Raw genomic sequence first — 57,671 nt, forward strand, 5'->3', positions numbered from 1 at the left:
AGCGGGGATCGGTGGGATTTTGGCCATTCGCGGTTCCATCACTATAGGTACAATTATTGTATTCGTAGAATATGCCCGCCAGTTCACCAGACCGCTGAACGATTTGGCTAACCAGTGGAACACCCTGCTGTCCGCCATTGCCGGAGCTGAGCGTGTATTTGAAATATTGGATGAAGATGAAGAGTCCAAGGATGAACGCGGCGCAGTGGAGGTAGAGCATGTGGAGGGGGCGGTGCGGTTTACGGATGTTTCCTTCGGTTATGATGAGGGAAGCGCTACGCTGGAAGGTATCTCTTTTGAAGCCAAACCCGGTGAAATGATCGCGCTGGTTGGTCCGACCGGGGCAGGAAAAACGACACTGATCCAGCTCCTTTCCAGATTTTATAGCCCCGACAAGGGAATGATTACGCTGGACGGGCGCGATATCACCACCATACAGCGTGAAAGCTTGCGCTCCCGCATGGCATTTGTGCTACAGGACTCCTTCCTGTTTCAGGGGACGATTCGTGAAAATATCCGCTTCGGCAGACTGGACGCCACCGATGAGGAGGTTGAACAAGCATCGAAACTGGCCAACGCCCATTCCTTTATCATGCGGATGAAGGACGGATACGACAAGGTGCTGGAAGCGAACGGCAGTGGCATTAGTCAAGGGCAAAAACAACTGCTGGCTATTGCCCGTGCTATTTTGGCCAACCCTTCCATCCTTGTACTCGACGAGGCAACCAGCAGCATCGACACCATTACAGAGATGAAGATACAAGAAGGACTGGAGCGGCTCATGCAGGGTCGAACAAGTTTCGTCATCGCGCATCGGCTGAATACCATTCGTCAGGCTGACCGGATTCTAGTCTTGAAGGATGGCCGTCTGGAGGAGCATGGTTCTCATGATGAACTGCTGGCTCACAAAGGCTTTTACAGTGATTTATATTATGGTCAATTGAGTAAGCAAAGCTCTTAAGCCGGCTCGCGATTAACAGATTTCCAGGCATACTTAAAAGGACTACCCTGGGGGTGGCTCTTTTTAAGTATGCCTTTTTACAGGTAAGTACTATTAAACAGGCGTTTGAAATGAAGATACTGCTTTCACAATAAAAATATACCCATACCCCGTATATGTATGTTAGTATGGGTGTGCATGAATAAAATCCCACTTCAAAGGAGAGTCATCATGAAAATCGCAATCATGCTTTTCGATGGAATTACGGCATTAGATGCAATGGGTCCATACGATGTATTTGCTGCTACACTGAAATGTGAAGTGAAGTTTGTCGCTAAGAAAAAAGGCTTAATCAAGCTGGACTCAAATATGGGTTATTTGCATGCTGATTACAGTTTTTCTGAAGTTAGTTCAGCTGATATTCTTGTTGTTCCAGGTTGCAGTCCGCCAAATTATAAAACGCCAATGAATGACGAAGAAACATTAAATTGGATTCGCCAAATACATGAAACTACGAAATGGACCACGTCGGTTTGTAACGGCTCTTTGATTTTGAGCGCCGCAGGCTTGTTAAATGGAACCGTAGCCACCAGTCATTGGGGTTCCTTAGACCTGCTCCAATCTCTTGGAGCCATTCCAACAGATGAGAGAGTGGTTCGTCAGGGCAAAATCGTTACAGCAGCCGGTGTCTCCTCTGGTATTGATATGGCACTCCAGCTATTGGCATGGGAATTGGGAGAAGATATGAGTAAAGGAGTTCAGCTGATTTTGGAATACGATCCTCAGCCTCCGTTTGACACGGGTTCACCCAAGAAAGCACCTGCTATATTGGTAGAACAAATAAGAGGTATGTTAAAAGAGTTTGCAAAAAGGGAGCCTCATGTGTAAATCAAGAATAACAAGATATCTTTTCGGTATTAGCTAGGCTCAATAGGTTTGTATTTTTATTTACAAGGGCCCCTATTTCAACTAGTATAGTTTACACATAGTAAAGGATTACATAGTGTAAATGGTTGGAGGGGGTTACAAACATGAGCAGCTTACCTAAGTCTGCTACATTTCCACTTTTCATTCTGATGCTGAATTTGTTTATTGCTTTATTGGGTCAAGGTATGGTGATTCCCATTCTGCCTGAATATCTGAAACAATTTAATGCGGCAGGAGCTGCTGCTGGCTATCTTATTGCCGCTTTTGGAGCAGCACAGTTTATTTTTTCGCCCCTAGGTGGGCAGCTTTCGGATAGATGGGGTCGAAAATCCATGATCATAACGGGTCTGTTTTTAACCGTCATCTCGGATCTAATGTTTGCTGTTTCTACGACATTGCCTCTTCTATATATTGCCCGATTTATCGGGGGGATAGGTATTGGATTAATGGTTCCTTCCAATATGGCCTACGTCGCTGATATTACCACTTCTGAAACCCGAGCTAAAGGAATGGGATACTTGGGTGCCTCCATGAATTTAGGTATGGTGCTTGGTCCGGGGTTAGGCGGTATGATCGCTGAGTTTGGCATCAGGGTGCCCTATTTTTTTGCTGGTGGACTTGGACTTGTAGCTACGCTGCTTAGCTTGTATATGCCAGAGACATTACCCAAGGAAAAACGAAAACCCGCTAGCCAATGGGGCCGCCGGGAGCCAATTCGCAGCCAAATCCTAAATTCATTTCGAACATCCTATTTTCGTTATCTTCTCCTCATTCTGATCATGACATTAGGTTTGATGAATTATGAAACGGTGTATGCTCTATTTGTGGAACGAAAATATGGTTTTGATGCCACTAAAATCTCAATGATCATTACGGTTGGTGCAATTATAGGCATCGTTGTGCAGATATGGCTACTTGATTATCTCATCAAGAGGCTTGGTGAGATGAAGCTTATACGTCTCTCTTTGATCATGACAGCCGTCGCTTTACTGTTAATGATCATTAAGATCAATTTAGGTTATCTGCTGGCAGTATCGGCTCTGTTTTTTGCTTTTAATGCCTTCCTAAGGCCAACCGTAAGTACAATGATCGCGAACTCAGCTGGTGATCGTCAAGGATATGCCGCCGGATTAAATACGACGTATACCAGCCTAGGCAATATATTGGGACCCATTTTAGCAGGTTTGTTGTTTGACAAACATATTCATATTCCTTATATTTTTGGTGCACTTATCCTTGCATCTGCCCTTTTCTTAACCTTACAAAAACCAAAAAATGAGAAACGGATGGTTGCTAATGACTGAGAACTGGCACCAGAATTTGAAAAACAAAAATCGGGAAGAGCTCATTGCTGCTGCGAAGGAACTTTTTATGAAGCAAAGCTTTCTCAAAGTTAATATTAAGGATGTATGCAACGTGGCTGGTGTAAGCCGGGTCACATTCTATAAGCACTTTCAGTCCATGAACGAACTGATCTTTGAGGTTCAGATGGAAATCCTGGAGAGCATGACCGAATTTGTGAGAAGGGCACCTTCAGCCGAAATGAGCGGTAAGAAGATGCTTACTTCGATGCTTGATGCATGGATTGATTACGCTTGGCAACATCCGGAATACATCAAGTTTATTCTTTTATTCGATCTGCATTATGGAGCCTATGATTCAAATCAAGAACTCAAAGAACAGTACGAAAATTTTGTTAGTCGGGAAAAGGAACGACATTTCCTGATGGATGCTCTGGAAGCTGGATTCCAAGATGGATCATTGAAGTCTGACACGGAATCCTTAAAGACCGCTCATTTTATCTTCACGTCTATGATGGGTATACTCCAGAAAATGAGTCTGACGTCCAAGGATGATTGGAATAACGAACTTGAGAATATAGAAATTGCTAACCGATTTGTGGGAATGTTGATTCAGTATTTAAGTCCAGAAAGTGATAAATCCCCAACCTTTTAGGCAGGAGTCCCCTGCCGTAATCCAAAGGATTCCAGATCGTCCGACGGAGTGAAATAGAAGTACAGGGCTCAGTCTGTTAAACTGTGAAAATAGAGCGGTTGCAGATACTTTGTCGTGTTAGCCTTATCTATTTTGTGGAGGTGCGGGGATGAACGGAAGTCTGTTTGAGCCACGGCTGCGTGACGGGGATTATATTCCCCGTTTTTTTGCTTACTATTACAAGCAATGGCATGACTATACCATGTCTTACCACGATCATCATTCTACCGAAATTATGTACATGATTTCCGGCTTTTGCAGGGTAGATGTACAAACGGGAGAAAATGTGGAAGAAAGCATCACGCTGCGTAAAGGCGAGTTTATTATGCTAGACGCATGTGTACCGCATCGACTGGTGGTGGAAGGAGAACAACCGTGCCGGATGCTAAATGTAGAGTTTGGTTTTTCGGAGGGAGTGAGAGTAGGACCGTCTATCCGACAAATGGCAGCAGAGGAGCAGGAGGTCACGACGCTCATGTCACGTCCGTTCCCGTATTTGGTACTATCGGACCCGGAAGAGGTATATTATGCGCTGAAAAGTCTCGTGCTGGAGCTGGACCAACGAAAAGAACAGCCGGGTGCAATGGCCGAGATGCTTTTTATGCAATTGCTAGTACGAATTGCACGTCTACGGGAAGAAGCAGAGCGCAGCAACACGCAGCAAACGGATATGTACATCAAACGGTGCATTGAATTTCTCCATCTGAACTATGACCGAGATATTGTGGTTAAGGACATGGCGGCAGCCGTGAATCTGCACCCAGGTTATTTGCACCGTATTTTCAAAAAACATACTGGGCTAACGCTCACCGCGTATTTAACGATGCTGCGAATGGACAAGGCCCGTATGCTTCTTCAGCAGACGGACATTCCCATTCAAGAAATTGCCGATTATGTAGGTGTGGCCAGCAGGCAGTATTTTCATATGTTGTTCAAAAAGCACACAGGCAAGACGCCTGTAGAATACCGCTCAGCTGTGGAGCGCAATGTGAGGAACTATGCGGAGGAGGATGGGAGCTGATAATAAGAAGCCTCTGAACCATTGCCGATTTAGGTCGGTATGACTCAGAGGGCGTGGCTAAAGTTGGGTCATTTCCCAAGCCACATATTTTCCATCTGTTCAAGTGATCTCCCCTTGGTTTCGGGAACCTTGCGCCATATAAAGACTACGACGAACAACGAGATGGCTCCGAATAGCCAGAAGGTATTGGACGGGCCGGCTGAACTCAGCAGAGGAGGGAAGGCCTGCGATACCAGATAATCGCCGGCCCACAATGCCATCGAAGCGATGGCTACCGCTTTGCCGCGAATGCGGTTCGGAAAGATCTCCGAGATCATAACCCATACGATCGGTCCAAGCGATATAGCATAGGAGGCCACGTAGATCAATATTAGGATGAGTACGAGCGGTCCGGTGGTCAAACCCATTTTGAATGCGGCTCCAATAATGACCAAACAGCAGGTCATCAACGAGGTGCCGATGATCAGCAGGACTTTTCGTCCCGCTTTGTCGATCAGCCATACGGATACGATGGTGAACAACACATTGATCAACCCGATCCAAATGGTTTGGGTCAAAGATGCGTCCGTACCGAGTCCCATTCCTTTAAAGATAACCGGCGCGTAATACAAAATGGCATTGATGCCGGTAATATGCTGCATAATGGCGAGCATGACACCGATAAAGAGAGCGACCCGAATACCGGGAGCAAACAATTGCTTCAATGAGTTGTTCTCATTTTTGAATGATTCCTTGATATCAAGCACTTCCTGCTTAGCGGCTTCTTCACCGTGAATTTTCAGCAAAATCGGCAGCGCTTCATAAGGCCGATTTTGTTTAATAAGCCATCGCGGGCTTTCGGGTATGAAGAGCATCAAGAGCATAAAGATCAGTCCGGGAACGGCTCCCACTCCGAACATCCAGCGCCAGGCTGTTGAGACACCCCAGGCTTCATCCCCCATGCTGACGATCCACGAATTCTGAAAATAAACCAGGAAAATCCCTGTTACGATCGCCAACTGATTTAAAGCAACCAAACGGCCTCGGTATTTGGCGGGAGCGATCTCCGCGTTGTACACCGGACAAACGGTGGAAGTGATTCCTATGCCAATGCCGCCGATCATGCGGAAGATAACATACCCGGTGAACGTGTCTTGAAGCGCAGAGCAGATTGAGCCGACGACGAATAAAAATCCGGCAGCCAGTAATACCTTTTTTCTGCCGATCCTTTCACTCATGTAGCCGGAGAGAGCCGCTCCCGTGATACTCCCTACAATCAGACTCGACACCGCCCAACCAACCTGAAATTCGCTCAGCGAAAAACGCTGCTGTAGAAATTCAACGGCTCCCGAAACAACCGCGATATCAAAACCGAACAGGATACCTCCGAGCGCAGCTACGATGGATACCAACGTCACAAAAAGCATATTGGGTTTTTCTGATTGAAGCGCTTTCTGTTGAGCGCTTTCATTATTGATGATTACTGCCATATGATCATCTCCCCTCCAGATCTCTGGAACCTCATTCCGTTCTTCGAGGAGAAGTATAACATGCGCTTATAAAAGAAAGGTCGGTTATCGTCTTCATTAAACGGACCTTTTCATGCACGATTTTGGCTTCGATTCCCGAATCGGAGATGGAGGGGCTGAACCTAGCATTACCTTGTCATTCGAGCTTAAAAAAATCCATGCCGATAGTCGGCATGGATGAATCTCTACTATTTTTGGCCTTTGAACTCAGTGGGAGGAACGCCTGTTATCTTCTTAAAGACGCGGCTAAAATAGTTTGGGTCCTTATAACCCACTTCAAAGCTGATTTCCTTCAGAGCAAGGTTGCCCTCCTTGATCAGAGAAATAGCTTTATCAATCCGTAGCCGGGTTACGAAGTCGATGAACGTCTCTCCGTATTCCTGTTTGAAAATTTTACTGAAGTAGTGGGGATTCAAATGGACGAAATCAGCCACTTCTTCCAACGAAAGCTCATCGTTGAATCGTTCCTCGATATACATTTTTGCTCTGCCCAGCATAGTCAGTGTTTGAACCTCCCGCTGTTCGCGTATCCGTTGCAGTGCTGACATGACGTACGTCTGCTGAAGCATTCCATTCTCCGCTTTGACGGCCAGCACAGAGTCGTTTCCAGCCTCTGACGACTTCAATTCGTCAAAGTGGCAGTAACCTCCATCCCGTTTGCGTAGGGTGGAGGCAAAAACGGCTTCGAAATAGGACTTGCGAAGTCCTTCCTCGCCGTTATGCAGCGATCCGATTCCAATGGCTGTCTTTATACCAAGTTGCTGCTGGGCAAGCTCGGAAAGCTGCTGAACAAGGTGATTAACCAACTGCCGCCAGTCGTTTTCGCCGGTGGCAGGCGGCTTGCGTAAAAAAGTGGCTACATGATGGTCAATCAAAGAGCTTACAATGGCATTCGGACCATGCGTTTTTACATAGCTTCGGAAATGATCGTAAATTTTCTTTTTATCTTGCTCGTCCGTATATCCGTCAAAGGCGGCAATGATGGCGCTTCCCTGATCAAGAGGAAAGTCCAGCCATTCTGATAGCTGGGAAGCGCTCGAATCCACGGTCTGGTCGACCATAAGCATTAAAGCCAGCTCATTTTCTGCGAGCGGCATTAACTGTGAGATTTTATGCCTAAGCTCCAATTCTTCCGTACGTGCCCGCTTCTCGCACTCAATTTCTTCAATCAGTCGTTTCAGTGTACCGATGATCAGTTCTCGCTTCGCCGGCTTCAGAATATATTCTTTTACACCCAAAGAGAGCGCCTCCCGGGCATAGGCAAAATAATCATAGGCAGTGACGAGCACGAATCGGGTATCGGGAAGACGCTCCTTTAATTCACGAAGCGCCGCAAGCCCGTCGATTCCAGGCATATTGATATCCAGAATGGCAATATGGGGACGGTGCTCTTCCGCGCATTCAATCGCCATGCGGCCGTTGCCGGCATGAATAAACCGAAATATCCCCGGCATCGCCCGTTCCACTGTCAATTCCAGTCCTTCTCTCTCCAAAGCCTCGTCATCCGCGATCAACAACCGATACATCAGTCTGCTCACTCTCCTTCTTGACTGGAATTCGTATGGTTATGGTAGTACCTCGTCCGATATTGCTATTAATTTCAACCATTCCTTCCTTTCCGTAGAACAACTGCAGCCGCCTAAACACATTTTGCATTCCAAGTCCTGTTGAACTGCCGCTTTCGGCCTCGCCTTTAAGACGGAGTACGGACAGTCGGGTTTCCTCCGTCATGCCCTTTCCGTTGTCCGAAATTTCAATTTGTACATCTTCGTTTGCTCTCGACAGCGTTAACACGATAATGGCTCCGTCTTCCATATCTGCCACACCATGAAGAAAAGCGTTTTCAATAAATGGCTGGATCGTCAGGGCCGGAATTTGCTGCTGAAGTACGGAAGCGTCAAAGTGAAGATCAAAGCGAATTCTGTCCCTGAAGCGCGCCTGCTGGATGGTTACGTATTCGCGGATATGATCCAGTTCCTCCTGGAGAGTTACGGGTTTGTCCAGCTTCTGCAGGCTGTACCGTAACAGATTGGATAGCGAAACGATCAGGTCGCTGGTTTTCTCCGCCCCTTCCAGGATCGCCAGCTTGGAGAGCACATTTAAGGTATTGAATAAAAAGTGCGGGTTAATTTGATTTTGCAGAGCCAGAAGCTCCAGTTCCTTCACAAGCCGCCGCATTTCCAGACTCTGTTTATCCTTCTCGATAAGGATACTCAAATCGGTGGACATTTGCGAAATGGCGTCCGACAGTACGCCTAGCTCGTCATCCCGTCGCGGTTGGGGCTTGATATTCAGATCCCCTGTGGCGATTCGCTTCGCCAGTCCGACAAGTCTGCCGACAGGGCCAGTAATACTGCGCGAGACCCAGATTGCAAGCAAAACCCCCATCAGCGCGTTCATGCCGAACAACGCCACTCCCCATCCATTCATTCGCTCATTCTTGTTCCGGATGTTCTCAATGATTGGTCGGTAATAAGCCAGTTCATCATCGATCAGTTGCTGACCCTCCTCATGAATATAGCTGACGGTTTTCTCCGCTTCAATATAATGTTCAAAAGCCGATTGAGGATCTTGTGCCTTTGCATCCAGAACTGCGGCTTGTTTCTCTTTAAGAAATGTGGCCAACAGATTCACGTAGTCCTCCTCGGCGAAGGAAGGGTCGGTCGAGTCGGAGACTTCCTGAATTCTGCCTTTTAACTGCATCAATTGGTATTCTGTCGGGCCCTGCACAGCCTTATCGCCTCTTGGATTAAGCAGATAGGCATATAGGAGATTTAAGTTGCTCTCCGCCGATTCGGAGGTTTGCTCGATGAGAAGAATTCGGCCAAGCATTTCATCGTAGCTCTGTTGTACGACCTTTCCGCTTTGGAATACAAAATAAGCGATGATATTGGCGAACACAACTAGAAGAGGGATGAACAGAAGCAGCTTCGTTCTGATCGTCATCGTCTGTCATCTCCGGGCATGTTGTCGGGAGTGTCCGCATGCATCTCATATATCCTGGTGTATGTTAATTCCTGGGGGGTATTCCCCTTTAGATAATCATTCAGCAATTTTATGGACTTAGCCCCCATTTCCTCTGGCTGTTGAACAATGGTCAGTTCGATTTTGCAATCTCTGATAGCTTCCAACGTCTCGGCCATATCGTCAAAAGCGAAAATCTGCAAACTCCGCGCTCCGCGTCGCTCCGAGGCTTCCAGAATGCCAAGGCCGTCCAGCGCACTGAATCCGACCATGTAGCGTATCTGCGGATACCGGGTGAGCATGTTCTGAGCTTGCTGTGCTGCCTGAAGTCGTGAAATATTTGAGGAGCGAATCTCCACAATGCGGAGCTTGGGATAGCGACCGATCACGGAACGAAATCCAGCAAGCCTGAGTCGCTGATTCTCGACGCGCTCGCTACTGATCATAACTCCAATGTCGCCACGCTCTCCAGAAGCTTTCGCTAACAGCGCGCCCATCCGTTTTCCTGCTCCTTCGTTATCCGTTCCCACGTAAGCTAGTCTACGGGAGTCTGGTTCATCCGTATCGATCGTGATGACGGGGATGCCAAGTCCGGCTGCTTTGTCGATTAATCGGCGATACTCTGGATCATTTATCCCTTGAACCAGAATTGCATCCGCCTTACTGGCGATCGCTTTATCCAGCAGTTTGACCTGCTCGGACGGATTAATGCGGTCCGGCCCGATATAATCGAGCCGCATACCGTACTGTTCCGCTTCCTTTCGGGCTCCTTGTTCGATTGACCGCCAGTAATAATTATCCAACTCCTGTGATATCAGTACGACTTTTGTATCGGAAACCCCGTCTTTTGGAGAAACCGTCTTCAATAACTCTGCAAATTGGTGAATTTGAAAAGAAGACAGCGTGAACTGGAAGAGCAGCCAGGCAAATAGCAGGAAGACGGGGATAAGGATAAATGTCCATTTACGGTTTGACATGTCTTGCTCCTTTGTAAATATTTACAGACTCAATTCATTATACAGCAACAAAACAACCGCACGCAGCCATCGTCAGCATAAGCGCGGTTATTGAGGAGATGGAAGCCGAGCAAGCACTAAGTGAATTCCGTGGAAAGATAGCATTGGAGATAGGCCTCTACCAGTAGGATTAGGACATTTTTAAGTCCAGAAACTACTGCAGGGGCTTAAGTATAAAAAAATAACCTCACTAAATCAGACCATGCTTTTTAAAGCTGTGAAACAGTCCATCTTCATCCACAGCATCCGTAATGTCATCTGCAATGGCTTTGAGGCCCGGTTTGGCATTTCCCATGGCAATTCCTAGCGCACAATATTCAATCATTTCAGCATCGTTCATCCCGTCTCCGATAGCAATGGTGTCTTCTTGGGATCTTCCCAAATGTTCAATAAGCTTTTCAATAGCTACGGCTTTGTGAATACCGGGAACCATTAGCTCGCCGCTGTCTTGCCCGAAAGCAGATACAGTACATTGAATAACCTCAAATTTCCCTGCAAATTCCTTTTTGATCTGTTCGAAAGGAACATTTTTGTTTTCCAAAAAACATGCTTTGTTCACGTCACTACGATACAGGTTGTCCTCTCCTATAGTTAGGCCAGTGATAAAAGGATGCGGACGTTGTTCTTTTTTTTCTCTGGCTACGGGATCATTGTCCACATCCCCATAGATAAGCCGCTCCACATGGGGCAAAAAGTTTTTACTCGCAAACAGTCCCCCGTTCGATTCCAAATAAAAGTCCAAATCATGTTCATCAAAGTAATCGACCATATGTTTAACATCTTCATCCGATACTTTGTGGTGATATAACATCTCGCCTTCGATTTCTACAAAGCCCCCGCCAGCTCCGATGATCCCGTCAAAACCGACCTCCATGATAAAATCATAAATCTCCGCTTTGGATCGGCCAGTGCATAAATAAATCAGATGTCCATTCTTTCTCGCTTCGATACATGCTGCTTTTGCAGATTCGGGAATCATACCATCATCATCCACTAGCGTTCCATCTATATCTAAAAAGATAATCTTTTTGTTCATCTTAGGCTGCTCCTTGCTCTCCAATGTTTTCTTTTATGTTACTACATTTACCGCACTTAAAGTACATATTGAACTGAAAAAACACTACATAGAAAGAGAGAAACGGGATGGAGCAAAATGGAAATGGACAACCATTTGTTAACGCGAAAGTTAGGATTTTTGACACCTAAGTACGAAACTGGTCATGATTTTGATAACGCTTTCCATAGGCCTATTGCTACAATGACGGTATATACCAATTCTAATTACCGGAGGTTGAATGCCGTGTCATTTAAAGTAGCTTTTATTGGAGCAGGAAGCATCGGTTTTACCCGTGGAATTTTGCGAGATCTGTTATCGGTACCGGAATTTAATGATATTGAAGTGGCTTTTACGGACATCAGTCAGCACAATCTGGATATGGTCACTGAGCTGTGCCAACGGGATATTCGGGAGAACAGTTTATCCATACAAATACAGTCCTCTACGGACCGAAAGATAGCTTTAAAGGATGCCAAATACGTCATTTGTACGATCCGGGTTGGCGGGCTGGAGGGCTTTGCAACCGATGTGGATATTCCGCTGAAATATGGCGTGGATCAATGCGTTGGCGATACCCTGTGTGCAGGAGGGATTATGTATGGTCAGCGTGGTATTGCTGAAATGCTGGCCATCTGCAAGGATATCCGCGAGCTAAGTGCACCGGATGTATTGCTGCTGAACTATTCGAACCCCATGGCGATGATTACGTGGGCCTGCAATAAATACAGCGGTGTGCGTACAATCGGTCTATGCCACGGCGTCCAGCATGGGCATCACCAAATTGCCGAGGTGTATGGTCTGGAGAAGCAGGAGGTGGACATTGTGTGCGCCGGAATCAATCACCAGACGTGGTACATTCAGGCGTCACATGAAGGCAAGGATCTGACATCCGGGCTGCTGGAGGCTTTTGAAAAACATCCTGAATATAGTCGCACCGAAAAGGTGCGCATCGACATGCTTCGTCGTTTTGGCTATTACAGCACAGAGTCGAATGGTCATCTAAGTGAATATGTACCTTGGTACCGGAAGCGTCCGAATGAAATTCTGGACTGGATTGATCTAGGCAGCTGGATCAACGGAGAAACAGGCGGTTATCTGCGTGTATGTACAGAAGGACGTAATTGGTTTGAAACAGATTTCCCTAACTGGATGAAAGAAGATCCATTGGAGTACAAGGCGGAAAATCGCGGTGAAGAGCATGGTTCATACATTATCGAAGGTTTGGAAACCGGACGTGTATACCGGGGGCATTTTAATGTCGTAAATAACGGTGTGATTTCCAATTTGCCAGACGACGCGATTATTGAAGCACCTGGATATGTGGATCGGAATGGTATCTCCATGCCACATGTAGGAGACCTTCCGCTTGGTCTTGCTGCCGTCTGTAATGTAAGTATTTCCGTCCAGCGTTTGGCTGTTGAAGCGGCTGTACACGGAGATGATAAGCTGCTGCGACAAGCATTTATGATGGATCCGCTAGTAGGCGCGGTGTGTAATCCGAAAGAAATTTGGCAGATGGTTGATGAAATGCTGGTGGCGCAGGAAGCATGGCTGCCGCAATACGGAGTAGCGATTGCCGAGGCGCGTCAACGTCTGGCTGCAGGCGATCTGATTCCAACCCGACCTTATGAGGGAGCAGCACGACTTAAGGTGAAGACAGTTGAAGAAATGCAGCTGGATCGGGATGCCGCCAATAAAAATGCAGGGCAATCCGACAAAGGCAAGGATCGCGAAAAAGTGTAGAACAACAAGAGCAGAGATTGTCTTCACAACAATTAAAGGGTGTTTTCATGGTCTTGAGGGCCTGAAAACACCCTTTTGCTGTCGATAGATATAACGATTTGGCATAGTTGGCGTTCTGGAGTTTATCATTGTCGATTTAGGCTGACGGAAATTAAAGAATACAGTCTTGCTTTTTCTGAATTCGCTCTTTTGCTGTCGATCCTAAATCTCCTGAGAGCTTGTCATAGCAGGGAAGTTCAACAAATGAAGGAACCGGTTTCAGAAAAAGAGGTGCCACGACGGACCGTTAAAGTGGCAATTCATATGCCTAATTAATAATGTAGTCCTTAATTTATTCAATTTACAGCAGATTTCCAGCTCACTATAATCTAACATAGGAGGTGACAAAAAGGGGAAAATGTGAGCGCATGGACAAATAGAAAGCGCTTACCTTTCGCAACTATGAACGCCGATTTTTTTTGGAGAGTAGGCGTAACTCACATTTAATCATGTAACAATCAGGTGCCGACATAGGAAGATTCAACAAAATCCACGGAAAGATAGGTGAAGCAATTGAAAACAAAGCAAGTGCTTCGTAAAAGCATGAAGTATGCTTTTGCGCTATCACTCGTCGCAAGCAGCTTTCTACCAGGTGCAGGATTTACGGATAAAATACATGCAGAATCCCATGTGGATAATCCTTACCAAGGGGCGACAAAATATGTTAGTCCTGATTATGCGGCTAGTGTCGACACATCGATTGCCAAGATTACGGATGCCAATTTAAAGGCAAAAATGCAAACGGTCAAAACATTTCCGACAGCCGTATGGCTTGATCGTATCGCTGCTATTAACGGCGGTGGGGGCAAGCTTGGCCTGGAAGCGCATTTGGACCAAGTATTGGCGCAAAAGAAAGGCAACACACCGATTACGGCAGAATTTATTGTGTATGATCTGCCCGGACGGGATTGTCATGCCTTGGCTTCCAATGGTGAATTGCCGCTGACTCAGGCAGGTTTGGAAACTTATAAAAAGGATTATATTGACAAAATTGCTTCTATTTTTTCAAATCCCAAATATAAGGATATTCGTATCGTAGCGATCATTGAACCAGATAGTTTGCCAAACCTGGTAACCAATCTGGATGATCCTAAATGTGCGCAAGCCAAGTCTACAGGAATCTATGAAGCTGGCGTTAAGTACACAATGAATAAGCTGAACGAGATTCCGAATGTGTACAAATACGTAGATATCGGTCACTCTGGCTGGTTAGGTTGGGATAACAACCGTGCAGCAACGGTATCCCTGTTTACAACTATCTTCAAAGACACTAGCAAAGGTCTGTCCAGTGTAGATGGCTTTATCACGAATACAGCCAATACTTCACCGCTGACAGAACCTAATTTGCCTGATCCAAATCTGAATGTCGGCGGACAACCGATCAAATCGTCCAAGTACTACGAATGGAATCCTAATTTCGATGAATCGGATTTCGCAGAGTCATTGCATAGAGATTTTGTCAGCGCAGGCTGGCCGAGCTCACTCGGTATGTTAATTGATACAGGCCGTAACGGATGGGGCGGACCTAACCGTCCGACTTCCGCAGTCGGCAATGATATTAACTCCTATGTAAACTCAGGCCGTGTTGACAAACGCTCGCACCGTGGTAACTGGTGTAATAACAGCGGAGCAGGTATGGGAACACCGCCACAAACGGCTCCAGCTGGCCATATTGATGCCTATGTATGGGCGAAACCTCCGGGTGATTCCGATGGTTCCAGCTCACTCATTCCGAACGATGAGGGTAAAGGCTTTGACCGTATGTGTGATCCTACCTATACAACCAAGGATGGCACATTAACAGATGCTTTACCGAATGCACCTATTTCAGGAGCATGGTTCCATGATCAGTTTGTGATGCTGGTACAAAATGCGTACCCTGCAATCGTGCCTTCCACTGGTGGTGTGGACCCAGCGCCTACAGCTCCAGCTGTACCGTCAGGCTTAAAGGCTGTTGTGGGCAATGCTCAAGTAACGCTGACTTGGAATGCGTCTACGGGTGCCGATAGCTACACAGTCAAACGTGCCACTAGCGAAGCAGGTCCTTTTACAGCCGTTGCGCCTCTTGTAACGGAAAGAGAGTACACAGATAAGGGACTGACGAACGGAACAACTTACTTCTATGTTGTAAGTGCTACAAATGCGAAAGGAACAAGTAAGGATTCTGCAACGGTAAGTGCTGAACCAAAAGGTACACCGACTGATCCAACAGACCCTACAGAACCAGCGGGTGATCTGGTTGTAATGTACCGGGCCGGGGACACCGATCCAGCGAATAACGCTGCTAAGCCTTTCTTTAACCTGAAAAATAAAGGGACAACACCTGTGAAGCTGAGTGAGCTCAAAGTCCGCTATTACTTCACGAAAGATGGCAGCCAAGAGCTGCAATCTGCAGTAGACTGGGCGCAAGTAGGTAATGATAACGTGCTGCGTACCATTAAAGACAACTATATTGAAATTGGTTTCAGTGCTGCTGCCGGCACGCTTGCTGCTGGAGCGCAAACAGGTGATATTCAGATCCGCATGAACAATAGCGACTGGTCTAACCTGAACGAATCCAATGATTACTCCTTCGATCCAACTAAAACTTCTTATGAAGAATGGAACAAAGTAACGTTGTTCCACAATGATAAGCTGGTGTGGGGAATCGAGCCTTAGGATTTAGCCAGAACAAGTGCCCTTGAGTGATTGAAAAGTATTAAAAGAAGGCTACGGCATAGCTGTCGTAGTCTTTTTTTACGTCTTCGAATAAAGAATTTGATGACCAAGGGAATAAGCATTGAAATTGTGTATAATGAAAAAAAGAATGCTGTTCTACTGTGGAGGGTCATCATGAGCAAAAAGTTAATCTTAGATGTAGATACTGGCATTGACGACGCGCTTGCTATTGCGTACGCGGTCCATTCGCCGGAATTGGACATACTCGGTATTACAACCACCTTTGGTAATATCTCGGTAGAGGAGGCAACACGTAACTCACTGATTCTGCTGGAAAAACTGGGGGTAGAGGCTCCGGTCGTGTCTGGCGCTCACAAACCGTATGCTCGTGAGCTGTTCAAACCTTATTCCCGGCATATTCACGGCGAAGACGGTATTGGCAATCAGTTGAAAGGAGCACCTTCCCGTCAGGCTGCGTCTGGGAATGCCGCTGATTTTATAATCGGACAGGCTCGTCGCTATGAAGGCAAACTTACCCTGGTAGCTGTGGGACCGCTAACCAATCTTGCGATTGCATTGGATCGCTGTCCCGAATTGCCCCAATTGCTTGACCGCCTGATCATTATGGGCGGCGCGGTCACAGTAAAAGGCAATGTAACTCCGACGGCTGAAGCGAATATTTATGCCGATCCAGAAGCCGCAGCCTATGTGCTGGGAGCGGGCTTTCCGCTTACGCTCGTTGGGCTGGACGTCACGATGCAAACCCTGCTTCCACAGCAGGATGTGGACAAATGGCGTGAGCAAGGGACCGAGCTGGGCGCGTTTATGGCAGATATGACGGACTTTTATATGGAAGCTTATCGCAATTTCAGACCTGGTATTGCAGGCTGTGCTTTGCATGATCCTTTAGCCGTAGGGTTGGCTATTGATTCTAGTTTTGTGGAGACACGTCCAATGCACATTGCCGTTGAGGTGGGCGATTCCGCCGAGGTTGGTCGCACCCGTGAGATGCAAAATGAGAACGAAGCTCAAGCACTGACTACGGTTGATGTGGCACTTAAAGTCGATGCGGAGCGATTTTTGCGTCATTTTCTTAGCCGGGTGGTATAAATTAGCCGGGTGGTATAAAAAAATAATTCAAAGATTGCCGATGAATCTGCATCGGCAATCTTTTGTGCATACATGTTTTAAGGGCTTTCATCTAGAGGTGGACTCACCGCTATAAAAATCCCACATCATGTTATAATATGTACAATTGGATAAAACTGCCAGATTACAGAGGAGGAGATTGATTGTGTTTTCTGCTGCTCGACGACTACCTTTGCTGGAACATATGTATAATCATGCCCCGACAGGAATCGTGATTTTGTCGAGGGAAGGGAAGTGCCTGTACGTCAATCCCGCCTTTTGCAAAATGGTCGGATATGAGCAGGAGGAATTACTGGATATCCGATATTACCATCTCTTATATAAAGAGGCTCAGGATCAGCGAGGGTTGAGGGAGGCTTATGCAGGTTGGCTACAGGCTACGGATCAAGTCTATAAGACAGAGCTACGTTTAAAACATAAAAGGGGAACATCCGTCTGGCTATCGCTGGAATTAACCATATTTGATGATGAGGCTACCGAACAATCTTATTTGATTGCGTATGCAATGGACATCACGGAGAAAAAGGACATGGAGCAGGTGCTTTCGGACAATGAGGATCTGTACATGCTGATTACCGAAAATACGCCGGATGTCATCTCTTACAGCACGGCAGACGGCATACTCCAATATATTTCTCCATCGGTGGAAAAACTCCTAGGCTATACAAAGCAGGAAATGCTCGGCAAAAAGCGGCTCCAATTCTACCATATTGAAGATGCCGATTATATGCGTGTACATGGACTCTTCAAGGAAACAGGCATCATGAAGCGGCGTGTTCGTCATAAGGACGGGCACTATTTGTGGCTGGAAGTATCGTACCGCATTATTCGGGATGAACAGGGCAGAATCAAGCGAGTGCTGTCCATCGGACGCAACATCACAGAGCGCCAGAAGAGCGAGGAGAATTTGGCAAAAGCTCAGCGGTTGGCGATGTTCGGCTCATGGGACTGGGATCTGGTTAACAATGTTATGCATTTCTCCAAGGAATTTCGCAGCATTTTTGGCTATTGTGTCAAGCCGGTTGAAACAAGTATTGACGCCTTCATGGCGGCTGTTCATCCAGAAGATACAGAGCGCATGAAACAGATTATCACCAACGTCATATTGAAGGGAATACACGAAGAGACCTTTTACCGAATTGTATTGCCGAATGGGGAACAAAAAGTGCTGCGTTCAATCTGGGAATCTGAAATGGACGAACATGCAGGCATGCCTGTTCAGGTGGTCGGTATGATTCAGGATGTTACAGAGCACCGGGAAATGGAGCAGCGCCTGCGTGAAAGTGAAAACCGCTATAAGTCACTATTTCAACATAATCCACTCGGGATATGCGCCGTGAATATGGAAGGTCATATCTTGAGCGTGAATCCGAGCTTGGAGGAGCTTACGGGTTATACGAAGGATGAGTTGCTTGGGGCTGACATACTTATCATGGCTTCCTCTGAGGAACAGGACAAAATCAAGCGTCACATGGAGCTGGCCAAGCAGGGTGAGACGCAAACCTATGAATCGGAATTTATACATAAGGAGGGGGAGCGTCTATTCATCAAGATGACGAATATCCCGATTTTCGTGCAAGAGGAAATTGTAGGCTGCTACGGGATTATAGAAAATGTTACTCCTCTTAAAAGCTACATTGCTCAAATTGAGAAGCTCAGTAATGAGCATTCGCTTATTTTGAATGCTGTATCCGAAGGAATTGTGGGTTTAAGTACCGAAGGACATGTCCGCTTTATGAACCCGGCAGCTGTCGAGATGTTCGGCGTAGGATCGGCCAAACCGCTGAATGGCGCATGCATAGACATGATCCGCCATGCTGACGAAATTGGCAGTCATTTTCCGGACGAACAGTCCTCTATTCTTCAAGCGATTCGAAGTGGAGCCTCTTATCAGGCAGAGGAAGCTGTATTTTGGAAAAAAGGCGGGTCCAGCTTTCTGGCCTCCTATCGAATCAGCCCTTTGATGGATAATGGCGAGCGAAAAGGGGCTGTGATGGTTTTTGTAGACAGGACGAATGAAAAGGAGATCATTCGGGCCAAGGAGTCTGCCGAACGCGCCGATCGGGCCAAGTCAGAGTTTCTCTCTGTGATGAGTCATGAGCTCCGTACACCGATGAACGGCATTATAGGCATGGCAGGGTTATTGGCAGATACTGAATTGGATGAGGAGCAGCGTAGCTATATAGACATTATTACCAGCAGCAGCGGTGCTTTAATGCAGATATTGAATGAGATACTGGATTTGAGCAAAATCGAAGCTGGCAAAATGTCTTTGCTGCACGAGTCCTTTGTGCTAGATGATGTGGTGGGCAGTGTGGCTGACCTATTCATGACGCAGGCTATGGAAAAAGGCATTGAGCTGGAATGGCATGTGGATCAGGAAATGCCGGGGATGCTGGTCGGTGATCATGTGCGTATTCGACAGGTGCTGGTAAATTTGGTGAGCAATGCGATCAAATTTACGGAGCGAGGGCGTGTAAATATCTTTGTGGAGAGAAAGGCTTACAGCCGTCGTAAAAATAGATGCCTGATTGAGTTCAGTGTAACGGATACTGGAATCGGTATTCCAGCAGACCGCCAGCATCTATTGTTTCAGCCTTTTTCCCAGCTTCATCCGGCACTGAACCGAAAATATGGAGGGACAGGACTGGGATTATCCATCTGCAAAAACCTGGTCAGTCTGATGGGCGGCTCCATTGGTGTGGATAGTGACGAGGCCAGAGGAGCCACGTTCCGGTTTCAGCTAGATCTTATGCTACCGGAAGGGGAAGCACCTGCGAATATAAGCCGTGACGAGCCTTACGAATCGACGGAATGCTAAAAGAAATAGCCAGCCGTGGTGCTTAACGCATCACGGCTATTTTTATGTTCAAGTGGAGTGTATGAAAGAATGGCACAACACACAACAGTCGATGCTATATTATTGAAATAGATATTTACATATCTAAAATAAGAGATATAATGAGGTTTATGGATACTCTAATGATTTTTAAAGCTTTGTCGAATGATACACGCCTGCAAATTTTGGATTGGTTAAAAAATTCAGATGAAAATTTCGGACCGCAATTGTTTTTACCAACGGATGCTAACTTTAAAGGAGGGATTTGTGTAGGTAGCATTCAGGAAAAAACAGGCTTAGCACAATCTGTTATTTCCAGTTACTTAACGCTCATGAAGAAGGCTGGGCTTTTGGAATCCAGGCGATTTGGACAGTGGACCTATTACCGAAGAAATGAAGAGAATATTTGTAAATTCGCTGAATATATCAAGAATGAAATGTAGGTAGCCACAAAATAATGAACAAAGTTACCTACTTTTTTTTGTATATCATATCTATAAATATAGATTTTAGAATATATAGATTATAAGGTCAAGGAGATGAAAATCGTGAACAGAAACAGTCCATTATTTTTTATTGCACTAGGTATATTTGGCATTATAAATACGGAGCTTGGAGTCGTTGGGATTTTGCCAATGGTCATGGATAAGTATAACGTTACTGCACCACAAGCTGGAATACTGGTCAGTCTTTTTGCACTCACTATTGCCATTTTTGGGCCATGGGTAACTCTGCTATTTTCAAAATGGAATCGTAAATGGTTGCTGATGAGCATCATGATTATTTTTTCCATCTCGAATGTGATATCAGCTTTTGCACCGAACTTTTATACACTTGTCGTATTCCGAATATTCCCCGCCTTTTTTCATCCATTGTATTTCTCCATTGCCTTCGTACTAGCTGTTGCATTATCGAAGAAAGAAGAGGCTGCTAAAGCAAGTGCAAAGGTATTTCTTGGAGTTAGTGTGGGGATGGTATTGGGAGTTCCGCTTACTTCTTATATTGCTGATCAATTCTCTCTTGGCACTTCATTTCTGTTCTCTGCTGTTGTGAATATTATTGCGTGTGTTGGAATAGGGCTCATGGTTCCTTCCAGATTGGAGCAGAAGGAAGTACCTGTCAGGAACCAGCTTAAAATATTGAGAAAACCCACATTGTGGTTGAATATCGGTACGGCATGCTTCATATTTGCTGCGATGTTTTCTGTATATAGTTATTTTGCGGAGTATCTAGGAGAGAAAACGCACATGAGTGGAGAATGGATTAGCACGATGCTTGTGCTTTTCGGGATTAGTGGTGTGGCTGGTAACTGGTACTCGGGAAAGATGTTAAACCATCATATGTTGAAAACGGTGTTGCTTTATCCTGTTGCTTTAGGGGTTTGTTATTTACTGCTTCAATATGTGGGTGCAACTCTTCTTCTCACAAGTGGGATTATTATTGTCTGGGGAGCTGTTCATACGAGTGGATTGATTGTAAGTCAAATTTGGCTTACCTCGGAGGCTCCAGAAGCCCCGGAATTTGCGAATAGCCTGTATGTTTCTTTTTCAAATTTGGGTGTCACCATAGGGACAGCGATGGGAGGCTGGTTTATTTCTCAATTAGGAACAGGGGATGTTGTTTGGAGTGGCCTACTTTTTGTTATATTGTCTCTTGTGTGTATTATCCTTAAATCTATGTTTTTTGGGATACATACGAAGTCAAAAAATATGTAACAAACTTTTGCCGAAATCATTACAGGTTAACGTTGATTTCAAGACCAGCTTTCTGAGTTGGTCTTTTTTTCTGTAAGAAATCCCCAAATAAATGATTGACAAACTGTTCTAACTGTATTATTAATAATAGTACAGTTAGAACAGCTGAAAGGATGCAGATGAATCTGATCAAGTCTTGAAAGGAGGAAGTCCATGTTCGAGCTGGATATCCGCAGTCGTAAGCCGATCTACGAACAGTTAATAGAGAAGGTAAAGGAAATGATCGTATACGGATCGCTTCAGCCGGATGAGCAATTGCCTTCTGTACGGGTTTTATCCGCTCAGCTTACGGTGAATCCCAATACGATTCAGAAGGCGTATCGAGAGCTGGAACGCGAAGGATACATCTATTCCGTCCAAGGCAAGGGCAGCTTTGTCACCCCTGCCGAGCATCAGCCGCAGCAAATGAAGCGGGATGAGATTCGGGCGGCGCTGTTGAAGCAGATGATCGAAGCTGTCCATTTCGGTTTTACGCAGCAGGAAGTGGACGCCTTATACGTGGAAGCTACGCAATTGAAGGAAAGGGGGATGTCCCTTGATTGAATTAAGGGAAGTCACAAAAACATTTACAGAAGAAAAGGCTGTCGATCAGCTCGCCCTTAAGGTGAAGAAAGGCTCTATTTTTGGACTTTTGGGCTCGAACGGGGCAGGGAAAACAACACTGCTCAAAATCATTGCCGGGATTTACCGACCCGATGCTGGCAAGGTGCTAATCAGTGGACAGCCGGTGTATGAGCAGCCTGAAGTTAAGCAGCACATTCTGTTTTTGCCGGATACCCCCTATTTTTTTCCGCAAGCGACAATTCGTCAGATGGCCAGGTTTTACCGCTCCATTTATCCAACTTGGAGTGAGGAACGCTACACACAGCTTACCGAGATTTTCAAGCTAGATCCTAAACGAAAGCTTCACCGTTTTTCCAAGGGGATGAAGCGTCAGGCCGCTTTTTTGCTTGCCTTGAGCTGCATGCCAGAGCTGCTGATTCTGGATGAGCCGATCGACGGACTGGACCCTGTGATGCGGCGGATGATCAAAAATCTCTTGTTCCAAGAAACCGCAGCACGTGAGATGACTGTCGTGATCTCGTCTCATAATTTGCGTGAGATTGAAGACATGTGTGATCATGTCGGCATTATGCACCAAGGGCGGATGCTGTTGGAAAAAGAGGTCGACGACCTCAAATCCGATACGCATAAGGTGCAGGTTGCTTTTCGGGACAGCATGCATGAGGAAGCCGTCTGTGGACAACTTTCGGTTGTACATAAGGAGCGGAGGGGCAGTGTTCTGCTGCTTATAATCCGGGGTGAGCGAGAGCGGATTGCAGAGACGATTGAAGCGTATGAGCCGCATGTGCTCGATTTGCTGCCGTTGACGCTTGAAGAAATTTTCATTTATGAAATGGAGGACGCAGGTTATGACATCCAACCGATTCTTCTGTAGCGGCGGCGTAATTCGCCAATGCCTGAGACAGCATGGCTGGATCGGTCTATTGTACTTGGCAGGATTGCTATTTACAGTACTGCTGCCATTGTTTATGAGCATTGGTGATGAACAACCACGAGTGGTTTTAAAAAGCTTGTTCGATAGCACAAGCTCAGGTAATGAATTGCAAAAATTAATTTTAGTGACCGTACCGGTGCTGGCAGGTGTGATGCTGCTTCGTTTTATTCAGCGACAGGGGCCATCCGATTTGTATCATAGCCTGCCTTTGCGTAGAGAGCATCTATTAACGGCACATTTAATTAGCGGTCTTATTCTTTTACTTGTACCTGTATGGCTGACTGCGGGAGTAACTGCCTGGGTTAACACGTCAGTCGAACTGCCTTATATTTTTCATATCCATGATATTGGTTCATGGGCACTGGTCGTATCCGTCCTTACGATTTTCTTTTTTACCTTTACCGTGTTTGTAGGTATTTGTGTGGGACAATCGTTGCTACAGACCGTAGTAGTGTATGTTTTATTGCTATTGCCTCAGTTTCTATTCATGATGATGGGGCGTTTTCTGGAGCGTAATTTATACGGATATGTGCGGGTGCAAGAAACCATTGTCCAATATATTAACGGTTCGGAGTTTCGCAGCAATAATAATATTTGGGAAAACTTATCGCCGTTTGTACGCATTATGGACAATTTGCCGAATCGCGCCTTTTCTTACATGGAGCTGCTTGCCTATATAGGTATCTCCCTGCTGTTTGTCGCCTTGAGTTATGGTTTGTATCGTAAACGCTTAGTCGAGAAGGCGACTCAGGCAATGGCTTTCTCTTTCTTTCAACCTTTGTTCAAAGCAGGGGTTATACTATGCGCTATGCTTGTACTAGGCGATTATTTTTATAATGCAGGTACAAGAGGAGCTAATTGGTCGATTTTTGGGTATGCACTTGGAGCTATTTTAGGTTATATCATTGTAGAGATGGTCATCCGCAAAACGTGGCAAATTGTGCGCGTTCGCGCTTTGATAGAAATGGTCGTTTACGGTGTGATCATGGGGCTAGTACTATATATCCCGATTTCAGGTTGGTTGGGTTATGAGGGACGGATTCCAACAGCACACTCCGTAGAAAAAGTTTATGTGGGGCAAGAGGAGCCTCTAGGGGGAGATGCACAAACAGAAGCTTATTACTCCCAAGACAGGGCTTATATCGCCTCTGTGCTAAATTTACATCGTGAACTTGTACGTGCACATGCAGCTGGCGAGAAAACGTTGTCCAAAAACCTGGCCGTCGAATCGGCAGTCATAGTCTACCGTCTGGATGATGGTTCCACCATGACTCGCCGCTATACATTCCCTGAGAAGCCCTTCCGGACAGAACTGACTAAAGTGATGGAAGCAGAGCCTTACAAAACGGTGAGGTACAAGTTGGATAAGCTGCAAGGAAAAGCAGAGACGATTAATATCCAATCCGTAGATGATAATGAAAGACGAGTGGTTTTAACCAATCCCAAAGAAGCACGTGAATTTGAAGATATACTCAGAGAAGAAGTATTAAATATGAGTTATAGCGAAATGCAATCACATCGATATCCCCTAGGGAGTATTTCTATTACAAACAAAGAGTCATCCTTTACCAATAACGAACCGAGCTGGAAGCGTGAAATTTCATTTGATTGGCCGGCTTCATATCACAAGCTTACAGGTTGGCTAGAGCAAAAGGGGTATGCGGATAAGGTGATCATTGATGCCAAGGATATTTTTTCGATACGGGCTGTTCCTATTATTACTGAAGAGCTTGAACCTTATCAACCCAATCAGTATATTGAAGACTATAAGCTATTTAAAAGCATCCAACAGAAGCATAAAGCAATAACGATTGAAGACCCGAAGCTGTGGAGCACTGTACTGGAAAAGCGTAGATCTAATAGCTATACTCCAAATATGACGAAAGGCACTTACCTGGTTCAGGTCAAGATCAAACCTTTATTTAGTTCAGATCCCCATACACGCTATTACTATTTTACTCCGAACGATATGACACCGGAGCTTGCCAAGGCATTACCAGCAGTTCCTTAAGCTCTTACGAAGGACAGTATCTGGTTTGGATAGCATATGGACGGAGGTAGATGAACATGGGATGGTTCGGACACGACATATAACAACCTTATCGACGGGTAAGAGCTCCTCCACATTAGGGCTGACATAATAAAGGCACAGAGAGATACAACGTAGAACATACAGAGAGAAGAGTTCAATTATGTCCAGTTCAATGGTGGAGGAGCAAAAATAATATGAAATATACAGAAGATCGTGAATTTCTACAGTTCTTGGAGCATCATAAGCAGTCATTTTCTGGATGGGATTTTTCATTCATCTCGGATACAGGACGTGTGGCGAGCGAGCCATTGGACTGGTCTTATGTCAGCAAAGCTATGAAGTTTATTCATTCATCCAAGGCGATGCTGGATATGGGAACAGGCGGGGGAGAGCTATTATCTCGGCTAGGCCCTTTTCCAGAGATCGTATGTGCGACAGAAGCATATGCACCGAATGTTCCTATCGCCAAGGAAAGGTTGGAGCCGCTGGGTGTGCGCGTTATGGCTATACAGGATGACGATTCCCTTCCGTTTGGCGATGCCGGGTTCGACCTCGTGCTGAATAAGCATGAGTCATTTTCGCCAACGGAGGTACGGCGTATTTTGCGACCAGGTGGGACGTTTTTGACTCAACAGGTAGGGGGCCTGGATTGTGCGGGCATCAACGACCGTTTGGGAGCACCTAATTACGAGTATGCGGACTGGACCCTTTCTCAAGCACTTGCAGGTTTGAAAAGCAATGGCTTCGAAATCGTAGAGCAGCAGGAGCAGTTTCCGATACAGCGTTTTTACGATATTGGAGCACTTGTCTACTATTTAAAAGCCATTGAATGGCAGATTGCAGATTTTCAGCCAGAGAAATATATAGAACAGCTGTATGGTCTGTATTTGGATATTCAACGTGATGGGTATTGGGACGTGAAGCAGCACCGTTTTTTGATCCATGCCAGAGCAATATAAAGAAGATTCGATGACAAAAAGGCCTTTCCCGTAGGGGAGGCCTTTTTTGCCATACTCAGCTTGAGTAATTCATCGCTGGGATGATCGGATAAGGACATTTTTATCCTCCTCTCGTATACTAATCTTTACCATAATTGTACAATGAAGAAGCAATGGCTTACAGTTTCATTTCATTCATTAGATATAGGGGGATGTACATGTCTGATCCAAAGGGAGTTATAACCAAGCCGGAAAAGGACGAGTCTGTGCGGATAGCATGGTTTTGGCCATGGCTGGGCGGTACGTTTATGTTTGGATTGTTTTCAGTCATGTTTAATGTAGTTTGGAGTATGGTTGTGGCACCCCAAGTGCAGCTTCTACTGAGGCATGAAGGTGTGACGGATACAACTGTGATTGTAATACTGCTTCTATATGCATGGATTATCGGTCTCATCTTTGCAGCTTATGGTGCCTTGAGTGCGCGTATGTCCAGCATGGGCAAGCTTTCGCTGATGATGACCGGGCTATTATCATTATTATGTGGACTGTGGTTGTGGATTGTAGGCATACAAGGGTCTGGTGGCCAACCTGCTGAAGTGTGGGGAGGGGCGTGGGAGCTCTTTTCACTCTATCACGCTTGGGCGGAGCCTGTGTTAGAGGTATTGGGGCCATATACACAGCATGGTGAAGTTTGGTTTCTACTGGCAGCACTGCTGCCGATAGCTGGCATGGTAGTAGGAGTTGGGGTGAATCGTTATCCAGCGCTAACCGACAAGAATGGTAAGGTGGATCATAGATGGCAATGGATTGTTGCCGCGATATCTGCTGCGCTCGTCATTGTGCTGACGATTACACTGATGCTTCCTCAACGCCCGTACATTGCAGAGAGGGATTTTCCGGTAGTAGACGGGGCTACGGCGGCCATTCCTTTTGCGCAGGATATGCTGCATGAACTGACCGGAATGAGCAAGGCGCGAGCGGCGCATGAACTGAGATTCAACACGACCCATCAGGCATATGTCAATTTGATTGAAAAGAAGGCGGATCTGATTCTGGTGGCTGGTCCTTCCGATGAGGAACTGCGTCTGGCAAAAAGCCGGGGAATTCAAATGAAGCTCACACCCATTGGGTGGGATGCGTTTATTTTTCTCGTACATCAAGACAATCCGGTTGACGGACTTTCTTCGGAGCAGGTTCGTCGCATATATGAAGGGGCTATCCACAATTGGAATGAAGTAGGGGGCAAGGATCAGCCGATCATTGCTTACCAGCGAGAAGAAAATTCAGGCAGTCAGACATACATGCAAAAGAAAGTGATGGCAGGCCATGAGATGGCTGACCCGCCACGTGAACTACAAATTGGCATTATGGGTGGTATGATTAATGCAGTCGCAGATTTTAACAAGGATCACAACGCGCTCGGATATTCATTTTATTATTTTGCAAATGTGATGCATAATCGTCAAGAGGTCAAATTTTTGTCTATTGATGGAGTGAAGCCGAACAAAGAGCACATCCGCTCGAAGCAATATCCATTCACAGCTCAACTGTTTGTAGTCACACGGGAAGGCGAGAAACCAAGCCCTTCGATGCAACGATTACTCGAATGGCTGCAAAGTGAAGAAGGAACTCGGGCCATCGAAAAAGGCGGCTTTGTTCCTGTAAACTCGTAATCCTGTAACGCTGGTTTGCATTCAGTCCATTCCGTATATTCACCTTAAGAGTGAAACGAAGACAGCAGGGTAATACATAGAATATACATGGCTGTGAATACAATACCCGCACAGCCATGTATATCACCAACATAAGGGGATGAACGAAAATGAAGAAAAAAACATCGGTCTGGGTGCTTTTACTCGCCGTAGCCATAGTGACAGCGGGGTGTGAAACAGGCTCACAAACAAGTTCGCAAACAGGACAAACGGCTCAAAATGAGCAAAAGGGTGCCGTCTCGGCACAAGCGAATGGTTCGGGAGCGACTGTAGATACACCGAAAACAGGAGGACAAGCAACCACAGACACTACTATAGCGAAAGTCCGCATGGACAATATTACCGCGTTGCGTTTGATCGACGGCCAATCCGGCTGGATCGGCGGAAATGGCTGGATTGCCCGAACGGACGCGGCTGCATCCGGTTCAGTCGGATCGACGTGGAATGTGCAATATCAGGGCCAAGGTACGGTTCAGCAGATTTTTGCCTTGAACGGGCAGCAAGGCTGGGCTGTTATGGCAGACAGCGGATCGCTGCTGGCCACTCGCGATGGCGGCAAACGCTGGGAGGTTGTCGGGACTGTACCTGAGCAAGGGCAAACGGGCTTTTTACACTTTGTATCATCCAAGGAAGGGTTCAGTGGCAAGCAATATACGAAGGATGGCGGGCAAAGCTGGTCTTCGCTCCCCGTGCCCGGCCACTTGGTAGGACAGCCATATTACCATGATCGGCAAAACGGCTGGGCAGTTACGCAGGACACAGACCGTTCGTTTCAAATTTTACACACTGTTGACGGGGGCCAAAAGTGGACTACTGTCATGTCACGCACAACGGAGGCGCCTCTAAATGGAGCCATTATTCGTTCGGTAGAACGCGGCAACGCATGGATCGAGCTGGTTGGAGATACGGGGATGAATCAGACGTCGTATTCGCTTTGGCATACTGCCGATAGTGGACAAAGCTGGCGTGCTGTGCTGGCGAATACCACTGCTGGTGGCGGTCCGGCACCAGGTATTAGCCAGCAAGACAACCAGGTTCCCAAAAATGAAGGGGCTGCACCTGGTATGCTCTATGCGATTAATAGCAGTAGCGCATGGATGGGCGGTTACTGCGCACCGTGCGACAAGCCCAATACCATCGGCTGGACGACTGACGGCGGCAAGACGTGGAATAATGGCAAGCAAGGTTTTGACGGTTATGGTGGTCAGCAAATCGGGATGGCCAATGCCAAGGAAGGCTGGGCTATTTTCTCAGATTCAGAGCAGGCCCCAGTCATGTATACTACCTCAGATGGTGGACAGCATTGGACGCAGAGCCATGTATTTGACAAGCCTGTGGCATCAGGCTCCTAAGGAGGGAATGGCATATGAGCCAACATAAGAAAAGTGTGATTACCTGGACTGACGGTCGTGAAGTGCCGCTCATCGGGCAGGGCACGTGGCATATGGGTGAAAAAGCGTCACTCCGGCAGGAAGAGGTTCGCGCGCTTCAACTTGGCTTGGAGCTGGGCATGACGCTGGTGGACACGGCTGAAATGTATGCGGAGGGCGGCGCAGAAAAGATCGTCGGAGAGGCCATTCGGGGTCGCCGGGACGATGTCTATCTTGTTAGCAAGGCGTATCCTCATCATGCGGACCGTCAAGGACTGGCTCAAGCGTGCGAAGCGAGCCTAACCCGAATGGGAACGGAGTACGTGGACATGTATTTGTTGCATTGGCGTGGGAATATTCCGCTGGAAGAGACGATACAAGGCATGGAAAAACTGCGTGAGCAGGGCAAAATTCGTAGCTGGGGAGTGTCCAATCTGGACAAGTCCGACATGGAGGAGCTATGGAGCATAAGTGGAGGCGAAGCCTGCGCTGTCAACCAAGTGCTGTATCACGCGGCTTCGCGGGGCATCGAATATGATCTGCTACCTTGGAGCCGTACGCATGGGGTGCCTGTGATGGCCTATTGCCCGATTGCCCAAGGTGGCCGCCTGCGACGGGGGCTGCTGGAGCATCCCGTTATGATAGACATTGCTGCTAGCCACGAGGTAACTCCATCCCAAATTGCACTTGCGTGGGTCATACGGGACGGTGATGTCTGGGCAATTCCGAAGGCGGTGCAGGAACCGCACGTACGAGAAAATGCAGCGGCAGCAAGTATTCGGCTCACTCCTGAACAACTTCAACAAATAGACGAAGCTTTTCCTCCGCCAACGCGGAAGCAGCCGCTGGATATGATTTGAGGAAGGAGGAGCCCATGACAGAGCGAGAGATAGAACTGCATGAGGTAGATGATCATCTGGATTATGGATTATCCGTTGTATTCATCGGCTTTAATCCCAGCTTGAAATCAGGCGAGGTAGGACATCATTATGCGAACCCGCGCAACCGATTTTGGCGCATACTGGAGGGAGCAGGCTTGACACCTCGCTTGTACGATCCATCGGAAGATCGGGAGCTGCTGAAGCTGGGCTTCGGCTTTACGAACATTGTTTCCCGTCCCACGAGGGGAGTAGAGGATATTGCACGCGAGGAATACGCCGAAGGACGTCTGAAGCTGTATGCGAAGCTACAGGAATACCGTCCGAAGGTTGCTTGCTTTGTCGGCAAAGGCGTGTACACCGAATACAGTAAAAAATCCAAAGTAAATTGGGGATTTCAGCCTGAACCGCTCATTCCTGAGATGTATGAATTTGTGGCACCTTCGTCTAGCGGACTGGTGCGCATGTCGCTGGAAGAAATCACAGGTATTTATCGCCATCTCCAAACGTTCCTTTCGTCAGAAATCGTCTGAAATGCAGTAAGTACGGTGGATACAGCTAGCACAAAAAGAACCACACGCTTCAGTCCCTGCTGGGAAGAGCGTGTGGTTCTTTGAGCTGTTTCTATTCTATTGTAAGGCTTTTGCCTGCCATGCCTGTTCCACGGGAACATAAGGATATCCCAAATCACGTGCGACGGCTGCGTAGGTAATATGTCCGTTCAGGACATTGGTGCCGCTAAGCAGCGGCTTGCTTCTGCGAAGCGCCTCCTGCACACCCAGATCTGCGAGCTGGAGAGCAAAGGGGAGCGTCGCGTTCGTCAATGCGAGCGTCGAGGTTTGCGGTACCGCGCCCGGCATGTTTGCTACCGCATAGTGAATGACGCCATGCTTCACATAGGTAGGCTGATCGTGTGTGGTGATGTGGTCAATCGTCTCGACTATGCCGCCCTGGTCGATGGCGACATCCACAATCACAGAGCCGGGCTGCATCGTCTGTACCATGGCTTCCGTTACGAGCCGCGGAGCTTTGGCACCAGTGATCAGGACAGCACCGATCAGCAAATCACTTTGCGCCACGGCTTCAGCAATGTTGGACGGGGTGGACACCAGTGTATGGAGCTGATTGCCAAAAATATCATCCAGCTGGCGCAGTCTTTGCAGGCTCAGGTCGATTAGTGTCACATCTGCCCCGAGACCGATGGCGACCTTGGCAGCATTGGTGCCGACCACCCCTCCGCCAATAATGGTCACTTTACCGCGTTTGACCCCCGGTACCCCTGCCAGCAGGATGCCCTTGCCACCCTTTGGTTTTTCCAGCAGTTGTGCTCCAATTTGTACAGCCATTCGACCAGCAACCTCACTCATCGGAGTAAGCAGCGGGAGGCTGCCTTCAACATCGAGCGTCTCATAGGAAATGGCGGCTACGCCGTTGTCTGTTAAAGCGCGGGCCAGTGCTGGCTCGGCAGCCAAATGCAGATAGGTGAACAAAATCAACCCTGGTCGAAAATACCCGTATTCTGAGGGGAGAGGCTCTTTTACCTTGATAATCAGATCCGCCTGGGACCACACGTCCGCAGCTTGCTGCACAAGAGTCGCACCCGCAGTGGCATAATCTCCATCCGTAAATCCGCTTTCAACACCTGCACGGCTTTCCACAAATACGTGATGTCCGTGTTGAATCATTTGAGCTGCACCTGCTGGCGTTAGAGCGACACGATTTTCATTGTTTTTAATCTCTTTCGGAACCCCAATTTTCATTTCATTCACCTCTCCTAAAAATAATTGTTAAGAAAATTACACTATCATTTTTGCGCAGCCCTGCCGATTAGTTACATGGACTCAAGCCGATAAATGCAATTCATGTTAGATTAGGTACAGTTTACAAGGGGTGAAGCTCCTTGACATCATACATTTTGTCGGATTATCTGACTTAAAGGCTCGACTTTTTGATGAATATATGTCATATAAAATGACATAAAGACATAGACATAAGGAGAATGCCGATGAACGGTAAAAAAACATTTACCATTGCGGATGTGCTAGAACGTCCCGTTTTCCGGCGGGCGAAGCTGGCGGCGGGGGAACAGGGCGTACATCGCCGTGTGGGTTGGGTCCATGTGCTAGAAATCACAAATGTTTCTCCGTTTGTGAGCCGTCATGACTTGATTTTGACGACCGGCCTGTGGCTCACCCGGAAGGGGGAAGAGCGTGCCGAGTATATGCAGCAACTGATCCGCTCGGAAGCCGCAGGATTGTGTGTGGAGCTGGGCACGAGCATTCATGAAATCCCCTCTGAAATTCTGGAGTTGGCGGAACGACATCACTTCCCGGTCATCGTATTTGAGCAGCCAGTGCGTTTTGTTGAAATTACACAAGATATTCATTCCCTACTTATTAACCGACATCATGAACTTCTAAAAGATCTAGAGCGATTTTCACGTCAGCTTCAGCAGGAAACCTTACGCAGCACTGATATGAACGCCCTTTTGCGTGTGCTTCATGACTATGCAGCCCGGCAGGTCATCTACATGTCTTCCATTGAAACCAATCGATTCGTACCTTCCGTCCAGCCGGATCTAGCAGACCGTATTGCAGATTTTTATGCCAATGAAGTGGAATCTAGTATGACCGCCGATCGGGAGGGGCATCTGCTGTTTCACCTGAATGAATCCACTGCCGTCTTGTTCCAGCCCGTTGTATGCTTCGGTCAGGTGTTTTCCGCAGTAGGTTTGGTGCTGCATAGTGAAATGCCGACGGAAGAAATGTCACTGCTACTCGATTACACTGCCAAGGCAGCCGCTACATTGGTGCTGAGAACACAGTTTCTTGAAGACCGGTTGCTGCGTAATCAAAATGAATTGATTCAGGATGTGCTGAGCGGACAGCTTCCCAGTGAAGAACAGGCTCAGACCCGGATGGGCCTGCGATTGTTATCGAAGGGGCAGTATTTATTTTGGGCAGGGGTCATTGAGGTAGAACATCAGGACAAGGATGCCAGTCAGGTACGCAAGGAATCCATCAATCAGGATGTGCTAGTGCTGCTTCGTTCATTGTTGAAAAAGGAAACGTTGCACAACCTGCTGATGATGAAGGGAAGTCAATGCTACATCCTTTGTGCCAAGGAGGAATTAACACTGCGTTCCGCAGCGCAAATGAAAAAAGTGCTTGCCCATACAGTTCAATATATTCAGAACTATGCCGCAGGACAGCTTGATAAGGTGCGCATTCATGCAGGCTTTGGTAAAGTGAGGCATCGCATGACGGGGACGGACCGCAGTTTTGAAGAGGCATATGAGGTCATTGAAGTGGCACGAAGCGTCCCAGTCATGAAGGATCGGTTATTTTACGACAGCATAGGAATCTATCAGTTGTTGAAGGCGGTGCCCCGCATTCCTTTTCTACAAGAATTCGTAGAGGACCATTTGGGCGAGCTGATTGCGCATGATCGTGAGCACCATATGCAGCTTCTGGATACACTGGATGCCTATTTTCAATCCCATGGCTCCAAGCGTGATACCGCCGGAATTTTGTACATTCACAGACAGACCCTTTATAATCGGCTGGATAAAATTAATGAAATCATAGAGGGAAATCTGGCAGACCCTGACAAACGTCGTTGCCTGGAGATGGCACTACTGGCTTACCGGATGCTTCAGGCTGAAAATTGATCCTAAATAACTAGTTCTATTTTCCATTCTACTCATTTACAATGCGTGTTAACACTGAGATAATAGAAGAGATTACGGAAATATCTTGAAAGGGGATTAATATGAATATAAAAAAATGGATCGCCGTCCCTCTTATTCTGTTGATGGTAGCTTTGACAGGTTGCCAGGCAGTAGGTGGATTTGATGTAAGTAAAAATTTATTGGGAACACTTGATGTGAAATCCCAGCAGACAACGGAGAAAATCTCTCTTAAATTGACTCCCAGAGAAGGAATCACGCAAGGAGATAAAGAAATCGTAGATTTGATTAATTCGATTTCCGTCACTGTGGATGAAGCCAAAGTACAATCGGAGGAACTTGTCTCTGCCAAAGGTACATTGCACATCGATAAGTATAATTTGCCGTTTGAACTTGCTTTAGACCGCCAAGGTTTGGCTATTCAACTGGAAGGTGCCAAAAAACCTTATTACATATCTTTGAACTCGCAAGAGAGTTTGAGCGGTCTGCCTGCTGGATTTGATCCGTATGTATATTCCAAAGACGTGAGAGAGCTGACGAAAACAGCCGCTGCACTTATGCTCAAGCATGCGCCTAACCCTTCGACCATTTCTGCAACGTCTGTAACCGAGGAAGTATACGGTGAAAAAGACAAAGTGAAACTGACCCATCTGCATGCTGAACTTCGTGGTGATGAGCTGGTAACATTGGTAAAACCGTTCCTGGCGAATCTGGCCAAGGATGAAGCAGGCTTGAAAGAGCTGATCGGGCAAGCCATTGATATGACGAAGACAATCGCTTCCGGCATGAATATTGAAGGTAGTGATAAAGTAACAGCGGAACTGAGTGCCAACAAAGAAAAAATGGTCAATGAGGCTTATACCGAAGTTAAAAAGTATTTGGATCTAGCTGTTGATCAGTATGATGTAGGAGTTAGCACCATGTATACAGAGTCCCCTGAAATCAAAACGGTTCTGAGTGCTAACACGGTTTTGAAAAGCGACATGTATTTTGATGAAAAAGGAAATGTTCGCAAAGCGGCAACAGACCTGACGGTTGCTTTGCCAGATGTGGATGGTCTTCCGGTGAAGTCCTTCACAATTCTGACCGAAACTCAATCTTGGAACGTCAATGGTAGTGTGACGGCTGATAAAGTGGATATTTCTAACGGTGTTATTGACTTGAATAAACAAGCTGAATTAACTCCGGGAGCGACGCTGCGCAATTTTGAAGCGAATTCTCCGATCTATAACATTTTAAAAAATGATTTGGAAATTACAAAAGTAGAAACAACTTTCGATCCTAAAGACGATTACTACGTCTTGGAGAATCGTGGTGGTACTGCCTTTATTCCATTGCGTGAACTGACGAGCGAACTGAGCTCCGAGTTAAAATGGGATGCAGCTGCCAAACAGACTACTGTAATTGATGATATTACAGGTAAGACGATTAAGCTGAAAAGTGGCTCCAAACAGGCTGTATTGGAAGGAAGCACATTGACGCTGCCACAAGCTCCATATACGGATGAATATGGCACATTGTATGTTCCTTTCAAATCAGTTGCCGAGGCGCTTGGCGCCACAGTAACTCGTAACAGTGATGGAGAATATGTACTGAAACGCGACTAAAAAGAAATTCAAGGAACCGGCCCAATTAGGGGCTGGTTCTTTTTTAGTTATATTGATAAAATGCTCAGTAAAGCGATTAAAATAAGCGCTTACAAATTTTAAAAGTGCCATACTTTTATACAGGGAAAATTGAGATAATGATAGTATCATTCCAGCATAGTAAAACACATACAATTAGGGGGATATACAATGAAAGATATGGAACTATTGAATTCCAGAAAGGGGCAAATGGTGCTTGCCCGAATGTATGGTCAACAGCAAATTTCTGAGCAAACGACTCGATATGAATCACTTATACAGGCGTATCGGGAGCATTTTGGTGTAGGGGACATTGAACTGTTTAGTGCTCCGGGACGCTGCGAAATTGGCGGAAATCATACAGACCACAATCACGGGAAAGTGCTAGCAGGCAGTATTACCCTTGATACCATCGCTGTAGCTGCTAAAGTGGAGGAGTCTGTAATTACATTCTTTTCTGAAGGCTATAAGACGAAGTACGTCATCGATTTAACCGACTTGTCGCCAAAACCGGAGGATGACAGTACGATGCTTCTGGTCCGTGGTATTGCCGCTGGTCTACTTGAATTCGGATACCGTATCGGGGGATTCCAAGCTTATATATCAAGCAATGTGTTCTCTGCTTCAGGTTTAAGCTCTTCCGCTTCTTTTGAAATGTTGATATGTACGATATTAAATCATTTTTATAACGAGGGAGCGTTAGATGCTGTTGCTAAATCCAAAATTGGTCAGTATGCGGAAAATGGCTATTGGAACAAGCCGTCGGGACTGCTCGATCAGATGGCTTGTGCGTATGGCGGCTTGATTTCCATTGACTTTGAAAATCCCAAGGAACCGATCATAAATCCTGTTCATTGGAATTTTGAACAAAACGGATATTCCCTCGTTATTGTCAATACAGGCGGAAATCATGCTGATTTAACGGATGATTATGCGGCGGTGCCCAACGAAATGTTTACAGTGGCTCAGTCTTTAGACGCTTCGGTTTGCCGTGACTTATTGCCAGAGGATCTATATGCCAACCTTAAAATGGTCAGGGAAAAAGCAGGAGACCGTGCAGTACTGCGGGCGTTGCATTTTTTTGAAGAAAATAGACGTGTGGATGAACAGGTGAAATCACTGGAGGAGGGGCGCTTTACTGATTTCCTGAGGCTCGTTACCGAATCTGGTAATTCCTCATGGAAATGGCTCCAAAACGTATATAGAAGTGGGATTGCGCGGGAACAAGACGTATCGGTTGCACTGGCTTTAACTGAAATGTATTTAAAATCAATAGATAACAGCGCATGCAGGGTACATGGTGGTGGCTTCGCTGGTGTCATCTTGACGATTCTTCCGAATGATCATGTGGATGATTATAAGGAGTGGATCAGCGGAATGCTGGGAACTCCGGTACTTGTTGTCAACGTCCGTGAGGATGGTGCCGTTAATGTTAGTGCTTTGATCAATGTTGAACGGACTCATTGCGAGTCTACAAACTAGTCAGTCAGTAGAAGACTTTAACCCATGGGTTAAAGTCTTCGTCCTTTTTATCGCCGATACAGCTGAGGTTTGCGTTATAATAAAGAGATGATAGTTTTAATGAAGGAGGGCCTGTCATGGCTATATACCCGTCCTGGTCCTATTCGCAATCGAGGGCTCAAACGTTCGATGAATGCTAACGCAAATACTATTATCATTATTACGGCTCGCATAATGGCTGGAATTCGGCGCAGGGCACTGAAGAGCAAGTTACGTTGTACCGGCTTAAGCAACTGAGCAACTTATATATTTTATTCGGGAATATCACGCATCAAATGTGTGAATCAGTCATACGTGGATGGATGGAAAAAGGGGCTATCCCGCGCACAGCATACCTCGAGACAGCGATGAAGAACATGTTGAATGACAGCTATAAGGAATCGCTGCACCGTGAGCTATGGCTACAAGATCCGAAAAATCGCGTCATGCTGGCGGAGGTTTATTACGACGACGAGGTGCTTCCGGAACGGATCGCCCTTATTAAGGAGCGGCAGCACGCGGTGATACACAATTTGTACCGTACTGCGGTTTGGCGTGAACTGCAACAGGGAAAGGCCCGAATTGTCGAAGTGGAGAAGTGGGATACGATGCTCCTTCATGAGACGAAAGTGTATGTCAAAATGGATTTGCTCTACCGTAGAGACAATGGAGACATGGTCATCGTGGATTGGAAAACAGGCAAGGAAGGCGATTTTTCCGACCAACTTTTTTTGTATGCTTCCTACGTGCAGGAGCACTATCAGCTTCCTTTGGAGAAGATTGAGGTACGTGTGGAGTATTTGATGACAGGAGAGCATGAGGTATATCGTCCCGCGCAAGAGGATATCGACAAAGTGGTTGGTAATGTCGGCCGATACATCGATGAAATGAAGTCCTGTCTCGATGACGATTACTATAACCGCCCCAAGCCCGAGTCTTTCTTCACTCCGATGCCTTCACGCAGAGCGTGCGGAGGCTGTAATTTTCGTGAGGTGTGTAAGTACCGAGCGGTGTGAAATGACTTGATCGCCTTTGCCCCCGGATTCCTACCATACTTAAAGCTAGTGAATCCGGCCATATGGCAAATCTATAATTCTTCTATATTTTGAAACCGCTTTATAATTTAGAAGATGCGAGGTATGATAAGGGTATTATTGGAAAATGCGAAGGAGGAAGTTAGGAAGATGACGAGTACAGAACACGCACGTATTCTTTTTCAGGGAGATTCTATAACAGACGGAGGAAGGGGACGAAATGAGGACGCGAACCATTGGCTGGGTCAGAGCTATGTGTATCTGATCGCAGGTGCATTGGGGAGCCGTTTGACTACCACGCAGCCAGAATTTGTGAACCGGGGAATTTCGGGGGATCGAGTTTCGGATTTGTATGCACGCTGGAATGAGGACATGTTTAGCCTGAAGCCAGACCTGCTCAGTATTCTAATCGGAGTGAACGACGCCTGGCGGATCGTGGAGCAGGAGCCGTCCGGAGTGACGGACCGATTTGAACGAGCGTATCGCCACCTTCTGGAAGAAACGCGTGAAGTGATGCCCGATATCGGGCTGGTGTTGTGTGAACCGTTTATTTTGAAAACGGGAGCTACCGAGGCGCGATGGGATATTTGGCAAGAAAAAATAACGGGATATCAGCGTATTGTACGTCAGCTTGCAGACGAATATGGCGCCGTATTTGTGCCGCTCCAGAGCATGTTGAACGAAGCCGCTACCCAGGCGGACGCCTCCTATTGGCTGCATGACGGGGTTCATCCGACAGCGGTTGGGCATCAGTTGATAGCTGATCAATGGATAGATATCGTACAAAAGAGTCCGCTGGCGATTCGCTAACAGGGTCATGCATAGTCTACTCCTTGTCATTTTTGGGTAATACACGATTATGGACATCATTACTTATGTTATGGTTCCATCCAAAAATGAATGTCAAAGGGGGTGCTTCTTGCTTCGTTATGAACGGAGTAAGAGAGGGCTATGGAAACGATAAATATCATTCTGGTTATATTACTTATCGCATTAACTGCTTTTTTTGTGGCCTCGGAGTATTCCATCATTCGTGTGCGGGTATCTCGCATCAATCAATTGGCCTCTGAAGGCAACAAAAATGCGAAAGCTGTTAAAAACATTCTGTCTCGGTTGGACGAGTATTTATCTGCTTGTCAGCTCGGAACCACATTAACCTCAATGGCGTTAGGCTGGCTAGGGGAATCTACTGTTGAACATCTGCTACATCCCCTGTTTGTGTTGGCTCATATTCCGGCTGGTCTGACGGGAGTGCTCTCCTTTTTGCTGGCTTTTCTGATCTTGACCTATTTCGAGGTGGTCATTGGGGAGCTGGTACCGAAAACATTCGCCATACAGATTGCTGAACCAATGGCATTGTTTTTTGCCCGTCCGATCACGATATTTTATAAAATGACCTATCCCCTGAATTGGGTGCTCAGTCGTTCATCGCGTGTCATTACGGGTCTCTTCGGGCTCAAAAAGGTATCTGAAGAAGATGCAGCACTCAGTGAAGCTGAGCTTCGTTTGGCGTTATCTGAGGGCTTTCGTAGTGGTGAAATTACACCGACAGAATATCGATATCTGAACAATGTATTTGATTTTGACGACCGTGCAGCGCAGGAGATTATGGTACCGCGCATCCACATCCGTTCCATCTCCCACCAGGCAACAGTGGCCGAGTTTATGGAGCTGATCGAGGACAAAGTTTATAATTTTCTACCTGTAGCTGAACATGGAGACCGGGATCGTATTATCGGGATGATTCGCGTCAAGGAAGCCCTGCATGATTTGGCACGTGGGCATAGCACAGGGAATACGACGATGGCTTCTTATATTCACCCGGTGCTTCAGGTTATTGAGACGGTTCAGGCTCGGGATCTACTGGTTCAGATGCAAAAGCGACGCATTCCAGTAGCGGTGCTGGTGGACGAATATGGTGGAACATCTGGACTTGTCACACTGGAGGATATTATGGAGGAGATTGTTGGAGACATTCCTTCCTATACCGACACCGAAACCCCCGCAGCGTTAACTCCACTCATTACAAAAAAAGATGATCATCGCTACATACTCAAATCACAGGCGCTCATTCATGAGGTCAATCGGCGCTTGGAGACGGATATTGAGGCCGGGGACGTATATACGATTGGTGGATGGATGCTTTCAGAGCGTTTTGATATCCAGCAAGGAGACAAGCTGACCATGGGTTTATGGGAGTTTACTGTACTGGAAAAAAACAGTCACCAAATAGACACAATTGAGGCGATTAAGAAAGTAACCGTTGAACAGAAAAATGACAATGATTTTTAATAATGGAAAATGACTTTGTGAAGCAACAGCTCGCTTAAAATGTGAAGAATGGCCTGTAAAGCTTGTAGCAGCGCGATTCGTCCATTTTAAGATGCAAGCTGCTGCCTGGTAACAGTAGTTAGGGTAGGGGACTTAAAACTCTGTATCTTTATGCTCATAAATATATCTGTCTATGAAAAATACTACTAGAAATGTAGCAATTTTATGGTAAAATGGAATCAAATTTGAGTTTTTTGGGGTGGGCTACAGTACATGAAGATGTCACTAGGTACGAAAATGGTTACTGCATTTGTCTCAATTTCTGCAATAACCTATGGAACAAGCGCTTTTTTTATTTTTGTACTCAAGGACTGGCTTGCTCAAGGTACACAAGAATGGGTGTACACTTCGATCATTCTGTTATTGGGTGTCCTGTGGAGTGGCATTTTGGGCTGGTTGATCTCAAAATTACTCACACGGCCAATTGTTAGGTTGGCAAAGGCGGCAGAGGAAGCTTCGGCGGGGAACCTGTCTGTTGTAATTCCTGAACGTCGTTCGGAGGATGAAATCAAAGTCCTGTATGATGCATTTCGGCATATGATGCTGAACATTAAAGATATGTTCAATGAGATCTCGTATAGCACCAGAACAACTTCGCAAAGTGCGGAAAATCTGAGCTTGGCTATTGTGCAGGCTACTACACAAATTGAGTCCATGTCTTCGGTGGTAGAAGATATATTGAATGGCGTAGAGCAGCAAAAGCAAGCATCTGCCCAATCTATTAAAACAGCAGACCGAATGCTGGGCGATTTTAAGATGATGCGTAGCAAATCGGGGCATATGCTGGAACTGTCAGGCCATATGGAGCATTCAGTAGATTCGACGCAGGCTGTATTTTCATCCCTGATGGATGGAATGGGAGAGCTGACAGCATCACATGGTCGTTCGCAGCAGGTGATTGCACGACTGGAAAAAGAAGCTTCCCAAATTGAAGCGATTACAAGCACCGTGAAGGATATTGCCGAACAGACCCATCTGCTGGCGTTGAATGCTTCTATAGAAGCGGCGCGTGCGGGAGAAGAAGGGAACGGATTTGCTGTAGTGGCTCACCAAATTCGCGCACTTGCCGCCCAAAGTACGGAGTCTGTGCAGGAAATTAATGCCATCGTTAGCCGTGTGCAGTCGCAAATCGTAGAGACAGTGCAATTGATGCATCAGCAGACGTCGTTGGTCAGTGCTGAGGCGGAACGGACAAGCTCTGTGGATCAGACGCTGAACCGTTTGAACGCTATTGTACGTGAATTTGTCGAGAGCATCCGCTTAATGGAAGAAGCCGTGACGGAGCAGACGAATCGGGTAGATCAAACCTTTGAGCAGATCCATCGTATTCAGCAAATGTCAGGGGCCTTCTCTGAAGGAGCTCACAAAATTTATACAGCTGCTCATGAGGAGACAGCAATTATGCAGGAAATTTCGTCTTCTTCCGAGGATTTGAAAGTGCTTACGAATAAACTCATGATGAAAACACGTGGAATGCAACTATAACAGAACCCTCATGTGAGGCATGATATATACATCAAACAAAATATAGCCGCTATACACCGGAAAACGCAGCAAAATGGTTCCCCGGTGTATAGTGGCTATTTTTTAATTTCAAAAAACTCACATTGTTTTCTGGGGTGGTAAGCCAGATCACTGACGCTGGATTGCACGACGATGGTTTGATCGTCAAAACGGATTATGATTCCGCCAGAGCCAATCAATTGGTCATCCTGAAATACCCGGACACGCAGATGACGTTCCAGTGCCTCGCTGAAATCCTGATCTGTAATTAATCGGCGATTAATGGCCATGAGGGTTCTCCTTTGAATATAATATCTTTTATCATAAAGGTAAGGTATGGAACAAGCAAGAAACACGGCTAGAACATCATCGGCTATTGGGTATAGAATAGAATGCAACGAAGAGAGAAAGAGATCAAAGGGGGCTAGCTATGGATAGGTCGTGGTCAGGGCCTTGGTTCGATGCCAACGCGCCAGAAGGGTTCGAGGCTTTTACTCCGTCACATGGGTTGGCTATATTGGGACTCATTGTATGCGCTTTGATGCTGTGGCTGACTCGGGGATGGATTCGGTCGAACAAGCCTATAAGCGAGGGAATTCGCTGGTTGTTAATTACAGTCCTCATTCTGTCAGAGGTGACTCTGAATATTTGGTATGTGATGCAGCATATTTGGGATGTCCAGACCTCACTGCCATTAGAACTGTGCAGTGTGACACTGCTGCTGTCTATCCTGATGCTCATTTTTCGAAGCCGATCGTTATATCCAATCATCCTTTTTGCCGGAATTGGAGGGGCGCTTCAAGCCGTACTCACGCCTAATTTGGCATACGCATTTCCGCATTATCGTTTTATCCATTTTTTCATAGCTCATAGTGCTATTATTTTGGCAGCCTTGTATATGACCTGGATAGAAGGACTCCGACCGACGTGGAAGAGTGTGGGAGGAGTGATGCTTTTTCTGAATGGCCTGGCGCTGATGGTGTGGATGGTAGACGATGCTCTCGGTGCTAACTACATGTTTCTAGCCGGAAAGCCGTCGACACCGTCGATATTGGATGTTTTGGGGCCATATCCTCTGTACATTCTGGCAGAAGAGTTCATTGCACTGCTGTTCTTTTCTCTTCTGATGCTATTGTTCGAGGTGCTTCCGGGAGGCAGGCTGTATGTCCGCTCGCGTAAAGGAGCTGTGCATAGTGCTGACAGGTCGACATAAAGTCGTTGTAAAGCCATATAAAAGCAGCCTTTTCCACAAGTATATAACTAGGGATAAGGCTGCTAAGAATGCCTAAACAGTAGTACGTCTGGGGATAACGTTCCCCATTTTAATACTTAACGCAGTAGTGATTCTGCTCCGTCTACATAAATTTCCGTACCCGATACATGAGATGACTCGTCTGAGGCGAGAAACAGGACCAGATTGGCAACCTGCTCTGGCTCACCAGGGGCATCCTCTAGCGGATGCTCTCCGCCCTTCGGAAATTCGACTGGAATTTGTACCTTCTTCAAGTCTTCCGAAGGGTACGTGTTATCGTCAATTTTTGTGTCGATGGCTCCCGGGCATATCGCGTTGACCCGAATTTTGTAACGTGCCAGCTCCAGCGCTGCCATTTTCATAAAAGCAACCTGAGCTGCCTTGCTGGAGGCGTAGGCTGAGAATCCAATACCCGAAAAGGTTCGATTACCGTTGATGGAGCTGGTAATGATAATGCTGCCACCGTGTTCTTTCAGGTAAGGGACGGCATATTTAACGGTAGCAAAGGTGCCGCGAAGATTAATGTTCATCGTGCGGTCCCATTCCTCCAGTTCCAGTGTCTCGATAGGGGCCATTGTGCCGTTAATGCCTGCGTTGGCGAACACAATATCCAGCTTTCCGTACGTTTCCACGACTTTAGCGAACCCCTGCTGAATCATATCCGGCTTGGATATATCACATTCCAGTACAAGCGCCTCGCCGCCAGCCTGCTCGATGATTGCTTTGGTCTCCTCTGCATGCTTGGGTGTCCGATCCAGCATGACCACCTTGGCGCCTTGTTCTGCAAAACGGATCGCGGTCGCCTTGCCAATTCCTGAACCTCCACCACTGACCACTGCTATCTTTCCTTGCAATCTCTGCTCTGCCATTGACTATTCCTCCCATTCCGTTCATAAACTAAACCTGACTCGTTATTCCATACCTCTGGACGTTGAGGGTGAAACAGTCACAGCTGGATTTTATCCCATTTGCGAAATATGGTAACATAGGCGAACCAGCAGGAACTTGTAGCAAAAATATATAGCAGGAACAAGTATGGAGAAGACCGAGTGACGGAGGTGGATCGAATTGAGCTATAACGCAAATGACCAACCCGGATCGACAGACGCTATAGCACTGACCGGAAAAATGAAACCGTGGGCACTAAGCGGCCCCAGTATTCAAATCGATCCGTTGTTTCCCTATTACGCCAACCGTTCGCGGGACAGTATAGCAGATGAGATCGCCCTTGCGGGCTACCAGACCGTTCATTATTTTGTCGTGCGTGAAAATGAAGTGGATGGAGCGCTTGTTGCTGCTTTTCAACGCAGAGGCATAGCGGTGTGGGCAATGGTGCTAGGCAACGGCTCTTTTGGCGTGTCCCAGCTACCGCCGGAGTGGAAAGAATGGCGCATGGAGCTGCTGCGCGAACCGAACGACGGATTTCAGCGGCTTTCGCATTTTGCCCAGGAGTATGTGGAATGGAAAAAAAACGCCGCTGCCCGGCTCGTCACCGACATTCCGTTCGACGGGTTCGAGGTGGCGGAGCCTTATTTCCCCGAATGGAACGGGCTGCGCAGTGGAGTGTACGGGGATATTGGGCCGCATGCACAGCGTGTCTTTCGCGAGCGCAGTGGTGAGAACATTCCGGATTTCCGCGACAAGCATGCGCGAAATTACTACCGGAAGGTTCCGAACCTGTACGCGCAGTGGGTTGATCTGCGTGTGGACGCCGTGAACGGCCTGATCAGCGAGCTGGTGAACGGCGCAGGCGGTGTGCGTGATGTCCGGCCGGACATCTGCGTGGCGACATGGTCGCTTGCTGTGAGCGGGCGCGGCGATGTTCCCGGCCAGCTGCGGGAATGGCAGGGTCTGGACGCGGTAGCCATGATCGGGTGCGTCGCCCCGGATATGCACGTACTCCAGACCCATTGGCCGGACTGGATGCGCCGCCGTCTGCCGCCACAGTATATTCGCGGCTACGCCCGCATCGCGCAGTTGATTCGCACCGCTTATCCGGGCCTGCCCCTCGGGGTGCAGGCGGATATCGGTTCGCTCGCGCGGATGGTTCGAGATCGCGAGTGGACGCGGCGGTTCGGGGCTACCGCCCTGGAGGGCGACTACGACGCCTGGACCGCCTATGAATACCATGTGGGTGGTTACATGTACCATGAGCCGCCCAAACCGCTTAGAGCGGAACGTTCAGCCGAAGATGAGGTGGTTATTTCTTTCAGCAAGCGAATTGCCACACCGTCTGTAGATGAGTTGCGTATTTGGAGCCGGGAGGACAGAGCAGGTACAACACGCGACCTGAGCCGCCACCTAAGGAACGATTCACTAACGTTGCTGGAGCTTGTGGATGCCGTAGCAGACGGAAACCGTCTATTGCTGCGTATACGCAATTTACCAGCGGAGGCGTTCAGCTTGCGCCTTGATGGTGTGCAGGATACACCGGAGCTATGGCTGCTCAAGGGAAGGAAGGCACATCGCAATCTGCCAGAGGATGAAGTGAGGGTTCCTTAAAATTTGGGTAATAACAAAATAACAGCTGTATAAATGGCTCATTTGCCGTAGCATTTTTGAATTGTATACTTTGAGGCAACATCTTTCAAAACATAAACTATAGTGGAGTGAAAAAAGTATGTGGGATTGGGATTACCTGATTCGGGTCATGTTTGCAGGATTATGCGGCGCATTAATCGGCTATGAGCGCAAAAGTCGGATGAAGGAGGCGGGCATTCGCACGCATTTCATTGTCGGTATTGGCGCAGCGCTCATGATGGTGGTATCCAAATATGGTTTTCAGGATCAAGCCGTCTGGTCGAACCTGTCGCTAGACCCTTCCAGAATAGCAGCACAGGTTATAAGTGGAGTCGGTTTTATCGGAGCAGGGATGATTTTCACACAAAAAAATAGAATCAAAGGGCTGACCACTGCCGCGGGCATCTGGACTACCGCCGGAATTGGTATTGCTGCAGGCGCAGGGATGTATGGGCTTGGTGCAGGTGTAACGCTGTTTATTCTAGCGGCTCAGTCCTTGCTCCATAGTCGTTTTTATCAGATGGCTACTCCGTCTACGCGACAAGTGATTGTTCAGGTCGACAATGAGCCGGGCGTACTGAATCGGATCAAAGAACTGCTGGAACACAAGAAGCTGACGATTCACAGCTTTCACGTCGAGCGCATCAATAACGGTGAGCAGTTGGTTATTCATATGCTTTTAAAGCTGTCCCGGTCAGAGGGAGTGGAGGAACTGCTGTCACTGCTTCAAGAGATGGAAGGTATTCGTTCAGTCGAGACCAAGTCCAATTAGACGAATTTACTGCTCACACAGTAGCTTTTTTGTCGAACGCTGGCGGCTTTTATAACGGAAAAAAACTTTAAAAATAATGATTGAAAACGCTTCCTTTTGTGTATATACTCTTACTACATCACAGAGGCAGTAGCCAAACAAAGACCCCATGCATATGCACAGGGCCGTTGTTATCATCCAGATATTATTTTACTTTGACGGGAGCTGGATATTTTTTACCCAGCGTATCCACAGTGACTTTTTTCATCGTAGCCGGTTGGATCGGTTTGTCATTGCTATCCCGTTTGGAATTGACGATAGCATCGACCACATCCAACCCGGACGTTACTTTACCGAAAGCGGCATATTGACCGTCGAGGTAGTCCGCATCGGCAACCATGATGAAAAATTGCGATCCAGCCGAATCCAGATCCGCTGAGCGGGCCATGGATAATACGCCACGTGTATGTTTGAGTGTATTGTTAACACCATTGCTCTTGAATTCGCCTTTGATACTGTAGCCGGGGCCACCTGTACCGTTACCTTGCGGATCACCACCCTGAATCATAAAGCCTGGGATAACACGGTGGAAAATGGTACCGTTATAGGCTCCCTTTTGCACTAAAGAAATGAAATTGTTAACCGTGTTCGGTGCTACTTCCGGATACAGCTCAAGCTTAATTTTCTTGCCATCATTCATGACAATCGTGACAATCGGATGGGAAACAGCCTTGTTCTTGTCTTTAGTCGCAGCAGGAGTTGTAGTGCTTGTCCGGCTGGCGGCTTCCACATCGGCCGCTTTTGTACCGCATCCAGCAACCAGCACGAGCATGATGGCCAGTAGGCACAGCGTGTACCATGGGCGTATCGTTTTTCGGTTCATTGATATTCCTCCTGAAAGGTTGGATGGTGTAACATCCTAATTTAAAGTTTGGGGGCAGCGCAGAACACTTTTCCATTTTCTATCATACCTTTTTTGCTGGGGATAAGGAAATACGGGTTTGAAAGCCGTATTCTTGACCCATACTGCTGCTATTCCCAAGGAAAGGGGCAGGATCATGATGGAGGTAGACAAAAAGCTGGCAAAAGGTCTCATATGGGGTATGGCGTTCAGTCTGCCGGTTTGGGTAGGGGTGCTGTACTCAGTACAACATTTTCGTGACTGGCTATAACATAAATCGTAAAGATAGGCCAAAACCGTTGTGGTTTTGGCTTATTTGTATTTGTGCCAGTCCAAATTGCTGTTATTCAGCAGATGCTCAAAGTTGTTATCCAGCTTCTTCTGTTCAGCTTTTTTTGCTTCGACGGCACGCTGCCGTTCGTCTTCTTTACGTTTGTCCTGTTCTGCTTGGGCTTCATTGGCTTGAGCCTTAAGTTTATTCAGCACGTCCTGACTCAACAGATCTTTTAACGTAGCAGGTTTGTCCTGAGCCGCAGGAGCAGGGGAAGGCGAATTTCTCTTCTTAGCCATGTCATCAACTCCATTCCATTCGATTATATCAGCTTCTTCACGGTTGTTCCACGATTGAAGGATGAGGGGGCGGTAGACTTTTCTAATTTAGAGGGTAATAATGGAATGAGCAGAAGGGACGTGTGGCATCATGCATCTATATTGGAAGCGAAACCTGGTCATTTTGTGGATTGGAGTATTGTTTTGCAGCATGGCCTATTCCGTGTCAATTCCGTTTTTACCTATATTTCTGAATACGGAAATGGGCGTAAATGATCATCTGGAACTGTGGTCGGGGATTGCCTTTGGAGTTACTTTTTTAGCCAGCGCGCTGATTGCCCCATTTTGGGGTTCGCTTGCGGATAAGTATGGACGCAAACCGATGCTGATTCGTTCAGGCTTTAGCCTGGCGGTGTTGTACCTGATATGTGCTTTGGTGACAGATCCATATGTGTTCGTAGGAGTACGGTTGTTTCAAGGCCTTCTATCCGGGTTTATTCCTGCTGCGATTGCGCTGGTCGGAACGGGTTCACCTGAGGAGAAAACCGGCTATGCACTCGGTATTATGGCGACCGCTGGGGCGACAGGCAGCATTATAGGTCCGTTGATTGGCGGTGTGGTGAGCCATTATTATGGCAATCGGAATGCCTTTTTTTTCTCTGCGGCTCTTGTACTGGTATCTGCGTTAATTGCGACCTTTGGCGCTAGAGAGGACAGCTTCAAGGGAACCAGTACCCGCTCGCATGTTCGTGATGATATCAAGGAGGCTATTGCTAATCGGCCTTTGTACTTTTTGCTTATTCTAGCGGGATTAAGTACCTTTTCCGTTATGATACTGGAACCGTTAATTACGGTATATGTGCTTGAAATGGGAGTTGACCGCAGCCAAGCATCTCTAAGTTCCGGGATTGTATTCTCAGCCGTAGGCATTGCGGCGGTGCTGATGGCTCCCCGATGGGGACGGATTGGAGGACGAACCGGATTTGCACACGTGCTGCTGATTGGGCTGATCGGTTCGGGAATCGGGAATATCCTACAATTTTATGTAACCAACTTTATTGGTTTTGGTGCGCTTCGGTTTGGATATGGATTGTTTTATGCGTCCGTCATGCCTGCTATCAACGCGATGACTGTGGAGGTCACCAAGCCGGAGTTTCGCGGACGAGCCTTTAGCTTGAGCCAATCAGCCACTCAACTCGCGACAATGGCGGGGCCGTTGATTGGCGGCATGCTTGGCAGTTGGATGCCGATCCGCTGGATCTTTGTGTTAAACGGTGGTATATTGCTGCTTGCAGCGTTGTTGCTAGGGGTAAAGGGGAAAAACGTGTTCCCGGTTTCAGCCAAGAAGAACGTCACGGATCAGGATATTCATTCTGCCGGATAGGCGAATGACAGCAGATTGTCTAATGGCATAAGCTTAAGGCTCCTAGAGCAGGTCTTTTTTTGCGCGATTAGATAATTATCCCAAACCTTTACTTTTAGTATACTTATTCATAACCCTCTACACTGATAATATGACAAGGAGGGATATATTATGATAAGAGACGACATTTTGCGTCAACAGCTTGAGAAAGCTCGCCAAAAGCTGTATATTTTGCAAGCAAAACATGGTTTTAATCATGCCAGTGTGCTCAGACAGTCTGTAATTATGGATAACCTCATCAATCAATATAACCACCTTTTTTATATAAAAGAAAAAAAGCCAACTGCATAAATGCAACCGACTGGGCGAGAAACTTTTGGTGAGGTCACTCGCCCTTGCTGTAGCGCTAATACCTATAACAACGATGCTTATCTTAACTTTTATAACTAGTGTGCAATCTATCATTTTAGGTACGGTTCGTTTGATGTGCACTCAGTAAAACACCGATAATAACGACCAAACCGCCAATGATTTGGCGCCATGTAATCGTTTCTTGCAAAAGCAAAACAGAAAATAAGACTCCAAATATCGGAACCAAATTCATCAGAGAAACGGAACTGCTCGGTGACAGCTTGATTAATCCGTAATTATATAGCAAAAACGCGATAACGGAGCAGAATACACCCAGATATACTAACAACATAAACGATCCTGTTGTCGGAACCTGCCAACGATCCTTTTCTAATAGAGCCAACGGTATAAAAAAGATACTTCCTGCAACGGTTTGATAAAAAGATAACGTCACGGGTGGATATTTGTCCACAACCTTACGCGTCATGAAAATGTAAAACGCCCACGCAAAACCCGTCCCGATTAATATTAAATTTCCGATGAGTTGATTCTTACTATCCGAACTTTCGCCAACTGAAGTCAAGAAATATACCCCGATCATGGCCAATGCTATGCCGCAAATTTTATATTTGGATATTTTCACTTTATACAAAATAAGTTCAAGCAGCGATGTAATTGCGGGATATGATGCAACAATTAATGCTGCGTTGGAAGCGGTAGTCAGGCTAACCCCTATATTCTCCATTGAAAAATAGAGAGTGATTCCCAAAACACCACTAAACGAAATCGTAGCCAAATCTTTTGGCTTTACTTTGACATGTTCTTTTTTAATCAGCAAAACGATACCTAGCACAACGGAAGCTATAATAAATCTCGACAGACCCAAGGTAAGAGGGGGGAACGTCGTGTAGGCTGCTTTGGTGGCAATAAACGATGTACTCCAGATCAATAGGGCCAGGATCGTAGAACCGTAGTAAATCCTGTTGCTTTCGCTGTGATGAGCTATGACTTTGTTCAAGTTAAATCCTCCCTGAGGTAATCCCCTGTGAAATACAATAGTTGCTACTATAGTGACTACTATAAAAACGTTACTAAAAAGATAGTGTGTATATCAGTTTTTGTCAAGGGGAAGTGATATAGTAAGGATGAACACGAATTGAGGAGAAGACGTCATGAAACCAAAACCAAATATATTAGAAATTCTACGGGATTTGAATTTTAGTGAATATGAAGCCAAGGCTTATGTGACCTTATTGGAAAGCTCTCCACTTTCGGGATACGCCGTTTCATTGAATTCCGGGGTACCGAGATCCAAAATTTATGAGGTTTTGTCTGGAATGGTTAACCGTGGGGATATTATGGTCAGTCAAGAAAATACGCCTCTGTATGTGCCGCTTCCGCCGCATGAATTGATTGCCCAGAGAAAACGCAAAGCAGAGCAGATTTTCAATGTGGCGCAAGAGAGTTTGGAGCAGTACACAGCATCATTTCAAAACAGAGAGAATATTTGGAATATCTCGGGGTATGAAGCCATTATCAATCGTATAAATGAAGGGGTAAAGGGAGCAAAACACCGAATTTTATTGGAAATTTGGAAAGAGGATGCCGAGGTGTTCCGAGATGCCTTAGAGCAAGTCGCTCAACAAGGAATTGAAGTGATCATTGTAGCGTATGGGGAGCTTAACTTTGATTTCGCTAATGTTTACCGCCATGATATGAGTGAGGAGATTACGTCTGAAATTGGTGGTCGGTGGATTGTACTTAGCGTAGACGACCGGGAGGTCGTAGCTGGCATACTTTCACTTGGTGATGACAGCCGCGCTGCATGGACGTTACATCCGGGTCTGGTGATGCCGATTACAGAAGTGATTATTCATGATATTTATATCATGGAAATCCTATATGAGTTCCGTGAACAATTAGAGGCGAAATTCGGCCCTAATCTAATCCATCTTCGCAATAAATTTGCTATGGGTCCGAATGGCAAAGGATATTATGTTCCTTTGACTGAAAAAAGCATTAAACGTGTATAGAGATTGTCTGAGGTCCGATGTGCAAAAATAAACAGGCCCATGGAGTGTTATTCCATGGGCCTAATTTTATTGGATGTTGTGTTCAATTATTTTACGGTTACAATCACACGTTGATAATGCTTTAAAGGATGTTTTCCATTGTCCTGTACTTCTGCAATGATATGAAGCGTATTCCCTGACTTAGCATCTGCAGGAACTGTGAAACTAACTGCATTCGTATCACTACCTTGCAAGTCAATCGTGTTTACTTTCTCGCCTTTAGCTACTTCTCGATGAAGCCCAAGCTGCATTTCCCCCAGCAATTCAGGTTTAACTTGTGCTGGTTTTACTTTAGAATCCTCATACGTGTCTGCTTCAAAATATCTCCACCATTTATAGGTCAATTGATTACCGTCGGGATCTGAACCTTCTGCATGCAGGGTTATTTTCTCCCCTGGACTAGCGGTTAGGTCTAATCCTTCTTTAATGGTCAACGTTGGATTATGGTTGGCATCTTTGTAGTCGGATGCAATAGCCCAATCTGCACGAGCAGCAAAGTCATTTTGAATATCATCAAACCAACGCATCAGAGAATATTCTGCTTCGAATTTTTTCGTATGCACATCATAATCTAACACGGTATTTCTAAATAATTTATCGTTAACGACACCGAAACGACCTCCCCAGCCACCATAGGATGGGTTTTCCATACTCCGCAATCCGTTATCAATTAAATAGAAGAAGGATGGAGAATCACCTTCAGAAATAAAGTCATACTTGTCGTATTGTGGATTTTTCTTTAAGTAGGCTTCACTGCCTCTTTGTTCTTCATCCAACTCGCCTTTGATGATATTGCCATCGCCCATCAAGGCATACATATTGAGCAACTTCCCATGACCATCTTTAATATTTTTGAAGTTCCATTCCCCGTGCAACTTGCTGTTTACTTCTTCTGTATGCATTTTCCAAGCATAAGCGAAATGCCAGAAGTTAGATTGATCATTAATAATTCTGATGTCTGGCCAATTCTTTGCGATGTACTTATTGTAGCTGTCATCCTGATCCAAAATGATATATAGAACGAGCTTATCGCTCACCTTTTTTTGGATATCAGCCCATTGAGCTGTATTTTTGTATTCGTCCTCAATAGATTTTAAAGCTTTGGCTGTAGTATTTGTGCCACCCCAGGTTTGTACATATAAATCTCTTTTGTCATCATCCAGGAAGAGATTTTTAAGGAAATTAGATCCTTCTGTTTCTTTGTCCATCTCACCTTTGTATGAAATATTGCCTATCTTGGTAACGCTTTTAATATATTCAGGCTTTGGATATCCTTCGGCTTGTTTAGTTAGATTAGGGTAAATTTCTCCATAAGCATCGATCATATCCGTTACCCATTGAGTTCCAGTCCATCTAAATGGCTTGATGCCGGCCTTTTCATCACCTGCATAATGATACACGGAACTGGTCAATACGATACCAGACAAGTCCATTTCATTAGAATAGAGGAGGAAGCGAATAACCGAATTCATATCATCGACTTCTCCATCGGTTGTAATAACCGTTCTGGCCTTCGTCGCTTTAGTTTCTACTTTATTGTCCACTTGTTCTTTTGCTGGAGCAGCGCTTTCATCCTTTGCAACAGCAGGAGCTTTTCCGCCGCTGCAACCACTGATGATCAAAATACATATCATGGCTAATAAAAAAATGCTTAACCCTTTTCTTTCTCTCATTTCTGTTCCCCTCTCTGAACGTTTCCAGGATGTTTTAGGATTATAACCATGCGGGCATCCTTTTTATTCATGATTCAAGATATAAAAAAAACCTAAATACATATATGCATCCATAGAAATGGCGCATACATATATCTAGGTTTTGCCTGCATGATCAGTCACAATCCTGTTTAGATTCTACAACATAATCCGAGAAAATGAAAGCGGTTTATGAATCCCGGCATAAAATTAGTTTTACGCTTTGAATAAACCGGATTCTTTGACTTCAGACAGGAAGTTGTGGAACTCAGGAATGTTCAGCTGTTGCTGAGCATCGGACAAAGCGACTGCTGGGTTCGGATGGACTTCCACCATGATACCGTCGGCTCCAGCAGCCAAGGCAGCTTTGGCGCAAGGGGCCAGGATGTCCTTACGTCCTGTGGAGTGAGTCACGTCCACCAATACAGGCAGATGGCTTTCCTTTTTCAAAATCGGAACAGCAGAAATATCCAGCGTGTTACGCGTCCATTTTTCGTACGTACGGATACCGCGTTCAATCAGCATGACTTGCGTGTTACCACGGGAAACGATGTATTCAGCAGCATGAAGGAACTCTTCCATAGTGGCAGCCAGTCCGCGTTTGAGCAGAACCGGAGTTCTGGTTTCACCCGCAGCTTTGAGCAACTCAAAGTTGTGCATGTTGCGCGCACCAATTTGAATAATGTCGATGTATTGGATCGCTTCCTCCAAATGTCTTGGATCGACGATTTCACTGATTGTAGCCAGCCCGAACTCGTCGCCTACACGTTTGAGAATTTGCAGTCCTTCCACGCCCAGTCCTTGGAAATCGTACGGAGACGTACGTGGTTTGAACGCGCCACCACGAAGAATCGGCACACCGGCTTCCTTGAGAGCCGCACCTACTTCACGAGTTTGCTGGTAGCTTTCTACCGAGCAGGGACCTGCGACCATGATGGAGGCTTTGCCGCCCACCAGCGTATCTTTAACCTTAATAACAGTGCTATCCGGTTGATTTTTGCGGCTGACGATCAGATGTTTTTTGTGTTCTTCTTTTTGATAGTTCAAAGAAGCCTTGAAAATATTTTTGAACAGCTGGCGAATCGTAGCATCGTCAAAAGGCCCACGGTTAGCCGCGATCAGCTTGTCCAGCATTTGTTGCTCACGTACCGGATCAAAGTCAGGTACCCCTTGAGCTTCCTTCAATTTTCCAAGTTGTCCCGCCAGTTCAGCGCGTTGGGACAGCAGCTCCAGCAATTGCAAATTTGTAGCATCGAGCTGTTCACGCAGCAGCTCCAAAGAATTTTCATTTGTAGACATACAGTACACCCTTCCCGAATTTAAATTTGTTTTTTTCTGTCAGCCCATAGACTTTTTTGCAGAAAATAACACAAAAAGGCACTCGTCGCAAGGGACGAATGCCGTGGTACCACCCTAATTACAGAAGTATACATACGAATCGTCAACGTCGTTCAGTCGACGGCAGTAACTTCTGAGCTTGATGCCCGTAACGGGGGCTTCCGGAAACCTCTACTGCGGACAAAGGAATGAATCCTTCTGTCGGTTCAAGGCTCGACTCGGGAGTGAATTTCAACGCGGGATTGCGGTACGCTCTCAGCAATTCGTACCTTTCTGTGGGAATCCGTTAGACGTTTACTTGTCTCCGTCGCTGTCTTTGTTCATGGTATTCAAAAGATTTGACCTTATTTTAAACAAAGTAGGTGCAGAAGGCAAGCCCTGATTATCAGGTTCAGTTTTCGCACCGTTTTGAATCGGTTATAATGTGAACAGCAACGGGACCCCCTTGCAATCTAAAAGACGTGATGTCCGAGGAGGAATTATGAGCAAAATCAGAGTATCGGCGGTTCAATATCATCTGCATACGATTGACTCATTCGAGCAATTTGCCCTGCAATCGGAGCATTATATTAAAACAGCCGAGGAATTTGGCGCGGAATTTGTCCTGTTTCCCGAGTTTTTTACGACCCAGCTTATGTCGATCGGTGAGAGTAAAGGCAAAGCTTTGACGATCAACGACCTGCCGGATTTTACCGACCGGTACCTTGAATTATTCACTTCGTTCGCCCGTCGAACCGGGATGCATATTATTGGCGGCACTCATGTAATTAGGCGAAACGAACGTTTATATAATACGGCACATTTGTTTTACCCGGACGGACGCGTGGCCACCCAGGACAAAATTCACATTACACCGACTGAGGTGCATGAATGGAATATGGCTCCCGGTGAGGGACTAAATGTGTTTGAGACGTCCAAGGGCACCATAGCGATGCTGACCTGCTATGATATTGAGTTTCCCGAAATCGTTCGCATGGCGAAGGCGAAGGGAGCAGATATTATTTTCTGCCCTTCCTGTACGGACGATCGTCACGGATTTTACCGGGTACGGTATACAAGCCACGCCAGAGCGGTTGAAAATCAGGTGTATGTCGTTTCGACGGGGACTGTCGGCTCTTTGCCTACGGTTGATTTTATGCGTGCCAATTATGGGCAAGCCGCAGTCATTACACCCAATGACATTCCTTTTCCGCCACGCGGCATTATGGTGGAGGGTGAACTGAACAACGATATGATTGTGACAGCAGATCTCGATTTGCAGCTGTTGTACGATGTACGCGAGCGTGGCTCGGTGACAACCTGGCGTGATCGTAGAACAGATTTGTACACAGACTGGAGCTAATGAAAGGAAATAAGCCATGTATCGCAAAGAATGGTTCATCTTTGACGGCGATCGACCGCTTCGGGCGGTGATTCGTAATTATTCTACAGCCGATTATGAGGGATTGCTGCGTATTCAGCTGGAGAGCTTCCCGCCACCTTATCCGCAGGAGCTGTTATGGAGCCGGGAGCAGATTGCCAGCCAGATAGAGCATTTTGCAGATGGAGCGCTGTGTGTGGAAATTGAGGGGGAACTGGCGGGTTCGGTAACCAGCCTGCTGATGCATTATAACCCCGAACATCCTCAGCATACATGGGAGGAAGTTGCGGACGACGGTTATATTCGTACACACTGTGAGGACGCTAAGGCGCTGTATGTGATTGACTTAGCGGTACGTCCTGCTTACCGCAGATTGGGTCTGGGTAAATGGCTGATTTTTTCCTTATATCATCTTGTGATTGAACGGAGACTGGATCGTTTGCTGGGCGCGGGCCGTATGCCTGGTTATCAGCATCATGCCGACCAATTGAGCGCAGAAGCGTATGTGGATGCCGTAGTGTCTGGTGAACTGAAGGACCCGGTATTAACTTTTCTACTTCGTTGCGGACGGGTGCCTGTCTGCATCCTGCCGAATTATTTGGATGATGAACAATCGCGTAATTATGCTGCCCTCATGGAATGGCGAAATCCGTTTCATACCCATCACTAATTGAAGAGGAGTGTGTCCTATGGAATATCATCGCATTACTCATATTGAAGACCCCTTGTTTGCGAGCATGCATCAGCTAATGCAGGAAGTATTTCCACCAGAGGAAGTGCTGGAGTACAGCCTGTGGAAGGAACCACTGGAAGACCCGGGTATTCGTGTCTTTGTTGCGGTACAGGACGATAAGGTAGTCGGTGCAACAGAGTATCGTTATTATGAGGACTTTAATGTAGCTATGACAGATTTTACGATCATCGGACAACCGGGACTGGGCATTGGCCGTTTTCTTTGGACACGACGTCAGAATGACTTGCACGCGCTTGCTCAGGCCAGTGGACAGCAGTTGCAGGGGATGTTTGCTGAAATCTATGACCCTTACCGTGGCAACGAGCATACCTTTGGTGGTGTCAAGCCAATGGACCCGTACGTGCGACGTGAGGTGCTATCTCATCTGGGCTATAAGCGATTGGACCTGGACTATGTACATCCGTCCTGGAATAACGATGGAGTAGCAGTAGAAGGGCTGAATTTAGGCTTTATGCCTGAGGATGATAGCGTGGAAGAAGTGAGCGCCGAATTGGTGGCAGCTTTCCTGCGTCGTTACTATACAGTATTGCCGAACAAGCCTGCTGCCTGGAACGAAATGGTAGAGGGATTGGAAGCCAAATCGACAGTAGTATTGCTGCCATTGTAAACATATGAAGTACAAAAAGGGTGCACTCAAGCCACGTATCATCTGCGTGGCTTAGGTTGCACCTTTTTTGCATTTCCCTATCGGTCCTTTCATTTTCCTTGATCCCTGGGTTCGGGCTTCGCAGATGCGACTCCTCGTGGGTTATCTTCGGCCGAAATATCGTCCGTAATTGTCTTGTCCGCGGTCCTACGTTCGTCTGCTTCCACAGGATTCAAGGTTTTGTAGCGCTTATACTCCATATCGGCCTGAGACATCGGATCTTTATACATAGGAGATCAGTCAACTCCTTTCTGTTATACACTTCATTACCCGCATACCAGAATTGGTAACCGTTTTCTTTCACCTGATAAAATGAAGTGGTTAATGTTAATCCAGCATATCGTCGCTGTCCAGTTGCTCTTCTTCATCCCCATCGGTACCATTCAACAAATCGGTACCATGCA

The 57,671-nt window shown here is 46.5% G+C and carries 48 protein-coding genes, 1 pseudogene and 1 other annotated feature (2 of these 50 cut by a window edge); of the genes and pseudogenes, 35 read left to right on the top strand and 14 right to left on the bottom strand.

What is annotated here, in order from left to right; all coding sequences use genetic code 11:
* The 5 genes from T3H97_RS05180 to T3H97_RS05200 all read left to right on the top strand — a co-directional run.
* Positions 1–961, top strand: the 3' portion of a protein-coding gene (locus tag T3H97_RS05180) for an ABC transporter ATP-binding protein (protein ID WP_328801890.1). It extends 878 nt beyond the left edge of the window; 961 of the gene's 1,839 nt are visible here — the last part of the coding sequence; the start codon falls outside the window, past its left edge; its stop codon occupies positions 959–961.
* A gap of 210 nt (positions 962–1,171) precedes the next feature.
* Positions 1,172–1,828, top strand: a complete 657-nt coding sequence (locus T3H97_RS05185) for a DJ-1/PfpI family protein (protein ID WP_328801891.1) — start codon at positions 1,172–1,174, stop codon at positions 1,826–1,828.
* A gap of 143 nt (positions 1,829–1,971) precedes the next feature.
* Entirely contained in the window at positions 1,972–3,171 is a 1,200-nt protein-coding gene (locus T3H97_RS05190) for an MFS transporter (RefSeq protein WP_328801892.1), read from the top strand.
* Positions 3,164–3,823, top strand: a complete 660-nt coding sequence (locus T3H97_RS05195; RefSeq protein WP_328801893.1) for a TetR/AcrR family transcriptional regulator — start codon at positions 3,164–3,166, stop codon at positions 3,821–3,823. Before T3H97_RS05190 ends, T3H97_RS05195 begins: the two co-directional genes overlap by 8 nt.
* Before the next feature lie 148 nt (positions 3,824–3,971).
* Positions 3,972–4,883: an AraC family transcriptional regulator gene (locus tag T3H97_RS05200; protein ID WP_328801894.1), complete on the top strand. Its 912-nt coding sequence runs from the start codon at positions 3,972–3,974 to the stop codon at positions 4,881–4,883.
* A 68-nt stretch (positions 4,884–4,951) separates the two neighbouring features.
* Here the strand turns inward: T3H97_RS05200 and T3H97_RS05205 are convergent, their stop codons facing one another.
* The 5 genes from T3H97_RS05205 to T3H97_RS05225 all read right to left on the bottom strand — a co-directional run bounded on the left by T3H97_RS05205 (position 4,952) and on the right by T3H97_RS05225 (position 11,407).
* A complete protein-coding gene (locus tag T3H97_RS05205) occupies positions 4,952–6,352 on the bottom strand; it encodes a sugar porter family MFS transporter (protein WP_328801895.1) in 1,401 nt (466 codons plus the stop codon).
* 227 nt (positions 6,353–6,579) lie between these two features.
* Positions 6,580–7,917 carry an AraC family transcriptional regulator gene (locus tag T3H97_RS05210; protein ID WP_328801896.1) on the bottom strand — a complete coding sequence of 446 codons (1,338 nt, stop codon included), beginning with the start codon at positions 7,915–7,917 and terminating at the stop codon, positions 6,580–6,582.
* The gene (locus tag T3H97_RS05215) at positions 7,892–9,337 is read right to left on the bottom strand and encodes a sensor histidine kinase (protein ID WP_328801897.1); all 1,446 of its coding nucleotides are present in this window, start codon (positions 9,335–9,337) and stop codon (positions 7,892–7,894) included. Before T3H97_RS05215 ends, T3H97_RS05210 begins: the two co-directional genes overlap by 26 nt.
* Positions 9,334–10,332 (bottom strand): sugar-binding protein, encoded by a 999-nt coding sequence (locus T3H97_RS05220; protein WP_328801898.1) that lies wholly within the window; start codon positions 10,330–10,332, stop codon positions 9,334–9,336. Before T3H97_RS05220 ends, T3H97_RS05215 begins: the two co-directional genes overlap by 4 nt.
* A 229-nt stretch (positions 10,333–10,561) precedes the next feature.
* Positions 10,562–11,407 carry a Cof-type HAD-IIB family hydrolase gene (locus T3H97_RS05225; RefSeq protein ID WP_103049015.1) on the bottom strand — a complete coding sequence of 282 codons (846 nt, stop codon included), beginning with the start codon at positions 11,405–11,407 and terminating at the stop codon, positions 10,562–10,564.
* Positions 11,408–11,671: 264 nt separating this feature from the next.
* Here T3H97_RS05225 and T3H97_RS05230 point away from each other — a divergent pair, with 264 nt between their 5' ends.
* The 14 genes from T3H97_RS05230 to T3H97_RS05295 all read left to right on the top strand — a co-directional run bounded on the left by T3H97_RS05230 (position 11,672) and on the right by T3H97_RS05295 (position 30,571).
* Positions 11,672–13,171: an alpha-glucosidase/alpha-galactosidase gene (locus T3H97_RS05230; protein WP_328801899.1), complete on the top strand. Its 1,500-nt coding sequence runs from the start codon at positions 11,672–11,674 to the stop codon at positions 13,169–13,171.
* A 543-nt stretch (positions 13,172–13,714) separates the two neighbouring features.
* On the top strand, positions 13,715–15,868 hold the full coding sequence (locus T3H97_RS05235; protein WP_328801900.1) for a glycoside hydrolase family 6 protein: 2,154 nt from the start codon (positions 13,715–13,717) through the stop codon (positions 15,866–15,868).
* Between the two features lie 174 nt (positions 15,869–16,042).
* The gene (locus T3H97_RS05240; protein ID WP_328801901.1) at positions 16,043–16,978 is read left to right on the top strand and encodes a nucleoside hydrolase; all 936 of its coding nucleotides are present in this window, start codon (positions 16,043–16,045) and stop codon (positions 16,976–16,978) included.
* 184 nt (positions 16,979–17,162) lie between these two features.
* The gene (locus T3H97_RS05245; protein WP_328801902.1) at positions 17,163–19,838 is read left to right on the top strand and encodes a PAS domain S-box protein; all 2,676 of its coding nucleotides are present in this window, start codon (positions 17,163–17,165) and stop codon (positions 19,836–19,838) included.
* 149 nt (positions 19,839–19,987) lie between these two features.
* A complete protein-coding gene (locus tag T3H97_RS05250; RefSeq protein WP_149096077.1) occupies positions 19,988–20,299 on the top strand; it encodes an ArsR/SmtB family transcription factor in 312 nt (103 codons plus the stop codon).
* Positions 20,300–20,404: 105 nt separating this feature from the next.
* Positions 20,405–21,571, top strand: a complete 1,167-nt coding sequence (locus tag T3H97_RS05255; RefSeq protein WP_442955635.1) for an MFS transporter — start codon at positions 20,405–20,407, stop codon at positions 21,569–21,571.
* 192 nt (positions 21,572–21,763) lie between these two features.
* Positions 21,764–22,153 carry a GntR family transcriptional regulator gene (locus T3H97_RS05260; RefSeq protein WP_103049011.1) on the top strand — a complete coding sequence of 130 codons (390 nt, stop codon included), beginning with the start codon at positions 21,764–21,766 and terminating at the stop codon, positions 22,151–22,153.
* The gene (locus T3H97_RS05265; protein WP_103049010.1) at positions 22,146–23,048 is read left to right on the top strand and encodes an ABC transporter ATP-binding protein; all 903 of its coding nucleotides are present in this window, start codon (positions 22,146–22,148) and stop codon (positions 23,046–23,048) included. Before T3H97_RS05260 ends, T3H97_RS05265 begins: the two co-directional genes overlap by 8 nt.
* A complete protein-coding gene (locus tag T3H97_RS05270; RefSeq protein WP_103049009.1) occupies positions 23,023–25,119 on the top strand; it encodes a DUF6449 domain-containing protein in 2,097 nt (698 codons plus the stop codon). Before T3H97_RS05265 ends, T3H97_RS05270 begins: the two co-directional genes overlap by 26 nt.
* Positions 25,120–25,334: 215 nt before the next feature.
* Positions 25,335–26,099: a class I SAM-dependent methyltransferase gene (locus T3H97_RS05275; protein ID WP_328801904.1), complete on the top strand. Its 765-nt coding sequence runs from the start codon at positions 25,335–25,337 to the stop codon at positions 26,097–26,099.
* Positions 26,100–26,296: 197 nt separating this feature from the next.
* Positions 26,297–27,751, top strand: a complete 1,455-nt coding sequence (locus T3H97_RS05280) for a PstS family phosphate ABC transporter substrate-binding protein (protein ID WP_328801905.1) — start codon at positions 26,297–26,299, stop codon at positions 27,749–27,751.
* Positions 27,752–27,900: 149 nt separating this feature from the next.
* A complete protein-coding gene (locus T3H97_RS05285) occupies positions 27,901–29,142 on the top strand; it encodes a beta propeller repeat protein (protein WP_328801906.1) in 1,242 nt (413 codons plus the stop codon).
* Positions 29,143–29,156: 14 nt separating this feature from the next.
* Entirely contained in the window at positions 29,157–30,020 is an 864-nt protein-coding gene (locus tag T3H97_RS05290; protein ID WP_328801907.1) for an aldo/keto reductase, read from the top strand.
* Between the two features lie 14 nt (positions 30,021–30,034).
* Complete coding sequence (locus T3H97_RS05295; RefSeq protein WP_103049004.1) at positions 30,035–30,571, top strand: mismatch-specific DNA-glycosylase; 537 nt, start codon at positions 30,035–30,037, stop codon at positions 30,569–30,571.
* Positions 30,572–30,667: 96 nt separating this feature from the next.
* Here the strand turns inward: T3H97_RS05295 and ald are convergent, their stop codons facing one another.
* Entirely contained in the window at positions 30,668–31,798 is a 1,131-nt protein-coding gene (gene ald / locus T3H97_RS05300) for an alanine dehydrogenase (RefSeq protein ID WP_103049003.1), read from the bottom strand.
* Between the two features lie 245 nt (positions 31,799–32,043).
* Between ald and T3H97_RS05305 the strand changes: the two genes are divergently transcribed.
* The 7 genes and pseudogenes from T3H97_RS05305 (at position 32,044) to T3H97_RS05335 (ending at position 41,701) form a co-directional block, all read left to right on the top strand.
* On the top strand, positions 32,044–33,708 hold the full coding sequence (locus tag T3H97_RS05305; RefSeq protein ID WP_134903092.1) for a PucR family transcriptional regulator: 1,665 nt from the start codon (positions 32,044–32,046) through the stop codon (positions 33,706–33,708).
* A gap of 101 nt (positions 33,709–33,809) precedes the next feature.
* Positions 33,810–35,333 (top strand): copper amine oxidase N-terminal domain-containing protein, encoded by a 1,524-nt coding sequence (locus T3H97_RS05310; RefSeq protein ID WP_328801908.1) that lies wholly within the window; start codon positions 33,810–33,812, stop codon positions 35,331–35,333.
* Positions 35,334–35,522: 189 nt separating this feature from the next.
* The gene (locus T3H97_RS05315; RefSeq protein ID WP_328801909.1) at positions 35,523–36,833 is read left to right on the top strand and encodes a galactokinase; all 1,311 of its coding nucleotides are present in this window, start codon (positions 35,523–35,525) and stop codon (positions 36,831–36,833) included.
* 116 nt (positions 36,834–36,949) lie between these two features.
* A pseudogene (locus T3H97_RS05320) lies at positions 36,950–37,867 on the top strand (PD-(D/E)XK nuclease family protein).
* A gap of 168 nt (positions 37,868–38,035) precedes the next feature.
* Positions 38,036–38,695, top strand: a complete 660-nt coding sequence (locus T3H97_RS05325) for an SGNH/GDSL hydrolase family protein (protein ID WP_328801910.1) — start codon at positions 38,036–38,038, stop codon at positions 38,693–38,695.
* A 141-nt stretch (positions 38,696–38,836) separates the two neighbouring features.
* Positions 38,837–40,177 carry a hemolysin family protein gene (locus T3H97_RS05330; protein WP_103048997.1) on the top strand — a complete coding sequence of 447 codons (1,341 nt, stop codon included), beginning with the start codon at positions 38,837–38,839 and terminating at the stop codon, positions 40,175–40,177.
* Positions 40,178–40,429: 252 nt separating this feature from the next.
* The gene (locus T3H97_RS05335; protein WP_103048996.1) at positions 40,430–41,701 is read left to right on the top strand and encodes a methyl-accepting chemotaxis protein; all 1,272 of its coding nucleotides are present in this window, start codon (positions 40,430–40,432) and stop codon (positions 41,699–41,701) included.
* A 95-nt stretch (positions 41,702–41,796) separates the two neighbouring features.
* Here the strand turns inward: T3H97_RS05335 and T3H97_RS05340 are convergent, their stop codons facing one another.
* Positions 41,797–42,009: a hypothetical protein gene (locus T3H97_RS05340; protein WP_025723740.1), complete on the bottom strand. Its 213-nt coding sequence runs from the start codon at positions 42,007–42,009 to the stop codon at positions 41,797–41,799.
* 140 nt (positions 42,010–42,149) lie between these two features.
* On the opposite strand from T3H97_RS05340, the gene T3H97_RS05345 reads away from it, so the two are divergent.
* The gene (locus tag T3H97_RS05345) at positions 42,150–42,932 is read left to right on the top strand and encodes a YwaF family protein (protein ID WP_328801911.1); all 783 of its coding nucleotides are present in this window, start codon (positions 42,150–42,152) and stop codon (positions 42,930–42,932) included.
* Between the two features lie 116 nt (positions 42,933–43,048).
* Here the strand turns inward: T3H97_RS05345 and T3H97_RS05350 are convergent, their stop codons facing one another.
* Positions 43,049–43,840: an SDR family oxidoreductase gene (locus T3H97_RS05350; RefSeq protein ID WP_328801912.1), complete on the bottom strand. Its 792-nt coding sequence runs from the start codon at positions 43,838–43,840 to the stop codon at positions 43,049–43,051.
* Positions 43,841–44,099: 259 nt separating this feature from the next.
* Here T3H97_RS05350 and T3H97_RS05355 point away from each other — a divergent pair, with 259 nt between their 5' ends.
* Positions 44,100–45,473, top strand: coding sequence for an N-acyl-D-glucosamine 2-epimerase (locus tag T3H97_RS05355; RefSeq protein WP_328802781.1), 1,374 nt, complete (start codon positions 44,100–44,102; stop codon positions 45,471–45,473).
* Positions 45,474–45,591: 118 nt separating this feature from the next.
* A complete protein-coding gene (locus tag T3H97_RS05360; protein WP_328801913.1) occupies positions 45,592–46,263 on the top strand; it encodes an MgtC/SapB family protein in 672 nt (223 codons plus the stop codon).
* Between the two features lie 184 nt (positions 46,264–46,447).
* On the opposite strand, the gene T3H97_RS05365 is transcribed toward T3H97_RS05360, so the two are convergent.
* Positions 46,448–47,125 carry a peptidylprolyl isomerase gene (locus tag T3H97_RS05365; RefSeq protein ID WP_069291265.1) on the bottom strand — a complete coding sequence of 226 codons (678 nt, stop codon included), beginning with the start codon at positions 47,123–47,125 and terminating at the stop codon, positions 46,448–46,450.
* Between the two features lie 330 nt (positions 47,126–47,455).
* On the bottom strand, positions 47,456–47,713 hold the full coding sequence (locus T3H97_RS05370) for a YqkE family protein (RefSeq protein WP_328801914.1): 258 nt from the start codon (positions 47,711–47,713) through the stop codon (positions 47,456–47,458).
* Positions 47,714–47,843: 130 nt separating this feature from the next.
* On the opposite strand from T3H97_RS05370, the gene T3H97_RS05375 reads away from it, so the two are divergent.
* Both T3H97_RS05375 and T3H97_RS05380 read left to right on the top strand, forming a co-directional pair.
* Positions 47,844–49,076, top strand: coding sequence for an MFS transporter (locus T3H97_RS05375; RefSeq protein ID WP_103048991.1), 1,233 nt, complete (start codon positions 47,844–47,846; stop codon positions 49,074–49,076).
* 150 nt (positions 49,077–49,226) lie between these two features.
* On the top strand, positions 49,227–49,406 hold the full coding sequence (locus T3H97_RS05380; protein WP_025723205.1) for an aspartyl-phosphate phosphatase Spo0E family protein: 180 nt from the start codon (positions 49,227–49,229) through the stop codon (positions 49,404–49,406).
* Between the two features lie 115 nt (positions 49,407–49,521).
* On the opposite strand, the gene T3H97_RS05385 is transcribed toward T3H97_RS05380, so the two are convergent.
* The gene (locus T3H97_RS05385) at positions 49,522–50,424 is read right to left on the bottom strand and encodes a DMT family transporter (protein WP_165144491.1); all 903 of its coding nucleotides are present in this window, start codon (positions 50,422–50,424) and stop codon (positions 49,522–49,524) included.
* A 154-nt stretch (positions 50,425–50,578) separates the two neighbouring features.
* Between T3H97_RS05385 and T3H97_RS05390 the strand changes: the two genes are divergently transcribed.
* On the top strand, positions 50,579–51,439 hold the full coding sequence (locus tag T3H97_RS05390) for a TrmB family transcriptional regulator (RefSeq protein WP_025723203.1): 861 nt from the start codon (positions 50,579–50,581) through the stop codon (positions 51,437–51,439).
* 86 nt (positions 51,440–51,525) lie between these two features.
* Here T3H97_RS05390 and T3H97_RS05395 read toward each other — a convergent pair whose 3' ends face one another.
* Entirely contained in the window at positions 51,526–53,151 is a 1,626-nt protein-coding gene (locus T3H97_RS05395; RefSeq protein ID WP_103048990.1) for a DUF1593 domain-containing protein, read from the bottom strand.
* A 234-nt stretch (positions 53,152–53,385) separates the two neighbouring features.
* Complete coding sequence (locus tag T3H97_RS05400) at positions 53,386–54,468, bottom strand: bifunctional 3-deoxy-7-phosphoheptulonate synthase/chorismate mutase (protein WP_013309063.1); 1,083 nt, start codon at positions 54,466–54,468, stop codon at positions 53,386–53,388.
* Positions 54,469–54,555: 87 nt separating this feature from the next.
* Positions 54,556–54,827 (bottom strand) — a binding site (T-box leader).
* A 161-nt stretch (positions 54,828–54,988) separates the two neighbouring features.
* Here T3H97_RS05400 and T3H97_RS05405 point away from each other — a divergent pair.
* Genes T3H97_RS05405 through T3H97_RS05415 form a run of 3 tightly spaced genes read left to right on the top strand, consistent with a single transcriptional unit; the run spans position 54,989 to position 57,228 of the window.
* Positions 54,989–55,849, top strand: coding sequence for a carbon-nitrogen hydrolase family protein (locus tag T3H97_RS05405; RefSeq protein WP_025723200.1), 861 nt, complete (start codon positions 54,989–54,991; stop codon positions 55,847–55,849).
* A gap of 16 nt (positions 55,850–55,865) precedes the next feature.
* Positions 55,866–56,537 carry a GNAT family N-acetyltransferase gene (locus tag T3H97_RS05410; protein ID WP_103048989.1) on the top strand — a complete coding sequence of 224 codons (672 nt, stop codon included), beginning with the start codon at positions 55,866–55,868 and terminating at the stop codon, positions 56,535–56,537.
* Between the two features lie 19 nt (positions 56,538–56,556).
* A complete protein-coding gene (locus T3H97_RS05415; RefSeq protein WP_025723198.1) occupies positions 56,557–57,228 on the top strand; it encodes a hypothetical protein in 672 nt (223 codons plus the stop codon).
* A gap of 366 nt (positions 57,229–57,594) precedes the next feature.
* Here T3H97_RS05415 and T3H97_RS05420 read toward each other — a convergent pair whose 3' ends face one another.
* Positions 57,595–57,671: the final stretch of a hypothetical protein gene (locus tag T3H97_RS05420; RefSeq protein ID WP_025723196.1), read on the bottom strand. The gene runs 184 nt beyond the window's last position; 77 of the gene's 261 nt are visible here — the last part of the coding sequence; the start codon falls outside the window, past its right edge — the gene reads right to left on this strand; the stop codon is at positions 57,595–57,597.

It is taken from the genome of Paenibacillus sp. LX16, assembly GCF_036252815.1.
GTDB lineage: Bacteria > Bacillota > Bacilli > Paenibacillales > Paenibacillaceae > Paenibacillus > Paenibacillus polymyxa_B.

Bases quoted from the DNA above. Each gene is read 5' to 3' on its own strand.
- T3H97_RS05190 (WP_328801892.1), top strand. From the start codon at position 1,972: ATGAGCAGCTTACCTAAGTCTGCTACATTTCCACTTTTCATTCTGATG.
- T3H97_RS05405 (WP_025723200.1), top strand. From the start codon at position 54,989: ATGAGCAAAATCAGAGTATCGGCGGTTCAATATCATCTGCATACGATT.
- T3H97_RS05250 (WP_149096077.1), top strand. From the start codon at position 19,988: ATGGATACTCTAATGATTTTTAAAGCTTTGTCGAATGATACACGCCTG.
- T3H97_RS05275 (WP_328801904.1), top strand. From the start codon at position 25,335: ATGAAATATACAGAAGATCGTGAATTTCTACAGTTCTTGGAGCATCAT.
- T3H97_RS05240 (WP_328801901.1), top strand. From the start codon at position 16,043: ATGAGCAAAAAGTTAATCTTAGATGTAGATACTGGCATTGACGACGCG.
- T3H97_RS05395 (WP_103048990.1), bottom strand. From the start codon at position 53,151: ATGAGAGAAAGAAAAGGGTTAAGCATTTTTTTATTAGCCATGATATGT.
- T3H97_RS05335 (WP_103048996.1), top strand. From the start codon at position 40,430: ATGAAGATGTCACTAGGTACGAAAATGGTTACTGCATTTGTCTCAATT.
- T3H97_RS05215 (WP_328801897.1), bottom strand. From the start codon at position 9,337: ATGACGATCAGAACGAAGCTGCTTCTGTTCATCCCTCTTCTAGTTGTG.
- T3H97_RS05195 (WP_328801893.1), top strand. From the start codon at position 3,164: ATGACTGAGAACTGGCACCAGAATTTGAAAAACAAAAATCGGGAAGAG.
- T3H97_RS05350 (WP_328801912.1), bottom strand. From the start codon at position 43,840: ATGGCAGAGCAGAGATTGCAAGGAAAGATAGCAGTGGTCAGTGGTGGA.
- T3H97_RS05370 (WP_328801914.1), bottom strand. From the start codon at position 47,713: ATGGCTAAGAAGAGAAATTCGCCTTCCCCTGCTCCTGCGGCTCAGGAC.
- T3H97_RS05295 (WP_103049004.1), top strand. From the start codon at position 30,035: ATGACAGAGCGAGAGATAGAACTGCATGAGGTAGATGATCATCTGGAT.
- T3H97_RS05200 (WP_328801894.1), top strand. From the start codon at position 3,972: ATGAACGGAAGTCTGTTTGAGCCACGGCTGCGTGACGGGGATTATATT.
- T3H97_RS05340 (WP_025723740.1), bottom strand. From the start codon at position 42,009: ATGGCCATTAATCGCCGATTAATTACAGATCAGGATTTCAGCGAGGCA.
- T3H97_RS05205 (WP_328801895.1), bottom strand. From the start codon at position 6,352: ATGGCAGTAATCATCAATAATGAAAGCGCTCAACAGAAAGCGCTTCAA.
- T3H97_RS05285 (WP_328801906.1), top strand. From the start codon at position 27,901: ATGAAGAAAAAAACATCGGTCTGGGTGCTTTTACTCGCCGTAGCCATA.
- T3H97_RS05280 (WP_328801905.1), top strand. From the start codon at position 26,297: ATGTCTGATCCAAAGGGAGTTATAACCAAGCCGGAAAAGGACGAGTCT.
- T3H97_RS05225 (WP_103049015.1), bottom strand. From the start codon at position 11,407: ATGAACAAAAAGATTATCTTTTTAGATATAGATGGAACGCTAGTGGAT.
- T3H97_RS05210 (WP_328801896.1), bottom strand. From the start codon at position 7,917: ATGTATCGGTTGTTGATCGCGGATGACGAGGCTTTGGAGAGAGAAGGA.
- T3H97_RS05365 (WP_069291265.1), bottom strand. From the start codon at position 47,125: ATGAACCGAAAAACGATACGCCCATGGTACACGCTGTGCCTACTGGCC.
- T3H97_RS05415 (WP_025723198.1), top strand. From the start codon at position 56,557: ATGGAATATCATCGCATTACTCATATTGAAGACCCCTTGTTTGCGAGC.
- T3H97_RS05315 (WP_328801909.1), top strand. From the start codon at position 35,523: ATGAAAGATATGGAACTATTGAATTCCAGAAAGGGGCAAATGGTGCTT.
- T3H97_RS05380 (WP_025723205.1), top strand. From the start codon at position 49,227: ATGATAAGAGACGACATTTTGCGTCAACAGCTTGAGAAAGCTCGCCAA.
- T3H97_RS05360 (WP_328801913.1), top strand. From the start codon at position 45,592: ATGTGGGATTGGGATTACCTGATTCGGGTCATGTTTGCAGGATTATGC.
- T3H97_RS05325 (WP_328801910.1), top strand. From the start codon at position 38,036: ATGACGAGTACAGAACACGCACGTATTCTTTTTCAGGGAGATTCTATA.
- ald (WP_103049003.1), bottom strand. From the start codon at position 31,798: ATGAAAATTGGGGTTCCGAAAGAGATTAAAAACAATGAAAATCGTGTC.
- T3H97_RS05375 (WP_103048991.1), top strand. From the start codon at position 47,844: ATGCATCTATATTGGAAGCGAAACCTGGTCATTTTGTGGATTGGAGTA.
- T3H97_RS05310 (WP_328801908.1), top strand. From the start codon at position 33,810: ATGAATATAAAAAAATGGATCGCCGTCCCTCTTATTCTGTTGATGGTA.
- T3H97_RS05305 (WP_134903092.1), top strand. From the start codon at position 32,044: ATGAACGGTAAAAAAACATTTACCATTGCGGATGTGCTAGAACGTCCC.
- T3H97_RS05390 (WP_025723203.1), top strand. From the start codon at position 50,579: ATGAAACCAAAACCAAATATATTAGAAATTCTACGGGATTTGAATTTT.
- T3H97_RS05330 (WP_103048997.1), top strand. From the start codon at position 38,837: ATGGAAACGATAAATATCATTCTGGTTATATTACTTATCGCATTAACT.
- T3H97_RS05290 (WP_328801907.1), top strand. From the start codon at position 29,157: ATGAGCCAACATAAGAAAAGTGTGATTACCTGGACTGACGGTCGTGAA.
- T3H97_RS05355 (WP_328802781.1), top strand. From the start codon at position 44,100: ATGAAACCGTGGGCACTAAGCGGCCCCAGTATTCAAATCGATCCGTTG.
- T3H97_RS05270 (WP_103049009.1), top strand. From the start codon at position 23,023: ATGACATCCAACCGATTCTTCTGTAGCGGCGGCGTAATTCGCCAATGC.
- T3H97_RS05220 (WP_328801898.1), bottom strand. From the start codon at position 10,332: ATGTCAAACCGTAAATGGACATTTATCCTTATCCCCGTCTTCCTGCTA.
- T3H97_RS05410 (WP_103048989.1), top strand. From the start codon at position 55,866: ATGTATCGCAAAGAATGGTTCATCTTTGACGGCGATCGACCGCTTCGG.
- T3H97_RS05260 (WP_103049011.1), top strand. From the start codon at position 21,764: ATGTTCGAGCTGGATATCCGCAGTCGTAAGCCGATCTACGAACAGTTA.
- T3H97_RS05345 (WP_328801911.1), top strand. From the start codon at position 42,150: ATGGATAGGTCGTGGTCAGGGCCTTGGTTCGATGCCAACGCGCCAGAA.
- T3H97_RS05400 (WP_013309063.1), bottom strand. From the start codon at position 54,468: ATGTCTACAAATGAAAATTCTTTGGAGCTGCTGCGTGAACAGCTCGAT.
- T3H97_RS05185 (WP_328801891.1), top strand. From the start codon at position 1,172: ATGAAAATCGCAATCATGCTTTTCGATGGAATTACGGCATTAGATGCA.